The sequence below is a fragment of the Methylobacterium oryzae genome, assembly GCF_021398735.1.
GTDB lineage: Bacteria > Pseudomonadota > Alphaproteobacteria > Rhizobiales > Beijerinckiaceae > Methylobacterium.
Genome location: NZ_CP090349.1, coordinates 2,285,548 through 2,341,479 on the forward strand (window position 1 = coordinate 2,285,548; position 55,932 = coordinate 2,341,479).

Consider the following 55,932-nt stretch of genomic DNA (forward strand, 5'->3'; position numbering starts at 1 on the left):
TCGAGGCCGCGATGGTGAGCGCGAACTGCTTGTAGAACTGGCCCGAGATGCCCGGGATGAACGCCGTCGGCACGAACACCGCGGCGAGCACCAGCGCGATGGCGATGACCGCGCCGCCGACCTCGTCCATGGTCTTGTGGGCGGCGTCGCCCGGCGACAGGCCCTCGGCCATGTTGCGCTCGACGTTCTCCACCACCACGATCGCGTCGTCGACCACGATGCCGATCGCGAGCACCAGCCCGAACAGGGTCAGGTTGTTCAGCGAGAAGCCGAAGGCGGCCATCGCCGCGAAGGTGCCGATCAGCGAGACCGGGATCGCGATGACCGGGATCAGGGCGGTCCGCCAGCTCTGGAGGAACACCAGGACCACGATGACCACGAGGCCGACCGCCTCGAACAGGGTCTTGTAGACCTCGTGGATCGATTCCTCGATGAACTCCGTCGGGTTGTAGGCGATGCGGTACTCGACGTCCGGCGGGAAGTTCTTCTTGACCTCCTCCATCACCTTCTTGACCGACGCCGCCGCGTCGAGCGCGTTGGTGCCCGGCCGCTGGAAGGCGCCGATGCCGACCGCGGGCGTGTCGTTGAGGAACGAGTTGGTCGTGTAGTCCTTCTGGCCCATCTCGACGCGGGCGATGTCCTTGACCCGGACGAGGCGCCCGTCCTGCGCCTTGATGATCACCTCGGCGAACTGCTCGGGCGTCTTGAACCGCGCCTGCGACTGCACGACGAGCTGGAACGCCTCGCCCTTGGCGGCCGGCGGACCGTTCAGCTGGCCGGCGGCCACCTGCACGTTCTGCTCCTGCAGGGCCGTCGTGACGTCGGTGACCGAGAGGCCGTAGGCGGCGAGCTTGTTCGGGTCGACCCAGACGCGCTCGGCGTACTCGTTACCGCCGAAGATGGTGATGTCGCCGACGCCGTCGAGGCGCAGCAGCTCGTCGCGGATGTTCAGGTAGATGTAGTTGGCGAGGTAATTCTGGTCATAGGTCTTGTTCGGCGAGAGCAGGTGCACGACCAGCATCAGGTCGGGCGAGGCCTTGCGGACCGTGACGCCGAGGTTGCGCACGTCCGGCGGCAGGCGCGGCTGCGCCACCGAGAGCCGGTTCTGCACCAGCACGTTCGCGATATCGAGGTTGGTGCCGACCTTGAAGGTCACGGTCAGCAGCATGTTGCCGTCGTTGGTCGACAACGACGTCATGTAGAGCATGTTGTCGACGCCGTTGACCTCCTGCTCGATCGGCGTCGCGATCGTGGCGGCCACGGTCTCGGCGTTGGCGCCCGGGTAGGAGGCGCGCACCGTCACGGTCGGCGGCACGATCTCGGGGTACTGCGAGACCGGCAGGCTCTCGTAGGCCACGAAGCCGAGGATCAGGAACACGATCGACGTGACGGACGCGAAGATCGGTCTGTCGACGAAGAAATGGGCGAAACGCATCGGTCAAACCTCTGAGGCCCGCCGGTCTCCCGGACGGGGCCCTGCGTCGTCGGTGCGGGGCGCGCCGCGCGGCGCGCACGAAGGCGTTCGTGTCGAGCCGCGCGGGCTCAGGTCTTGCTCGGGGGCAATTCGATCGTCTCGGGGGTGACCTTCGCGCCCGGACGGACACGAGACAGCCCGTTGACCACCACGGTCTCGTCGCCCTTCAGCCCTGACTGGATCACCCGGTAGCCGTCGACCTTCGGTCCCAGCACGACGTCCTTCTGCTGGATCACGTTCTCGGGCCCGACGATGTAGACGATCCGCTTGTCCTGATTGGCCGCCACGGCGTCGTCGGGCAGCAGGATGCCCTGGAACGGCTTGGTCGCCGGCATCGAGACGATGCCGAACAGGCCGGGCTTGATGAACAGGTCGGGGTTCGGGACGGTCGCGCGCAGCAGGATCGTGCCGGTGGCGTTGTCGACGCGGTTGTCGACGAAGTCGAGCGTGCCCTTGCGGGTGGGCTTCGCCTCGCCGGACAGGGCGATCAGGATCGGCACGCCCTTACCCTGCTGGGTCTGGCCCATGCCGATGCCGAGGCTGTTCTGGTACTTGAGGAACGACTTCTCATCGACCGTGTAGCTGAAATAGATCGGGTCGAGGGACACGATCGTCGTCAGCATGGTCTGGTCGGCGCTGACGATGTTGCCCTCGGTCACCAGGCGGCGGCTGATACGGCCGTTGATCGGCGCCTTCACCTCGCTGAAGTCGTAGTTCAGCTGGGCGTTGTTGAGGGCGGCCTGGGCGCTGTCGACGTCGGCCTGGGCGGTCTGCGAGGCCTGCCGGCGCTGGTCGGTGACCTGCTCGGAGATGTTGCCGCTGCGGGACAGGGTCTGCGCGCGCTCCAGGTCCGTCTGCGAGAAGGACTGGCGCGCCTTGGCGGAGGCCAGGGCCGCCTGGGCCTGCTCCAGCGCCGCCTTGTAGGGGCGCCGGTCGATCACGAACAGGACGTCGCCCTTCTTCACCGTCTGGCCGTCGACGAAGTTGATCTTCTCGAGGTAGCCGGTGACGCGGGCGCGGACCTCGACGTAATCGATCGCGTCGAAGCGGCCGGTATACTGATCCTGCTCGACGATCTGGCGCACCACGGGCTTGGCCACGGTGACCTTGGGCGGCGGGCCGCCCGGCGCCTGCGCGCGGGCCGAAGTCGCGAGGGGGCCTGCCGCGAGAGCCGCGATCAGGCCAGACAAGACGGTGAGTAGGCTGGGAAGCCGGCTGCGCATCGGGTCCTGCTGTCCGTTGGCCGACCGTCCGGTCGCGCCGAGCTTGACGATTGTTCCGCCGCGGGTGCGCCGTAACCCGCGGTCGACGGTGTTGCTTGTGCGCGAACGCACATCACGGTCCCGCGAGCCGGATTGAAACGGCAGATTAGGCGACAGTTTCGCCCGCGCTGTACCAGTCCTTGAAACCGCCCTTGTAGTGTTCGGCGAGGTCGAGCCCGGCATTCTGCGCCGCCATGAGCGCGTGAACCGAGCGGACGCCCGAGGCGCACGAGAACACCGCCCGCCGGCCGTCCTCGGCGACGAGGGCCGCGACCGCCTGCGGGTCGAAGCCGGAGAGCGGGTGCGAGACGGCGCCGGGGATGTGCCCGGCCTCGTACTCGTGCGATTCACGGACGTCGATGAGCAGCATCGAGCCGTCATCGAGCCCTTGCTTGACCGTCTCGCGATCGAGGTCGACCACCCGCATCGGCAGGATCTCCGTTCCGCCCGCTCTCGGCCAGGCTGGCTGACTGACGCTTTTCCTTATTCGTCAGACTCCGGCGGCGCAACGTGCGTCGTCGTCCCGCGGTCGCGGGCCGCGACCGTCGGCCGGCGGGCAGGCGTCTGGGTCCGGCGCGGATCGGCGGTCGCCGTCAGAGCGCCGCGAGGGTCGGCGCCACGGCCGCGAAATGCGCGGGCCAGTCCGGCGGCCGGTACCCGGTCAGACGGCCGGCTAGTTCGGCGCGGAGCGACCCGTCGGGCCGCGCGAGCGCCTCGATCGCCTCGATCCAGCCCGGACCGTCCAGGGGATCGCGGAACAGCGCGAAGCCGTCGGCGATCTCGCGGTGGACGGCGATGTCAGAGGCGATTACCGGCAGCCCCGAGGCCGCGGCCTCGACGACGGGGATGCCGTAGCCCTCGGTGAAGGACGGCATCAGCAGGGCGGTGCAGCTGCGCATCAGTGCCGCCAGACCGTGGGTCGACAATCCCGAGGCCTCGATGACGTGGGCGCGCACGCCGGGGCAGCGCTCCAGCATGTCGATGGCGCTCTCCGCCTCCCAGCCCCGGCGCCCGACCACGACGAGCCGGGGTGCCGCCGCCCCGTGGCGCTCGGCCAGGAGCCGCCAGATCTGGAACAGCAGCAGGTGGTTCTTGCGCGACTCGATGGTGCCGCAGACCAGGAAGGTCGGCCGGTCGGGGGTGAACCGGGGCCCGGCGTGGCCGAAGGCGGGCTCGACCCCGAGATGGCCCACGGCCACCGGCGGCCGCCCGAACCCCTCGGCGGCGAGATGCGCGAGGGTGCGCCGGCCGGTATCCTCCGAATTCACCAGGATGGCGGAGGCGTGCCGCCCGATCGTGCGCAGGCGCGCCCGGTGCCGGTCAGCCTCACCGGACCGGCCGTATTCCGGGTGGGTGATCGGGATGAGGTCGTGGACGAAGAACGCCGCCCGCACGTCCCGCCGGGTATAGAGCCAGTCGAACCGCCGCGGGTCGTCGAGGCGCAGGTGCGAGGTGTGCAGGTATAGCGCGTCCCGGGGCAGGATCGCGACCGACCGGCCGCGCAGCGCGATGTCGACGGTCTTGCGCGCCTGGATCCGCCGCCGGTCGGCGGACCCGGCCTGCGGTGCGGTGCCGGGCGCCGGCGCGGCGGCGGGATCGCCGCAGCGGGACGCGAGCCGCCGGTAGACCGGGTCCGACGCGGCGTCCCGGTCCTCGACCCAGCCGGCCGCCACGGCCTCGACGATCTCCAGCGCCTGCGCGCGGTCGAGGATGCGCGGTCCGAACGCCGTGGAGACGACGCCGACGCCCGTCTCCGCTCGGCCGAGATAGGCGCGCGCGTAGGCGAGGTCGACGCGGTCGATGCCCGACGGGCTCGCGTGGCGCAGCCGCGTGACGAGGCGCGTGAGATCGAAGGCGATCGGTCGGTCCGTCATGATCCTCTGGCAATCGCGGGGGCGAGGCCTCCCCGTAGCGGGCCTGACCCGCGAGAGCCAGCACATCCGCGCGGCCCGCGCGCCGAAGGGCTTGCGCGGGCGCGGCGCGGAGGCTAAGAGCCGCGAGCCCTAGCGGCGTCGGAGTGTAGCGCAGCCCGGTTAGCGCACTAGTCTGGGGGACTAGGGGTCGTGGGTTCGAATCCCGCCACTCCGACCATTCAAGCCTTTGGGCAACAAGGCTCTGTCCTGGAACGATCGCTAGTCAGTCCGCGAGCAAAGGCGGAACGCGCGGTGCACGTGGGCACTATGGGCCACCAGAGCCACCCACGGTCTGTTCTCGGTCGGTGCATTCCTGGCGGCGAAGGGTCGCCGAAGCCCATGGCCTCGAACCCGACCGTCTCGGCGCTTCACGAGGCCGCCGAGCTCTCTGACGAGGCGATCGACTTGGATCCCCGGCAGCGCGGCCGGCGGCGGAGGCGCGCCTCCCCGACTTTCATCGCCCGCAGGTAGGCGCGGCCGTCCAGGCTTCGCCCTGCCTTGGCCAGATCGGATCATTCCACCACACGTCGACGAAGCGGTGCGGAGCTGCGGGTGCTGTCGGTGTGCCTGGTGAGAACTCCCTTCCGCGCTGCCCAAACTCGCCATCGCGCGACGCGGCGCGGAGGGTCAGGATCGACGGCGCTGGCGCCCGGCCGATCTCAACCCCTGCACGCCGACACGCGCCGGATCCGCGACCTCTCCGGACTCGCGATCACGGGACCTGCGGGAGGCGCATCTCCTTGCGGAAGCTCTTGTCGAAGGCGGTGGCCGGCACGAAGCGGCGCAGCAGGCTGACCTGCTTCGCCTTGGGGCCCGCCGTGTAACGGCGCTTCGGGCTCGTCGCGGTGGCGGCTTCGACGATGACCTTCGCCACGACCTCGGGCGCATCGGCGGACTTCATGACCTCGCTCAGGAACCGGTCCCGACCGGCGCGCTCCGCCTCGTAGATGCCGAGCGGCGCGTCGGGGCGCACGAGGTTCCGGTCGAAGGCCGTCCGGGTGAAGGCGGGCTCGACGAGCACGATCCGGATCCCTTGCCCACGAACCTCGTGGTCCAGCGACTCGGAGTAGCCTTCGACGGCGTGCTTGCTGGCGCCGTAGAGCGCCATGTAGGGGGCCGGGATCAGGCCCTGGACAGAGCTGACGTTGACGATCCGGCCACCCTTCTGCGCGCGCATCAGGGGAAGCACGGCGCGGGTCGTCCGGATGACGCCGAACAGGTTCACGTCGAACATGGCCTGAGCCTGCGAGACCGACGATTCCTCGGCCGCGCCGCTGATGCCGAAGCCGGCGTTGTTCACGAGGAGGTCGATCCTCCCCGTCTCGCCGAAGACGGTCTCGACCATCTCAGTGACCGATCTCTCATCGGTGACGTCACAGACGATGGTGGCCATCCCGCCGTCCACGGCCAGAGACGCCCTCCGGCTGGTCCCGAATACGCGGTAGCCCGCAGCCTGAAGGGCCTTCGCCGTTTCCAGCCCGATGCCGGACGAAGCGCCTGTGACCACCGCGGTCTTGATGCTGCCCTTGCTCATATCGCCCTCCGATCCACGCGGCACCTTGCCCGCCGCGGCTCGATATAAATTATGGTCATCATTTTTGAAAGCAAGCCAGATCCGAGGGCCTCGCCAATCCGGTCCAGGGTCTCGGAGGATTCATCGGCGATCTCCGTCATGGATCACGAGCGCGGGTCGGTCGGTTCGAGGATCCTGCCGAACTGCTCCTCGGGTGCTCCCAGCACCGTCGCCTCGAGACAGGCGGGCGCCCCGCTCATCCCGAAGGAGACGCGGCCCCGGGACGCGGACGCCGTTCGCCTCGGAGGCGCCGACACCCATCGGCCTCGTCCGCGTCGCAGGCCTCGTCTCAGCGTCCCGAATTGGCGGCCGCCGTAAGGCTTGGCGGAACAGGGGATGTGCTCGGCGCGGGCTCCGCCAGGAACATCCGGCCGGTCGCGAAGGCGGCCGCGTTGACGAGGCCCATGGCGACGAAGCCGGCCGAGAGGGCGACGAACATCCCGACCAAGCCCAGCCCGAGCCTCGCCGCGATCCAGGCTCCCCCCAGGGCCACGGCCATCCGAAGGACGCTCGCGGCGAGCGGCCAGCCGACACGCCCGGCCCCCTGGGCCGCGAAGTAGAGGGCAAGGCCGGCCCCGAAGAATCCGTAGAACGGTCCGACGACGCGCAGGTAGGTCGAGCCGGTGGCGAGCATCGCCGGATCGTGCCCGAACAGGCCGAGCCACCCGGCAGGATGGAGGGCGGCCGTGAGGCCGATGGCCTCCGTCAGGACACCCGCCACGAGGGCGCCGGTCAGCGCGGCCTGACGGGCGCGTGCGTGCATCCCGGCCCCGAGGGCGGTCCCGACGAGGGCGGCGATCGGCGAGCCGAGCCCGAACACCAGGGGGACCAGCAGGTACTCAAGCCTCGCGCCGGTCCCGTATCCCGCCACCGCCGCCGGTCCCGCCGTCCCGACGAAGCCGGTCGCGGCGATGACGGTGACGTTGGAGGTCATGCTGGCGATGCCGGAGAGCAGGCCGACGTGCAGGATCTCGCGGGACGGCGCCCAGGTCAGCCTCGGCGGGCGAGGGCTCGGGCGCAGGACACCTCGGCCGGACCAGATGTAGGCGGCGAAGACGGTGGCGCCGACGGCGTAGTAGGCGGCGAAGGCGACACCGCCGCCCACGACCCCGAGGCGGGGGAACGGCCCCCACCCGAAGATCAGCGCGGGCGAGAGCGGGATCAGCAGGACGGCCCCGGCGCAGGTGACGCCGGCCGGGAGCGCCATGTTGCCGGTCCCGCGGATCACCGCCGCCAGCGCGTTGAACAGCCAGATCAGGATCGCCGCGCCGAACACGACGGTCGCGTAGGCCGTCGCGGCCCGGAGCGAGGCACCCGTACCGCCCATCGCCGCGTAGAGGCGCGGTCCCAGGGTCAAGGCGAGCAGGCTGGTCACCGCACCGAGGCCGAGGCCGATGGCGGCGGCGTGCCACGCGAGCAGACCCGCCGCGTCCTGCCGACCGCCGCCCAGGGTGCGCGAGACCGCCGACTGGATGCCGCCGCCCATGCCGCCCGCGGACAGCATCTGGACGAGCATGACCACCGGGAAGACGAGCGCCATTCCGGCGAGGGCGTCGGTGCCGAGCTCGGCGACGAAGTAGGTCTCGATCAGGCCGATGGAGGTCTGGACGACCATGACCGCGACATTCGGCACGGCCATCCGGGCCAGTGTCGGCAGGAGAGGGGCCGTCAGCAGTCGGCGCGTCCTGATGTCCATGAGGGCTTCCTCGTCCGTGACAGCTTCGGCGGCCGGCTACGCGATGCCCGAGGAGCGGACTCGGGAGGTCGGGCCCCCTCGTCCGGCTTCGGGGGTATTGGACAGGAGCCCCGGCCGGCCATCCGAGACCTGGATGTTGGCGTCGACGATGGTCACGCCGATGGGGCCTCCGAACTGCTCAAGGCCCTCGATCTCGGCGCCGCTACCCTCGACCATCCCCGCGGCCGGCGCGACCTCGGAGGCCTGGACCAAGGCTGGCTTCAGGGTCACGGAAATCCGGGCCGGCCAAGCCGGTGCGTACGATGACCAGTCCGCATCCATCGCCGGCTCCCCCGCGGGCCCTCGACGGTTTGATATGACGCCCATAATCTATTATGATCGTCATCTATCGTCAACGGCCTTCCCATCTGCCAAGCGAGGCTTTCTTGGACAATCGGGCCGCGCATCCCGAGCCGGCGGTCGGCGAGGCCCGGGGCCCACGCGAGGTCCTCGAAGCCCGGGGCGTTGCCTGTGTCAGCGCCGATCTCCCGGCCGTCGCGACGCGCGGTCGTCACGCCCTCCCTGGTCAAAGGGATTCTGCGGAACCTCGAGCCTTTCGCGACGCCCGATGCGCCGAACCCGATCCTGGCCCGCTTGCCAGCAATCCGCTCGCAGCAGTGCGGTGACACGGCAGCAGCCGCAGCGCCCGCACTCGGATGCCAGGGTGATGATGGCAGGGGTCAACGCGTCCTCTTCGGCCGACACGGAGGGCACATCGCGTCGCGTGCCGCGGCGCTGGTCGACGGTCCGGCAGGCGTGGCGTTCCGGAAGACCGTACCTCTCCCGGATATCTGCAACCGCCTAGCGGCGTCGCTCGGATGCTACGAGGCTCCGGCCGCCACGTCCGCCAACATCTGCTTCTTCAAGGTCAGATCGGCCACGAGCCGCCGCGGCCGAGCCTTCTCGCGGTCTGGATCCTTCATCTTCCGAGCCTGATCGACTCGGAGACCGGCGTACGCCTTGCGCCAGCGTGAGGCACTCTGCTCAGAGATCTCCGCTTCCTCGCACGCAAGCGCCAAGTTCTTGCCCCGGGCTGTCTGCACCTCGATCTGGTGCAGCTTCGGCGCGCCCTGCTCCGCGCGCGTCGTCCGACCGCGCCGCCTGTCCGGCTCCTCCGGTCCTGGCAGATCCTCTCGATCAGCTCGGTCCGAAGGCGGCCGGTCAGGTCAGCCTGGACGCAGGCCGGGCGCCGTCCTCGTCGGAGGCTTAAACCGTCCCGCCTGCCCACGCGTCGACCGGGCCTCGGCATGCCCTCGAGGCTACCGCCTTCAGCCCCGACGGCACCGCCGCGCGGGACGTTCTCGCTGCCGCTGCACGCCCGCCGGGGCTCGAATCCGGACGGGCCATCCGGTTCGCCGGTCGGAGCTTTCCTGTCTCGCCCCTAGGCTTTCATCTCGGCGAGCATCTTCGCGCCCTCGGTCAGAAAGAACGCCTTGATCTTCGGGTTGCGGACCCGCAGGGTGCAGTGCCTCGCGATCTCGCTCATCGACCGGTTCTTCGGATTGTTGAGGAGATCGGTCAGGTACGTCTGAGCCTGGGCCTCGGTGTCGATGGTGAATGGCTGGGGGTCCACGAAGCACCTCTCGCTTTGACCTGCCCGGCGCGCCGTGGCGCGCCTCTCGATGCCCCGCCGACCGATGAATGGCGAGTCCGTGTCGAGCGCCCTTAGCGCGTCGCCTGCAAATCGATGATCGGGCCGCCGATGTCGAAGAATTCGTCGTCGGTGAACTCTGCCAACTCGATCTCCTCGCGCGGACGCTGAAACGGCAGGAACGCGGAGATCATTCCGAGACACAGCGCCCCGGCAATCAGGACGGCCAACAGCGCGAGGGTCATGGTCAACATCGGAACGCAATGCGATGTCAGACATATAGAACGGTAATCTTAAAACTTGCTTTCGGTGCACGGGATACCGCCCGGTAACCGCCGGCCGCGAAGCTGCCGCCGGGCCGCGTTGCGTATCGGCTCGGCTCACACGCTGGTGAGATCAGGCGCTCCCCCGCCCCGTGAGCAGATCGGGGCGGGGCCGAGCGGACTTACCGACCGAGGGACGGGCCGCCCGACGTGCCGCCAGTGCCGGGCGGCCCACTCGTGGGGGTGCCGCCAATGTTGACGCCCGGCGTCGTGCCCGGGATCGACGAGTTGCTCGGGTTGGCCTCATTTCCACGGGTGACCGGGCTCGGTCCAAGATCCCGGGCACCCGGGCCGGCACCTCCGGTTGTCGCCGGCGGGGCGACCCCGGTGTTTCCAGCGCCGCCTGTCACCGTTTGCGCTGAGACCGGCGCGGCCAGGGCGATGGACAAGGCTCCTGCGAGCGCCGCGAGCGTGCGAGTCATGAAGTCGTCCCTGCGATTGCTGTGGCACAGGAACGGTTCATGTCGAGGGAAGTTCAGGGACGGGCGCGTCCATCACCCGCGCGCCGCTCGCCAGCCCGCGGCCTCGACCTCGCGGCAGAGTAAGCGCTCGCCGGAGCCCGTGTCGATCATGGTCCGGTCGTAGTCCCTGCTTCCGGGAAGCTGGTCGATCTCGTCGCCCTTGCGCGGGATGTCGCCCTCGATCGCGCAGACAGCCCGCGTGAGCGCTGCCGTGGGCGCCACGGGCTTCTCCATTTCCGGCCGGTCTCGACGCCACTGGCGCACTAAGCACGCTTCCAGTCCGACGGCGGATGCGGGTCCGGCAGATCACCCCGGTGTCGCCGTCGGTGACCGAAACGCGGCCGATCGGCAAACGCTGGGATCAGCCCGCAGCGATAAAAACCGGTCAGCCTGACCTCACCCGCAGCCTGTTCCCTCGGCGACAGCGCTATCGAGGGGGGCAGCAACGGCGGTGCGCATCCCGGTGCACCCCGAGGGTGACTGATCGGAGCAGGCGTCTCGCTGGTCCAGAAATGGAGAGTTCGTCGCGGGACCGTCGAGCATTTCGCCTGTGCGAGACCACCATTCGCGCTCGAATGTATCACCGCGGGAACGTTATTTAGTTGCATGCCCGCGCATTGGCTGCGATTTCAGCTCAAGCAGACAATGTTATATCATCATCGATAGGTAAATTATTACTGAATTATCATCTGGCCGACATCGAGGATCATCGTGTCGAAATATAGATCCAGCTCGTCCGGCTGAATTCTGCAGTGGCCCTCACTGCTGCCGGAGGGAGCCGCATTCCATGTGTATCGTGAGACAAAAGTGCAAGTGCTCGACCCGCGTTCGGTATCAAATCGGGCAATCGCTTGGTTCACGCGACAAGTGCGCGCATCCGGTCGTGCGCTGGATCGGCTTCTCTAAACGTCGACGTAGTGAGATATCTCGGAGACGATCTGTCGGACAAGAAAGAATCAGCGTCATTCAGTTGAGTTGGGCACAGACATTTGGTCGACCGGTCAGTGTAGCGACGACCGGAATCGTTCAGCCTATGGCGACGGTGGTGCCGTTCGAATCGCCCTCGCGTTGACCGGCTCGAAGCCGATCGCGAGACGAAGAGACCGTTCTCGAGACGGCCGGTCTGGGGGTTCGCGGCCGAGGGGCGCGGCTAACGATCAGCCCTGCAGGCTGTCGGCGACGTCGTCGGGGATCTGTACCCCACTGACCGGAAATCGTGACGCTCTCCGCCTCGCCGGTCTCACCGCCGGCCACCACCTTCGGCGCCGCTGCGCCCGGCATCCGGCGTCCGGCATCCGCTTGGCCAGATTCTCGGCCTTCTTCGCCACCCCGCTCCCGGCCCGCGCCGGCGTCCTGTCCGCGGCCGACAGTTCCTCGAAGGCGCGCTGGAACTGCCCCGCTGGCGCGTGCCGAACCCGCCCGCCACCTTCCTGCGGCGTAGCGCGGGCTCGTCAGGGAGGGCGCCGGCAAGTTCGCGTTGCGCACCCCGCGTTGCGCGACGCAAGTGAGCGAACTGCCGGTTGCGCACTCACAGGGTGCGCACCGTCCGGCTTCGCGACTGCCTGGGGTGGAGAGCGGAAGCCACCTCAGGCCAAGGGTCGACACTGGACAGGCGGTCTCGCGCAGCTGAACGTCAAGATTGACGCGGATCATTCTGCCAATCCCGTCGTATCTTCTCTTTCGCCGTTCGACGGGGCAGCGCAAGCGTCGCCGTCGCGTTAGGATGGTTGAACGTCGTGATGAAGCGATCATGAAAGCGGATCGACCGGACGGTGTGAGGCCGCGCCGTGTCCTCTTCCTGGGAGCAACCGGCACAATCGGCCGGGCAACGGTTCGGGCACTGGTCTCGCGCGGCCACGAGGTCGTCTGCCTCGTCAGGCGCCCTGCCGAAACCGCAATCCCCTCAGGCGCTACCGCGCGCATCGTGGATCTGACCGACACGGTGTCGCTGGCGCGCGACGGTGTCCGCGGCGAACGCTTCGACGCCCTGGTGTCGTGCCTCGCCTCGCGCACGGGGCTGCCCGACGATGCCTGGGCGATCGATTACGGCGCGCAGGTCGAGGCCTTGCACGCGGGCCGGACGGCCGGCGTCACGCATGTCGTGCTTCTGTCGGCGATCTGCGTCCAGAAGCCGATCCTCGCTTTTCAGCACGCCAAGCGCGCCTTCGAGGCAGAGCTGATCGCATCGGGGCTCGACTACACGATCGTTCGGCCCACCGCCTTCTTCAAATCGCTCTCGGGACAGATCGAACGCGTGAAACGCGGCAAGCCATTTCTGGTGTTCGGGGACGGGACCTTGACGGCCTGCAAGCCGATCAGCGACGACGACCTTGGCCGCTATCTCGCGGACTGCCTCGACGATGGGGACCGCCGCAATCGCGTTCTGCCGATCGGCGGCCCGGGCGAGGCGATCACGCCGCGCGCGCAGGGCGAGCGGCTCTTCGCCCTTCTGGGGCGCGAACCGCGCTTCACGCACATTCCGGTCGTGCTGCTGGACGCGATCGTCGCCGTTCTGACGACGATGGGCCGATGGGTGCCGGCCCTGGCCGCCAAGGCCGAACTCGCGCGGATCGGGCGCTACTACGCGACGGAGTCCATGCTCGTCCTGGACCCGGCGACCGGGCGATACGATGCCCAGGCCACTCCGTCGACGGGATCGGAGACGCTCTTCGACTACTATGCGCGCGTGGTCCGTGGCGAGGCGGTCGCCGAGCGCGGCGACCACGCGGTGTTCTGACGACGCGCGACAGGAGGTGTCGGCTTTTCCGGCAGTTTCACTCCGGAGCAGACCGGCATCTTTCGGCCAGCTTCTGCCGCCGCGCATGGCTCTCCCCAACGTCTCAGATGAATGGTTCCCTGCCCGACCGCATCTGGATTGTGGACGCATCGAAGCGGGCGTAGCCGTAGACATCGCTCGAGATCCTCTCGAGGTCGCTCGCTGCATCCGCTTTGCGCACTTGAGACAAGGGCGGTTAACTCCGCGGGTGGAAGATGCAACCACGCCCTCTGTGGCCGTCTCTTCATCATTCCAGCGTTGGCTAACCCGCTCCCATGATCCGCATTCTCGGCAAGGCCAGTTCGATCAATGTTCGCAAGGTGCTTTGGACCTGTGCCGAGATCGGATTGGATTACGATCGCCAGGACTACGGCAGCGGTTTCCAAGCAACGGATACCCCGGAATTTCTGGCTCGCAACCCGAACGGCCTCGTGCCCGTGATTGAAGACGCGGCAGGGGCCTTGTGGGAGTCAAATACGATCTGCCGCTACCTCGCTGCGAGCGCCACTCGGACGGATCTGCTCCCTGCTGACCCACGTGGACGCGCTCTGGTTGAACAATGGATGGACTGGCAAGCGACCGAGTTGAACGCGTCTTGGCGGGCGGCTTTCCTCGGCCTCGTTCGTCGTGATCCGGCCTACGCCGATCCAGACCGGATAGTGGCGGGGGTCGAGGCCTGGAACGCGAATATGGGGATCCTTGACCACCATCTCTCCTCAACCGGAGCTTATGTGACCGGAGGAGCCTTCACGTTGGCGGATGTCGTTCTCGGCTTGTCCGTAAACCGTTGGCGCATGACGCCAATGGAGCGCCCGAGCTATCCCGCCGTCTCGGCCTATCATGATCGCCTTCTCGCTCGATCCGGCTACCGAGACCACGGGGCGAATGGGATTCCTTAGTGGAATGCCAACCGCGCCTTCAATCCGAGGTTGCTGGACGATCGATAAGTGGCGGCTTTCGGCAGGCAACGACCGCTCTCCGAACGCCTGGGTTGGGTAGCTTGCGAATCGGCAACGTGGCGTGGATTCCCGCCGGTCAGCTTCGGCGTCGCGGATCTGTCGGAGCGCACGCCGTCATCCGGCCGCGTCGATATCCCTTCCGGCCCCCGGCGGGTACAGGTCAATGATCGGAACGTGCAGAACAAGAACTTCATTAGCGCTCTTGCTTTTTGTGGCGAAGGCTATAGACAGTACCGACGACTAAGATGATAAATCAACAGCCTCCGCGTCGGCGCAAAGCGCCACTCTCGAGTTTAAGAAAGACGTTCTTGGTCGGCATCTTACCGGAAGAAGGGAGCAGAATATCTGCTTCGGCCGCCACAGCTACGTTTATTTATTTTCATCCAAATCCGTTCGATTAAGACTGTGGCCCCAAATGAATACGCGCTCACCCGATAGCAAGAACTCGAGAGGCCACCCGTGACCGAGAGATGGTCTGATTGTTGCCCCGACCGCAGAAGATAGCAATCCGTTTCGTCAGGACATCATCATGCGATATGAACATGGTGTTTCTGTTGTTCTTGCCACGCATAACGGATCGAGATTTATCCGCGAACAGCTTGAAACTCTCGTCGGGCAAACAGTACATCCTCTTGAGATCATCGTTTCCGACGATGCATCTACGGATGACACGCTAGAAATTGTCCGAAATCTCTCTTGCGGCAGCGCAACCGAGTTCAAAATCCATGAGAACGTGCCCGCGCTCGGCTTTCGAAGCAATTTCTTGAGAGCCGCTCGGTTGGCGCGTGGAAAATTCGTCGCCTTCTGCGATCAGGACGATATCTGGGACACGAAGAAGATCGAGTTTTGCTCACCCTATCTGGACGATCGCAGCGTCTCGATGATCGCCCATACGGCCATCACTATCGACTCCAACAATCGCGAGCTTGGCGTCTTTCGGCAAGGCATTCATCGTACCGGCCTCAGAAAACCGCTCACCTACGATCCGTGGTTGACGTTCTTCGGATTTTCGATCGTCTTTCGACGAGAACTCTTGGATCTGTGGGATGTCGATGACCGTTTTATCGATTTCATTGTCCCCAGCGAGATGATCGCTCACGACCGTTGGGTAATGTTCCTGGCGCAAGTCGTCGGTCAGACCGTCGAGATCGATGTACCCCTGGTCCGCTATCGGCAGCACGCCCATAATCTGTTCGGAAACGGTGAGCGCGAGCGGAGCGCGGGTCGGAGGACGGTAGCTTGGGGGCTTGGATCCCTACAGGGAAGCCACGACCGCCATGATCGATATCGTCGAGCGGCTTCCGGAAGCGACGGCTGAGCATTTTCCACTCTTCGATCGGGCAAGGGCGGCCGCTTTCTTTCGCAGCGCGCTTGACCAGCTCGAGAAGCGCGAAGCGATCTATCGAACTGAGACGCGCCTGGAGGCACTCCAGGGCCTGTCGGCACGTGTCGCCGGTGGAACCTATCGGGCGGTTCACAACGGCCGTCCACGATGGCGATCGATCGCGAAAGATCTCAGATTCGCACTCCTTCGTCGTTGACCGCCTTGGCGGGCTTGCAACAGGTCCCGTCGAACGTCTTCATCCACGCCTTTACGACACAGCATCGCCTGTCATTCTGACTTAAGCTTCGGTTTTACCGGACACTGGGTTTAGGCTTGCTATGACGCCGAGATTTACCGGCGATCGGCAAAAATTACGCTCCACGACGAGCACTGCGATCGAGCAGGGAGTTTGGGCCAACGCTTCGGACGGTCGCCACCTCATGGTCGAGATGCCGGGTCCCGCCCCGAACAAAGATTTCCGAACCGCCGACGGATGGCCGCTCGCGAACCGTCATACAGACCTCGCCACATGGTCCTGCGTCACCGGATGGCTGCGTTGCGCAGCCAGTCGATCAGCACCCCGACGCGTCCCGCCTGGGCCGGATGTCGCGGGTGGACGACCCAGTAGGGGTGCGCGTCGAGGACGGGGCCGAAGGGTTGAGTCAGCGTGCCGCTCGCTAGGTCGTCGGCGGTCAGTACGACCGAGACCAGCGCTATGCCCTGACCGGCGATCGCGGCCTGGATGACGTGACCTTCGTCGCTGAAGCGGATGCCCGCACCGCCATCGATATCGGTGATCCCGGCCTTCCGCAGCCAGGCCGGCCAGGTCGGCGTCTCGTCGGTCAGGTCGGGCCACTCGAAGTGCAGCAGGGGGTGGCGGGCCAGATCGCTCTCGGATCGAATGGCGAGACGCGGACTGCAAGCGGGTGCGACCCGGTCGACCACCAGCCTGTGCGCGTCGAGGCCGGGATAGGGACCGGGCCCGTATCGGACGGCGACGTCCACGCCGTCGCGGGCGAAGTCGACCAGGCTGTCGGACGCGTGCAGTCGCAGATCGCAACCGGGATGCGCGGCCCGGAAGTCGGCGAGCCGGGGCACGAGCCACTTCGCCACGAAGGCGGTCGGGGCCGAGAGCGTGAGAACGCCGGCCGCGTGCCGGCCGCGGATCTCATCGATGGCTCGGGCGAACGCGTCGAAACCGTCGCGCAGCACGGGCAGGAGAACGGTGCCCTCGGCGGTCAGCCGGACCCGGCGCGTCTCGCGGTGGAAGAGACGCAGCCCCGGGGTCTGCTCGAGAAGCCGGATCTGATGACTGATGGCGGTCGCCGTGACACCCAGCTCGTCGGCGGCAGCGCGGAAGCTCAGGCGGCGCCCGGCCGCCTCGAAGGCCCGGAGCGCCGCGAGGGGAGGAAGCGATCTCCGCATCGTCATGGCTGAACGTAGCTCATCGGCCTCGTGAGGAGAACGCGTTCGTCATCCCGCAGCCCGGCTGACACAAGGTTGGCCGGTCAGGACGGGAGGCTCTCTTGAAGGCGATGGTGTTGACGAAGTTCGGGGGGCCGGACAGCTTCGAGCTCCGGGAGCTGCCAGACCCTCGGCCGGGACCCCGGCAGGTCCGCGTGGCCGTGCATGCCACGTCGATCAACCCGCTCGACGGCCAGATCCGCCGCGGCGACTACGCCGCTCAGGTCGCGCTGCCGGCCATCATCGGGCACGACGTGTCCGGCGTCGTCGACCAGGTCGGATCCGACGTGACCGAGTTCCGCGCGGGGGATGAGGTCTATTACACGCCGCGGATCTTCGGCGGTCCGGGATCGTACGCTGAGTACCACGTCGCGGATGCCGGCATCGTCGCGCGCAAGCCGGTCAACCTCACCCATTCCGAGGCCGCGAGCGTCAGCCTCGTCGGCGTGACCGTCTGGGAAGGGCTGGTCGAGCGGGCCCGATTGCAGGTCACAGAGACCGTCCTCGTCCACGGCGGTGCCGGGGGCGTCGGGGCGATCGCCGTCCAGGTCGCGAAGGCCATCGGGGCACGGGTCCTGGCGACGGCGCGCGGCAGCGACGTGGCGCGCGTCGAGCGGCTCGGCGCCTCCGCCGTCATCGATTTCGAGCGCGAGGACTATGTAGACGCCGTCGATCGCCTGACCGAGGGCAGGGGCGTCGACGTCGTCCTGGACACGATCGGCCGCGACACGCTCGCGCGCTCCCCGCGCATCCTCCGCGAGGACGGGCGCGTCGTCACCCTGGTCGACACCGCGACGCCTCAGAACCTCATCGACGCTTGGGGCCGGAACGCCACCTACCACTTCGTCTTCTCGCGCCAGGACGGCCGCAAGCTCGACGCCGTGACGCGCCTCCTCGAGCGCGGCCTCGTGGTGCCGCGAGTCGGCCTGGAGTTTCCCCTCGACGAGGTCGCCAGCGCCCACGCGCGCTCCGAGGAGGGTCGGCTCGGAGGCAAGATCGTGCTCCGGGTGAGATCGTGAGGCGGCCAGACCTCGATCGCTGTCCCTGACGTGACACCGGCAGCGTCCGGCGCCGCGAAGGGAAGCGGCTCACCTGAGATCGAACCCGCGGAAACGGTGATGTCGCACCGTGGCAAGCCCGACCGGTCGGCGGGTCGAGCGGCACCCGGAGGCACGCGATCCTGCCGTCGACGACCTCGGTTACGTCCGTTCCGGTGACCGCGACCGGCCCGATCCCGACCCGCCTTCCATCGAAGGGATCCCAGGCGGTGGTGCCCGACGGCTACGTCGACCGGGGTGAACCGGTTGAGGGTCAGGGATCCTCGCGCGACCTGGGCACGACGGATCTTCCCGGCGGGAACCCGACCCGACCGCGAACTTAAAGATCTGAGACGCCGGATACTCGGCCGGTGCCGGTCGAATGCCGACCTACGCGCGCCCGAAGTGACGGAGCACGAGGGGCTCGGTCCGGGTAAGCTTGAGGCCGCGCGGCTGCGAGCGGCCGCTCCGGCCGGCGACGATGGCCAGGCCGACGAGGCCGACCGATCCGGTCAAAGCCACGGCCACACACCACCAGAAGGCGACATCGAGCATGGCTGTCCACGGGGCTCCGGTTGCACCCGAACTGTCGGACCGTACGGTAAACGGAGCGTTAAACGCGCGTTCGACCGAATAGCGTCAGCGCCTGCGGCCCGAGCGCCGTGTACTGCCGAGACATGGGCGCCGAATTCGGGCGCCGGAGAGCGTCGCTGAGCTCTCGGCGCGTCGATCCTACGCCCAATGGATGAAGGCGCGGAACGGAGCGCTGCCGCTACGACCCGAATCCGGTGCGGATGACCTTCAGGGACAGAGATGCAGATCGGGATCGTCGGCTGCGGTTACGTCGCCGACTTCTACATGACGACCCTCGTGAACCACCCCGAACTGCGCCTCGCCGGCGTCTACGACCGGGACCCGGAGCGGCGCGCCGTCTTCTGCCGTCACTACAACGCCCGCGCCTTCGACAGCCTCGAGGCCCTGCTCGCCGAGCCGGAGATCGGCCTCATCCTGAATCTGACCAACCCGCACAGTCACTACGTCGTGACCAAGGCCGCCCTGGAGGCCGGCAAGCACGTCTACTCCGAGAAGCCGCTCGCCATGGAGTACGCCCAGGCCGAAGCGCTGGTGGAACTCGCCGAGGCGAAGGGCCTCTCGCTGAGCGGCGCGCCCGCGAGCATCCTGGGCGAGGCGGGCGCGACCGTGCGGGAGGCCGTCGCGTCCGGCCAGGTCGGGTCGGTCCGGCTCGTCTACGCCGAGTTGGAGGACGGGCCGGTGTTCCAGGAGCCGGTGCATGAATGGCGGAGCGTGACCGGCGCCCCCTGGCCGGCCGAGGACGAGTACCGGGTCGGCTGCACCCTGGAGCACGCCGGCTACTACCTGACCTGGATGAGCCTGATGTTCGGCCCGGTCGAGCGCATGACTGCCTTCGCGTCGCGCCTGTACCCAGACAAGGGCACCGGCCAGCCCCCGGACTCGGTCGCCAACGACTTCTCGACAGCGTGCCTGGAGTTCCGATCCGGCGTCGTCGCGCGGATCACCTGCGGCCTCGTCGCGCCGCAGGACCGCTCCCTGCACATCATCGGCGACCGGGGCGTCCTGACCGTGACCGATTCGTGGGCCAGCCAGGGCCCGGTCTATCTCCGTTCGCCGAGCGGCGAGGCGCCCGGGCGGCTCGGCCGGCTGCTGCACCGGATCCAGCGCTACCTGCCCGGGCGGATCTTCCTCGGTCGGAAGCTGCCGACTCCCCGCTTCGGGGGCAAGCTGCCCAGCTACCCGTCGCAGATGGATTTCGCCCGCGGACCCGCGGCCCAGGCCGCGGCGATCCGGGCGGGCGTTCCGGCGCCGCTCCCGGCGCGGTTCGTGCTGCACATCACCGAGATCGCGCTCGCCATGCAGAATGCCGGCGGCGGCGCCGTGATCCAGCTGAGATCCAGGTTCTAGCCATGGCACAGACCGTCTCGTGGGGCGTCCTCGGCACCGGGGTCATCGCCCAGCGCTTCGTCAGCGACCTTCTCGGGCGGCCGGACGCGCGCCTCACAGCCGTCGGGGCGCGGAGCACGGGGAGCGCCCAGGCCTTCGCCGCGGCCTTCTCTCAGGCGTCCGGCGCGCCGGCCGCCGTCGCCGGCGTCGAGGCCCTGGCCGCGCGGCCGGATATCGACGTCGTCTACATCGCCACGCCCAACAGCGACCACATGGACAGCGCGCTGGCCTGCATCGAGGCCGGCAAGTCGGTCCTGATCGAGAAGCCGATCGCGCTCTCGGGCGGGCAGGCGCGGCGCATCGCGGAGGCGGCGCGGCGGAAGGGCGTCTTCTGCATGGAAGCGATGTGGATGCGCTTCACGCCCGGCGTCGTGCGGGCTAAGGCGATGCTGGAGGCGGGAGAGATCGGCGATCCCCTGCATCTCGACGCCCGCCTGTTCTTCCCCCGCGCGTTGAACCCGCCCGGACGGACGGACGATCCGGCCGAAGGCGGGGTGATCCTCGATCTCGGGGTCTACCCCGTGTCGCTGGCGCTCCACCTGTTCGGCGCACCCACGGAGGTCTCGGGCGTCGGCCTCGATCGGGGCGGTGCGGCGGCGCAGCAGGCCGCGCTCGCGCTCGGCTGGAACGCCAGGACCGCGACCCTGAGCTGCGGCTCGACCGGAGAGGCCGACAACGCCGCCGTGATCGTCGGCACGCGCGGCCGCATCCACCTGCACCGGCAGTTCCTGTGCCCGCCCTTCCTCACGCGCGTGCGCACCGCCGCCGCGCCGGCGCCCGCCGACCGTGCCCCGCCGCGCCGCCAGGCCGTCGACCGACTGGCCTTCGCGAAACGCCTCCTGCAGCCGCTGGACTTCCGCCGCGTCGCGCTGATCCCGACGCCGTACCTCGGGTTCGGGCTGCGGCATCAGATCGACGAGGTGCATCGCTGCCTGCTCGCCGGCGCCCGCGAGAGCCCGATCATGCCGCTCGCGGACAGCATCCGCACCCTCGACATCCTCGATCGCGTCCGCGCCCGGCCGCAGCCGCTGGAGGCCGTCGCCTAGGAGGGGCGTCCGGACCGGGCGCCCGTCCCGAGCGGATGATCCGTCCGGGCAGGTCGCGGCGCCGTTCCCGGCGGTCGAGGTCAGGTCGTCTTCGTCGCCTTGGCGGGAGGCAGCCTGCGCAGAATCCGCGCGATATGCGCGCGCAGGGCCGACGTCTCGGATCCCGGCCCGGCCTGCCCGGCGGGTTCGGCTGGCTCCTGGAGGGTGACGAGAAGGTCGGTCATCGACGAGGGCGCTGTGATGGGAGACCGACTCTACCGTCGAGCCTGGCCGGTGAATACATCATTTCATAGATTTTCTCGACCGGGACTTAAAGTGTTTAGGCCGGCGATAGACGCGGCCCGATGTCGGAAACAGGGGTGTGTGTCCCACCGGCCGCGACATTCGCGCCGGTGAATTGCATCGCCGATGTCTTGATGGAGACCCGCGGCCGCAGTCCCATCACAATGCCGGCCGCATCACATATCCGTCACCGTCCGCCACGACGATCGGAGGCCTCGGTACTTTACCACCCCTTCGACCGATCTCCGATGTATCGTCGCGCACGGCGACTGAGAGGCTGCCGTAGCCGGCGAAGACAGGCGCAGGAGGGAAACCGTCTGTGCGCTGCGTGACGGATACAGTTGACCATTGCGGTTTCACCGTCCCTGGGCGTACAACCAACAGCCAAGCCATGCGTCCAGTGCAACTAGGAATTGCGCAACTTATTGGTGCGCTAAGCAGTTTTCGGTTGTGTTTTTTTCCGCGACTCTGGGTAAGTGCCACTCATCCCGCATGCTGAAGGTTTCCGTTCGATGTCGTCCTCCCCGAAGCCCAAGTCCGCCACCGAGACCGATCGCTCGATCGGCGGCCGCATCGCGGCGCTCCGCGTGGCACAGGGCCTGAGCCAGACCGATCTCGGTCAGGCCATCGGCGTCAGCTTCCAGCAGGTTCAGAAGTACGAGAAGGGGCGCAACCGCATCGGCGCAGGGCGTCTTCAGGCCATCGCCGACCTGCTGAGGGTGCCGGTGGACACGTTCTTCGCGGATCCGCGGGACAACGGCGGCGGACGCGTCGGACCCGCGGCCCTGTTCGAGGATCCGAAGGTCATGGAACTCGTCCTGGCCTTCACCAGCATCACCGACGAGACGACCCGCGGCGGGATCCTGTCGATCGTCAAGGCCGCCGCCACCCTCCAGGAGAGCCGCTCGGCCGCGCAGCGTCCGGACGCCGTCGACGAGGCGTGACGGCGCGGCCCTGTCCATCTCTTACCGCGACGGAACATACCGGCGCCCCCGAGCCGCGCGCAGCGTGGCGGCGCGATTTAATCCAAATTAAACCAAGACAAAGACCCGTAAAGATGTAGAGAAGCTGCCGCGTCCGGAGCTGATCTACAGCGCGTGAGCGGACGGCATGCTTCGCTCTGACGTTGGAAACCGGGTCCTGACCATGCCGATCGAGACGTCGAGAGCCTGGGGCCGCGGCGAGCTGTACGAGACCCTGTGCCTCCTCGTGATCGGCGTCGGGATCTGGTTCGTCGGCGTCACGCTCGGGACCTTCGCGTATCTGAACAGCGTCGTCGCCACCTACAACCTCACGGACCTGCTGCTGCTCGCCGCCTGCATGGGCGTGGCGCAGTGGGGCGCCAGCATCCGCAAATCGATCATCCTCCGGCGGCTCATGCTCGAGCGCGCCGCCGCCGCCGCGCAGGCCGAGGCGATCGCCCGGCACGACGGGCTGACCGGTCTGGCGAACCGTCGCCGCTTCATCGACGCCGTGGAACGGGCGCACGCGCCGGGCGCCGCGGACGCGGCGGTGCTCCTCATCGACCTCGACCGGTTCAAGCCGGTCAACGACCTCTACGGCCACGCGGCCGGGAATGCGGTCCTGTGCGCCGTGGCCGAGCGTCTGCAGCAGCTCGTGCCGTCGGGCGGCCTGGCGGCCCGTCTGGGCGGCGACGAGTTCGCCATGCTGGTCCCGCTCCGCTACGAGAGCGAGGCGCTGCGGCGCCTCGCCCAGGCGGTCATCGCGCGCATCGCCGAGCCGGTGACGTGGAGCCAGAACGACCTGAAGGTCGGGGCCACAGTCGGCGTCGCCGCGGTGTCGGCCGAGCACGGGGACGCCGACGCGATCCTGCACGCGGCCGACCTCGCCATGTACCAGGGCAAGAAGGACGGGCGCGGCAATGTCCGCTTCTTCCGCAGCGCCATGGACGCGGAGCTGCGCGCCCGCGCCCGCATGGAGACGGAACTTCGCCTCGCCATCGAGACGGGCGCGATCGAGCCCTTCTACCAGCCGGTGGTGTCGCTCCCCGAGAAGGAGATCGTCGGGGTCGAGGTCCTGGCGCGCTGGCGCCACCCGACGCGCGGGGTGGTGGGCCCGAGCGAGTTCATCCCGGTGGCCGAGGAGACCGGGATGATCGCGGATCTCAGCTACAGCCTGATCCGCCGCGCCTGCCTGGATGCCCGGGCCTGGCCGCCGCACCTGATCCTCGCGGTGAACATCGCCCCGCAGCAGTTCCAGGACGCGTGGCTCGCCCAGCGCATCCTCGGGATCCTGACCGAGACCGGCTTCCCGCCGCAGCGCCTGGAGGTCGAGATCACCGAGAGCGCCCTGATCCAGGACCTGGAGGCGACCCGGACGACCCTGCTGTCGCTGCGCGAACTCGGCGTGCGCATCGCGCTGGACGATTTCGGAACCGGCTATTCCAGCCTGTACCACCTGCGCGAACTGAAGTTCGACAAGCTGAAGATCGACCGCAGCTACGTCGACGCCATCACGATGAGCGACGAGCGGGCGAAGCTCGTCGACGCCATCATCAAGCTCGGGGCGAGCCTCGGCCTCTCCACCACCGCCGAGGGGATCGAGACCGACGCCAGCCTCGACTGGCTCTCCGAACAGGGCTGCCATTTCGGCCAGGGCTACCTGTTCGGCCACGCCATGCCGAAGGCCGAGATGGACGGCGTGCTCGCCGCCGTGCGATCCCCGGCCCCGTTCCAGGATCTCGCGCGGGCCTCGTGAGGCGCGGGATTCCGCCCGCGCGGCCGCATCACGTCGGTCAGCGCGGCGCCCTGTAGGCGGAGCCGTCGGCGGCCCCGAGCGGGTGCTCCACGAACCGGCCCGTCTCCGGCACCGCGACCCGGTCGAAGTCCGCCGCCAGGGCGTCGAGGGCGCGGCGCATCTCGGCGCCCTGGAGCGGCCGGCCGTGTCCGGTGATAACCCGCTCCGGGGCGAGCGCGGCGAGCGCCCGCACCGACGCGCGCGCCGCCGGCCAGTCGATCGTCAGGTACATCGGCGGCCCGTGCAACTCCGGCGCCTGCGTCGCGACCGCGTAGGCGGATTCCTGCGCCGTGGTGATGAAGGCGTCGCCCGCGATCAGCGTCCGGTCGGATTCGCGCCAGAGCGAGACGTGGCCCGGCGCGTGGCCGGGCGTGTGGATCCAGCGCCAGCCGGGCAGGGGCGGCACCGAACCGTCCTCCGGCAGGAGGCGGAGCCGCCCTGAGACGTCGACCGGGCTCGTCGGGAACAGCGGCGACAGGCGGCCGAGGAGCCCGCCGCCGACGCTCGGATCCGGCGTCGGGTAGGCGGCGCTGCCGTCGAGATAGGGCCGCTCCAGGGCGTGCACGTAGACCGGGACGTCCCAGTCCTCCGCGAGGTCCTCCAGGACGCCGACATGGTCGAAATGGCCATGGGTCAGGACGATCGCGGCCGGCCGGGCGCCTTCGCCGAAGCGGGCCCGGGCCGCGGCCTCGATCCCGCGCTTCGCGCCCATCACGCCGGCGTCGATCAGGACCCAACCCCGGTCGCCCGCGCCGGGGGGCCCCACGAACACGACGTTGACCAGGACGTGGCGCTGATAGGCGACGTCATCGGCGATGGCGTGGGTGGCGTCGTCCCGCTCGGCGTCGCGGCGGGGATCGTCGGCCCGGGCCTGCGGGTCGACGGGGATCTGCTGGGCCATCTGGGGCGGCTCCCGTGCACGGTCGCGGAGGGGACGGTCGGGCCCGCGGCCCGAGTGTCCCGGCGCCGGATGGCGCGAGCGCCCGTACCCTGGCCAACCGGCCGCTCCCAGGCGTGTTCCTGACGTCGTCGCCTCTCCAGGTCCGGCCCCGCACGGGAGGCCGCGGCCTCACGCCTGTCGACACGGACCCCATATTGGCGGCATCGATACCGGCCACCCCGACGCGCCGTCGCAGGTCACAGCATGGCACCGAGCCCTCTCGCCCTCATCGCCTCCGCCGCCCTCGTCGCCGTGATCGCTACCGGCACCGGGGCGATCGTCCTCCAGCAGGGATCGCGGTTCAGCCATTCCCGGAAGGTCGGCGGCCCGTTCACGATGGCGGATCTCGACGGCCGCCCGGTGACCCAGGCCGATCTCCGCGGCAAGCCGTCCGTCCTGTTCTTCGGCTTCACCCACTGCCCGGACGTCTGCCCGACCACGCTCGCGACCCTGGCGTCGGCCCTCGGCCGGATGGGCCGCGACGCGGATCGCCTCAACGTCGTCTTCGTCACCCTCGACCCGGAGCGGGACACGCCCGACACCCTGCGGGCGTACCTGGCCTCGTTCGATCCGCGGATCCGCGGCTTCGTCGGCACGCCGCAGCAGGTCGCCCGCATGACCGACGCCTACCACGTCGCCTACAAGCGCGTGCCGACCAAGGACGGCGACTACACGATGGAGCATTCCGCCACCGTGGCGCTGTTCGACAGGACCGGCCGCATGGTCGGCGAGATCGGCTACGGCGAGGACGAGGCCAACACCTTCGCGAAGCTGATCACCCTGGCGCTGCCGGGGCAGTGCCCGCCGGGGGGCGGCGCCAACCTCTGGACGACCGACGGCAGCACCGGCAACTGCGGTCCGCGGAGCTGAGCCGCGGCCGGGAAATTGCGCCGCCGCGCCGGCGTGGCTAGAGGGCGGCGCGGGTCGCGAGGCCCGACCGAATCCGGGGGTTCCAGCTTGATCACGCGCCGCGTCCTGACCGCCATCGGGCTCCTCGCCCTCGCGCCGTATCCCGGCCTCGCCCGGGCCGCCGGCGGCGGGCCGCGCCTCGCACCGCCCGAGCCCATGGACCTCGACCGGCTGAAGGATCTCGCCCGGACGCTGCGGGACCGGCCCTACGCGCCGCCCCCGGAGGCGCCCGCCTCGGCGGCCCTCGACGCCCTGACCTACGGGCCGCTCCAGGAGATCCGCTACCCGCCGGGCCACGCCCTGTTCGCCGACAGCCCGTACCCGGTGACCTTCTTCCACCTCGGCAACTTCTTCCGCCATCCCGTGAAGGTCTACGCCCTGGAGGGCGGGCAGGCCCGCGAGGTGCTCTACAGCCACGACCTGTTCACCTACCCGCCGGGCAACCCGGCCAAGGACGTTCCGGACGGGGCGGGCTTCGCGGGGTTCCGGTTCCAGAAGGCGCCCGCCGGGCAGCCGGGCGACGACGGCGACTGGCTGGCCTTCCTGGGCGCGTCGTACTTCCGCGCCGCCGGGGACGGAGCCCAGTACGGGGCCTCGGCCCGGGGCATCGCGATCGACACGGCGCCCGGGCCCGGGAAGACCGAGGAATTCCCGGTCTTCACGCGCTTCTACGTCAGCCCGGCCGCGGACGGCGCCGTGACCGTGCTGGCGCTCCTCGAGGGCCGGAGCCTCACCGGCGCCTACCGGTTCGTCGCCCGGAAGGAGCCGCACGTCGTCATCGACGTCGCCTGCACGGTCTACATGCGCAAGGCGGTCGAGCGGTTCGGCATGGCGCCCCTGACCTCGATGCTGTGGTACTCGGAGGGCATGAGCCGCTTCCTCGCGAGCGACTGGCGGCCCGAGGTGCACGATTCCGACGGGCTGCTGATGCAGACCGGCGCCGACGAGCTGATCTGGCGGCCGCTCAACAACCCGCCCCGCCTCAGCGTCAGCGCCTTCGCCGACCGGTCGCCGAAGGGCTTCGGCCTGCTCCAGCGCGACCGCGCCTACGAGAACTACATCGACGACGGCTTCGAGGAGAACCGTCCCGACATCTGGGTCGAGCCGCAGGGCGACTGGGGCCGCGGCAGCGTCCAGCTCGTGGAGATCCCGACCCATCAGGAGACCGACGACAACATCGTCGCTCTCTGGGTGCCGGACGACGCGCCGCAGGCCGGGTCGGACCGCAGCTTCGCCTACCGGCTGCGCTGGACCGTCAAGGAGCCGGTCGCCACCGACCTCGCCCGGTGCGTCGCGACCCGGGCCACCAAGGCCGCGTGGCTCGCGGATGCCGACAGACGCCCGGGCCGGGCCAACCTCGTGCGGCAGTTCGTGCTGGAATTCGAGGGCGCGGCCCTGTCGGGCCTCGATCCCGAGAAGGCCACGGTCGCGCTCACCCTGTCGCGCGGCAGCGTGGAGGAAGTCGGCGCCACCTGGGCGCCCTACGGCAAGCCGAGCCCCTGGCGGGTCTTTCTCAAGGTCTACGCCGAGGGTCCGGATCCGGTGGAGATGCGTCTGCAGCTGAAGTCCGGGGAGAGGCTGCTCTCGGAGACCTGGGCCTACCAATACTACCCGCAGGCACCCAGCACGGTACTGTGAGCGGCGGTCGTCGCCGGACGGCCCGTCGCCCGAACCGGTCCGGCTCCGGGCGGTTCCGCCCCGGACCCGCCCATCGTCGCATCGGAGACCGCCATGACCGGCGAGACACCGCCCGGCCCGCACCTCCCGGAGGTGCTGACGCGGCTCCTCAAGGCGCCCCGGGCGGCGATCTGGCCGACTCCGGAGGACCGGAACCGCCTGCGCCCCGGCCGGTCGCGACCGCGGCAGCCGAGCCGCGCCGTCCTGGGTGTCTGGATCTGGGCGATCCTCTACAACGTTCTCGGCTTCGCGATCCTCGCGGCCCTGTGGTGGACGATGCGCTGACCCGATGAGCCGACACGCCCAGATCCCCGGCCGAGCGATTCTCGCGGCAATCCTCCTGCTCGGCCTCGCCCCCTCCGCGGCGCAGAGCCAGGGGGACGCGCTCAACGCCGACGACGGCACCGGGGCGGTCAAAGTCTGCTCGCCCGTGGCGATGCCGCGCTGGCGGTCCATGACCCCGGTGCCGAAGACCTGGACCTTCCTGGACTGCATGGGCTTCGCGGGCGAGATGGGCGCGACCCACTTCCAGCTCGGCTGCCTCTTCGCCAACGTCACGCCCCACGCCCAGAAATACGCCTGGGGCGCGATGGTGCCGATCGAGAAGTCGGCCATGGCCAAAGCGCAGCCGCCGATCCCCAATTGCGGCTGGTAGGGCCCGCGCTCAGCCGTCGGAGGGCTGCCAGTCCAGGTCGAGGGTGAGGCGGGCGCGGAAGACCGTGCTGCCGGTCGCGTCGCGGACCCGCGCCTCCAGCACCAGGCCGGCATCTCCGGGGGCCGGTCGGTCCGCCCGGACGCGGAGCCGGTCATGCACGGCCTCGATCAGGGCCTCGGTCGCCGACAGGCACGCCTCGTGACGATCGGCGAAGGGCAGCCCCTCCTCGTCGAGGGACAGGCCGCGGTCGTCGGTGAAATCGGTGAAGTAGCGCATGGCGCAGAACCTCACGGCCAGCTGAGGAGCGTGCGCCGCGACCTGAGCGGTGTCGTTAACCTGTGTGTGGGCGCCGCACGGCCTCGCGCGACGGGCCGCCGGATCCTCGCGCCGCGGCGACCGCGCGAAGAACGCGGCCGCGCGGGCCGCGATCCACCCGCCCTCAGAAAAATGTATGAGTGTGGACAGACGCCGCGCGTGCGGCCGGACTGATTCGGCCCCGAACCCTCTGCACGAAAGTACGATATGGCCGGCGCGGTCGGCCCGGTACCCGTCGGTGCGCGAACTGCCGCAGCCGCCCTCGCGCGGGTTGCCCTCGCTCGGGTTGCCCTTGCGCGGGCCGCCCGTCTCGGCGGACACTCGGCGGCCGGTAACCCGCGCGGCGTGGTTCGCGCCGATCCGACACGCCGCTCAGGCCCGCGACGCCGTTCCCGATGGCGCGGCACGCGGTCTTCGGCGGGCGCCCCGAAGGCCCCGCTGGCCGATCCTCGAAGGGGATGTCACCTGCCCCGCTTCTTCCTCAACGTCCGGCGGCACGGCACGCTGATCGCCGATCGGGAGGGCGACGATCTGCCCGATCGGACGGCGGCCGAGCACCTCGCTCGCGACATCCTGCGCGAGATGCGCCGGCTGCCGCACGTCTACGGCGCGCCGCGCGGCTGGCGCGCCGACACCTTCGTCATCACCGACGAGGCCGGCGCGGTGGTGGCCGAAGTCCCCTACGCCAGCGTGCTCTGAGGCCGCCGCAGCGGGCCGATCAGGCGCTCGTACTCGGCCTCGGCCGGGCCGTAGGTCTGGCCGGCGGCCTCCTCCAGGCGGGTGCGGCTCAGGACCCGGATCCGGCCGCGCCGGGCCCGGATCAGGCCGGCGCCCTCCAGAGTGTGGATCGCGACCGTGACGGTCGGGCGGCGCACGCCGAGCATGATCGACAGGAACTCGTGCGTCACCGACAGGTCGTCGCCGTCCTGCCGGTCGTGGTACATGAGGAGCCACCGCGCGAGCCGCTCCTCGGCGGGCGCGCCCGCGTTGGCGATCGCGGTCTGGGCGACCTGGACCAGGAAGGTCTGGACGTAGCGCAGCAGCAGGTTGCGCATCGACGGGCTGGATTTCAGGGCGTCGCGCAGGGCCGGCACGGAGATCCGGCGCCCTCGGCCTGCGACCTGCATGAAAATCTGGTACGGGATCGTGTCGGTTCCGAGCAGCAGCGCCGGTGCGGCCATGCCGTCGCGTCCGAACAGGCCGACCTCGATCCGGCCGCCCTCGGCGAGAGTCGACACCACCGAGCACAGGCCGGTGTCGATGAAGACCGCGTGCGGGATCGCGGCGGCCGGCTCGACGAGCACTTTGCCGAGGGGCAGGTCGATCGCCTCCAGATGAGGCCCGAGCAGTGCGCCGTCCGCCTCGGATAGGGCGGCCAGAAGGCGGTTCTGATGCGGCATCGGCAAACGCGTACGCAGAAATCGACCTCCGCGCAGCGGCTCTCGTGCGGGAACCGCGGCGCACCCCCGAGCCATGCTCGGATCAACACGGAATAGCGAGCGGATATTGCATCTAGCGGGGGAAGCGTCTGCAACCAGACAAAGCTTTGCCGGCGGATTTCGGATGTCCTGGCAAATGCGCGCGGATGATTGCGCAAACCTTCCTTTAAGATCTGCCCTCAGACTGCCGGGCGGCGGATCGGGATCTGACTGGAACGCTGCGCGTCCCGCAGCGCCGAGCACTTGCCAACAACGGCGTGCACGGTCGCGCTTTGACGCGCGGGTCGGATCGCGTTACAGAAAGTGCGACGGAGCAAGCAAGAACCATGCCGTGAGCAGCGTGGCTCCGGCTGGCGAACCGCGCCGGAAGGGCATCGGGGCCTCGCATGAGTTTGGTGCAACGGCTGGAAGTGCGTCAGGGCCAGGCCCTGGTGATGACGCCGCAGCTCCTGCAGGCGATCAAGCTTCTCCAACTCTCGCACCTCGATCTCTCGGCCTACGTCGAGGCCGAGCTGGAACGCAACCCGCTGCTGGAGCGCGCCGAGCCGGACCTGCCGGCCGCGGGTGACACCGCCGAATCGGGCAGCCATGCCGAGGAGGCGGGGGCCGACGGCTTCGACGCGCCGGAGCCCGACTCGTGGCTCTCGGCCGACCTCAACCCGAGCCGCGGCGAGATCGAGAGCGACTTCGACACGCGCCTCGACAACGTCTTCCCCGACGAGAGCCCCGTCCAGGCGCGCGAGGCGGGCGGGGGCGACATGCTCTCGCTGACGCCGCCGCCCTACGGCAGCACCGGCGGCAGCTTCGACGCCGAGGCGCCCGATTTCGAGGCGACCCTCACGGCCGAGACTTCGCTGCGCGAGCACCTCGCGGGCCAGCTCGACCTCGCGACCCGGGAGCCGGCCGAGCGGCTGATCGGCGGCTTCCTGATCGACGCCGTCGACGAGGCCGGCTACCTGCGCGAGACGGTGGAGGGCGTGGCCGAGCGGCTCGGCGCCGACCCGGCCCTCGTCGGCCGGATGCTGGCGCTGGTCCAGACCTTCGACCCGCCCGGGATCGCGGCCCGCGACCTCGCCGAGTGCCTCGCGATCCAGTTGCGCGAGCGCGACCGGTTCGACCCGGCGATGCAGGCGCTGGTCTCGCGGCTCGACCTCGTGGCCAAGCGCGACTTCGCGGCCCTGCGCCGGCTCTGCGGCGTCGACGACGAGGACCTCGTCGACATGCTGGGCGAGATCCGCCGCCTGGATCCGAAGCCCGGCCGGGCCTTCGGGTCGAGCGCCGTCGAGGTCCTGGTCCCGGACGTATTCGTGCGCGCGGCGCCGGACGGCTCCTGGCTGGTCGAGCTGAACAGCGAGGCGCTGCCCCGGGTCCTGGTGAACCAGAGCTACTACGCCCGCGTCTCGCGCAACGCCGCCGCGGAGGGCGACAAGGCCTTCCTGTCGGAAGCTCTCCAGAACGCCAACTGGCTGACCCGCTCGCTGGAGCAGCGCGCCCGCACCATCCTGAAGGTCGCCACCGAGATCGTCCGCCAGCAGGACGGGTTCTTCGTCCACGGCGTCACGCACCTGCGGCCGCTGAACCTCAAGACCGTGGCCGAGGCGATCGGCATGCACGAATCGACCGTCTCGCGGGTCACCTCCAACAAGGCCATCGGCACGAGCCGCGGGACCCTGGAGATGAAGTACTTCTTCACCGCGGCGATCCCCGGGGCGGCCGGCGCGGCCGCCCACTCCTCCGAGGCGGTGCGCCACCGCATCAAGCAGCTCGTCGACGGCGAGACGCCGGACGACGTGCTGTCCGACGACGCCCTGGTGCAGAAGCTGCGCGGGGAGGGCGTCGACATCGCGCGGCGCACGGTGGCGAAGTACCGGGAATCCCTGCGGATCCCGAGCTCGATCGAGCGCCGCCGGGAGCGCTTCGCCCACGGTTCGGGCCAGCACGTCGCCCTGGCGCTGCGCTGATCGGCCCGGACGGGGTTGCGCCGGGCGCCCGTCCGGCCCATCCGTCTTGGCCCTCGATCGATGCCTGGACCCGCGATGACCCCGACCGGAACGCCCTCGCGCAGCCTCACCGCCATCGTGCTCGCGGCCGGGAAGGGCACGCGGATGCGCTCGGACCTGCCGAAAGTGCTGCACCGGATCGCCGGGCGCAGCATGCTCGGCCACGTCCTGGCCGCCGTCCAGGCGGCGGGCGCGGGCCGGATCACCGTGGTGGCCGAGCCCGGCCGCGACGACGTCGCCGCCGAGATCGCGCGGGCGGCCCCCGGCGCCCGGGTCTTCCCGCAGGCCGAGCGCCTCGGCACCGCCCATGCGGTCCTGGCGGCCCGGGAGATCCTGACCGACCCCGACGACGACGTGGTGATCGCCTTCGGCGACACGCCGCTCGTCTCGGCCGACACCTTCCTGCGTCTCCGCGCGCCCCTGGCCGACGGCGCCGCGGTGGCCGTGCTGGCCTTCGAGACGGCGACACCCTCCGGCTACGGGCGGGTGCTGACCGAGGGCGACCGCGTGCTCGCCATCCGCGAGGAGAAGGACGCGAGCGCGGCCGAGCGGGCCGTGACCCTGTGCAATGCCGGGCTGATGGCGCTCGCCGGACGGCACGCCCTGGCCCTGCTCACCCGCATCGGCAACGACAACGCCGCCGGCGAGTACTACCTGCCCGACGCGGTCGCGCTCGCGGTCGCCGACGGGCTGCCCGTCACGGTCGTGCCGGTGGACGAGGCCGAGGCGCAGGGCGTGAACGACCGGGTGCAGCTCAGCGTCGCGGAGGCCGCGATCCAGGCGCAGCTGCGCCGCAGCGCCATGCTGGGCGGCGCCACGCTGATCGCCCCCGAGACGGTGTTCCTCAGCCACGACACGGTGCTGGGGCGCGACGTGATCGTGGAGCCCAACGTCGTGTTCGGCCCCGGCGTGCGGGTCGCGGAGGGCTGCACCGTGCGGGCCTTCGCGCATCTCACCGAGACCAGCCTGGAGGCGGGCGTGAAGATCGGGCCGTTCGTGCGGCTGCGCGGCCACGCCGTTCTGGAGGCCGGCGCGGAGCTCGGCAATTTCGTCGAGCTGAAGAACGCCCGGATGGGGGCCGGCGCCAAGGCCGCGCACCTCACCTATCTCGGCGACGCGGAGGTCGGCGCCAAGGCCAATATCGGCGCCGGCACGATCACCTGCAATTACGACGGCGTGCTCAAGCACCGGACCACGATCGGCGCGGGCGCTTTCATCGGCTCGAACTCGGCCCTGGTCGCCCCCGTCTCGGTGGGGGAGGGGGCCTACGTCGCCTCCGGCTCGGTGATCACCGACGACGTGCCGGCGGACGCCATGGCGGTGGCCCGGGGCCGGCAGGCGGTGAAGCCGGGCTGGGCCGGGGAGAAGCGCGCGGCGCTGCAGGCCGAGAAGGCGCGGCGCGGCAAGGCGTGAGGCCGGGCACGCCGCGCGGGCGGGGCTGGCCCTGCGCCGTGCCGATCCGGTAGAAGTCCCGCTCGGCCCCGCACGGCGCGGGGCGGCCCGGACCTTGCGCACGACCTGCGCGTGGCCATCCGGGCGCGACAGCGAGAGACACTCCTATGTGCGGCATCGTCGGCATCGTCGGGCGCGACGCGGTGGCGGGGCAGGTGATCGAGGCCCTGCGGCGGCTCGAGTACCGCGGCTACGATTCCGCCGGCATCGCCACCCTGGAGCACGGCCGGCTGGCGCGGCGCCGGGCCTCGGGCAAGCTGGTCAACCTGGAAGCCAGGCTCGCCCAGGAGCCGCTCACCGGCACGATTGGCATCGGCCACACCCGCTGGGCCACCCACGGCCGGCCTAACGAGACCAACGCCCACCCGCACGCCACCAAGCGCTTGGCCGTCGTGCACAACGGCATCATCGAGAACTTCCGCGAGCTCAAGCAGGAGCTGGAGGCCGACGGCGTCGTCTTCGAGACCGAGACCGACACCGAGGTCGTCGCCCAGCTCGTCAGCCGCAACATGGACCGGCAGATGGGGCCGGTGGAGGCCGTGGCCGCCGCCCTGCCGCGGCTGCGCGGCGCCTTCGCGCTGGGCTTCCTCTTCTCCGGCGAGGAGAACCTGCTGATCGGGGCCCGCCACGGCGCGCCGCTGGCCATCGGCTTCGGCGAGGGCGAGACCTACCTGGGCTCCGACGCCCTGGCGCTCGCCCCGTTCACCGACGCGATCACGTATCTCGACGAGGGCGACTGGGCGATCCTGTCCCGCGGCGGCGCCGAGATCCGCGACGCGTCGGGCGCCACGGTCGAGCGCGCCCGGCAGACGATCGCCACGCAGGCCTACCGGATCGACAAGGGCGAGTACCGCCACTTCATGGCCAAGGAGATCCACGAGCAGCCCGAGGTGGTGGGCCGCACGCTCGCCCACTACGTCGACATGGCGCAGGGGCGGGTGGCGCTGCCCGAGGCGCTGCCCTTCGACTTCGCCAAGCTCAGCCGCGTCTACATCACCGCCTGCGGCACGGCCTACTACGCGGGCCTCGTCGCCCGGTACTGGTTCGAGCAGGTGGCGCGCCTGCCGGTGGAGATCGACGTCGCCTCCGAGGCCCGCTACCGCGAGGCGCCGCTGGAGAAGGACGGGCTGACGCTGGTCATCTCGCAGTCGGGCGAGACCGCCGACACGCTGGCCTCCCTGCGCTACGCGAAGTCGAAGGGCCAGCACACGCTGAGCGTGGTCAACGTGCCGACCTCGACGATCGCGCGGGAATCCTCCGTGGTGATGCCGACGCTGGCCGGGCCGGAGATCGGCGTCGCCTCCACCAAGGCGTTCTCGTGCCAGCTCACCGTGCTGCTCTGCCTCGCCATCGCGGCGGGCCGCGCGCGCGGCACCCTCGACGCGGCGGGCGAGCGGCGGCTGATCGACGGCCTGATCAAGGCGCCGGGCCTGATGGCCGAGGCGCTCACCCACGAGGCGGCGATCGAGGGTCTGGCCCGGGAGGTCGCGAAGGCGCGGGACGTGCTCTATCTCGGCCGCGGCACCAGCTACCCGATGGCGCTGGAAGGCGCGCTGAAGCTCAAGGAGATCAGCTACATCCACGCCGAGGGCTACGCGGCGGGCGAGCTGAAGCACGGGCCGATCGCGCTGATCGACGAGAGCGTGCCGGTGATCGTGATCGCGCCGCACGACGCGGTGTTCGAGAAGACCGTCTCGAACATGCAGGAGGTGGCCGCCCGCGGCGGGCGCATCGTGCTGATCGGCGACGCCAAGGGCGCGGCCGAGCACGGGCTCGACACGCTCGCGACCTTCACCATGCCGGCGCTCGACCCGACGGTGGCGCCGATCGTGTACGCGGTGCCGATCCAGCTGCTCGCCTACCACACGGCGGTATTCATGGGGAAAGACGTCGACCAGCCCCGCAATCTCGCCAAGTCGGTCACTGTGGAATAGCCGTCGCCGATCACACCCACGTCCGGTTCGGAAGCGGCGCCGTCTTTGCGAGCGGAGCGAAGCAATCCAGTCTGCGCTATGCTGCCAGAGGTTGCGCGACGCTGGGTTGCTTCGCTGCGCTCGCAAAGACGGTCTGCGCAATCCTGCTGACCCCGGTATGAGGCCCCCATGACCGCCCATGACACCGACGTCCTCCGCTGGCTCGACGGGCAGGAGGGCGCGATGCTGGCGCTCCTCGAGGAATTGGTGAACATCGATTCCGGCTCCTACGACAAGCCGGGCGTCGACGCGGTCGGCATCCGCATCGCGGAGTTCCTCGCCGGCCACGGCATCCCGGTGACCACGATCCCGGTCGACGGCTACGGCGACGCGCTGAAGGCGAGCGTGGCCGGATCGGGCGGCGGCAACCGGCCGGTCGTGCTCATGGGCCACCGCGACACCGTCTTCCCGAAGGGGGAGCCGGCCCGCCGGCCGTTCCGGGTCGCCGACGGCCGCGCCTATGGGCCGGGCGTCGCCGACATGAAGGCGGGCCTCGTGATGAACGCCTTCGTGCTGGCCGCCTATCACCGCGCCGGCGGCGCGCCGGTGCCGCTCGTCGGCCTGTTCACCAGCGACGAGGAGATCGGCTCGCCGGCCTGCCGGCCGATCATCGAGGAGACCGCCCGGGGCGCCCGCGCGGTGCTGAATTCCGAGCCGGGGCGGCCGACCGGCAACGTCGTCACCGGCCGCAAGGGCGGGGTGTTCATGCACCTCGAGGTGCTCGGCAGGGCGGCCCATTCCGGCGGCAACTACGCCGACGGGCGCAGCGCCATCCTAGAGCTCGCCCACAAGACCGTCGCGCTCCACGCGCTGACCGACCTCGACCGCGGCACCACGGTCAATGTCGGCCTGGTCTCCGGCGGCCAGTCGGTGAACACCGTGGCGCCCCGGGTCACCTGCGAGATCGACCTGCGCTACGTGACCCCGCCCGACCGCGAGGCCGCCATGGACCGGATCGCCGCGATCGTGGCCGGATCGACGGTGCCGGACACGACCGCGCATCTCACCATCAAGGGCGAGTTCCTGCCGCTCGTGCAGGACGAGGCCTCGCGGGCGCTGTTCGACACCTACGCAAGGGTGAGCGCGGAGGGCGGCAACCCCGTCACCGGCGAGTTCGCAGGCGGCTGCGCCGATTCGGGCTTCACCGCCAGCGTCGGGTGCCCCACGCTCTGCGCCGTGGGCCCGGTGGGCGGCAAGGCCCACTCGCCCGAGGAGTACCTGGAGGTGGGAAGCCTTGTGCCGCGGGCGCGCGCGATGGCCGAGACCATCGCGGCGCTCTGACGGTTCAGAGACCGACCATCGCCAGCCCGGCGGCACCGTAGCGGTCGCCGGTCACCGCCTCGGCGGGCATCGCGTCCGCGATGGCCCGCAGGTCGGTCTCGGCCAGGACGAGACCGGCCGCCGCCGCGTTCTCCTCGAGGTTCCGGATCTTGCGGGCGCCCGGAATCGGCACGATGAAGTCGCCCTGGTTCAGCACCCAGGCAATGGCGAGCTGGGCCGGCGTGACGCCCTTGTCGCGCGCCAGGGCGGCGAGCGTGTCGAGCAGCCGCTGGTTGGCCGCGAGGTTCTCCGCCGCGAAGCGCGGCATCGTGCGGCGGTAATCGTCGGCGGCGAGGCTGTCGCGGTCGCGGATCGCGCCGGTCAGGAGTCCGCGCCCCAGGGGGCTGTACGGCACGAAGCCGATCCCGAGTTCACGGCAGGTCGGCAGCACCTCGGCCTCGGGATCGCGGCTCCAGAGGGAGTACTCGCTCTGCACGGCGGCGATGGGGTGGACCGCGTGGGCCCGCCGGATCGTGGCCGCGCCGGCCTCGGACAGGCCGAGCGCCCGTACCTTGCCGGCCCGCACGAGATCGGCCATGGCGCCGACCGTGTCCTCGATCGGCACCGCCGGATCCACCCGGTGCTGGTAGAACAGGTCGATGACGTCGACGCCGAGGCGCCGGAGCGAGGCGTCGCAGACCGCCCGGACGTGCTCGGGCCGGCTGTCGACGCCGATGATCCGGTCGGGACCCTGGCCGGTCTCGGAGATCTTGAAGCCGAACTTGGTGGCGATGATCACCCGGTCGCGGACCGGCGCCAGGGCCTTGCCCACCAGCTTCTCGTTCTCGAAGGGGCCGTACATCTCGGCCGTGTCGAAGAGGTTGATGCCGAGGTCGACGGCGCGGCGCAGCGTGGCGGTGGCCTCACCCTCGGGCTGGCCGCCATAGGCGTAGCTCATGCCCATGCAGCCGAGGCCGAGGGCGGAGACGGTGAGTTCGGTTCCGAGTCGACGGTGATCCATGCGGGCCTCCCGTGATGCGGCCCGGACTTCGCACGGGCCGACGGCGGCGATAATCCGTGACCTGCGGCGCAGGCTGTTCTATGCGGCTCAACAGTGAGACGCGCCGACCTCCCCGCCCTGTCGCTCTTCGCCGCGGTCGCGGCGCGCCGGAGTTTCCGCGGCGCCGCACGCGATCTCGGGCTCTCGGTCTCGGCGGTGAGCCACGCGATCAACGGCCTGGAGGCGAGCCTCAGCGTGCGCCTCCTCGCGCGGACGACCCGCAGCGTCGCCCCGACCGAGGCGGGCCAGCGCCTGCTCGACGGTCTCGAGCCCGCCCTCGCGGCGATCGCCGACGCGGTCGAGGTGGCGACCGCCGCGGAGCGGCGGCTCACCGGGACGCTGCGGATCTCGGTGCCGCGGTCGGCCGCCGAGATGCTGCTGCTGCCGCTCGCCGTCGCGTTCACCCGCGCGCATCCGGGCGTCGAGATCGAGATCCGCGCGCAGGACGGCTTCCGCGACATCGTCGCCGAGGGGTTCGATGCCGGCGTCCGCTTCGCCGAGAGCCTGGACCAGGACATGATCGCGGTGCCGCTCGGGCCGCCGCAGCGCGGCGCGATCGTCGCCGCGCCGGACTATCTCGCCCGCCACGGGACGCCCGCGGACCCGCAGGACCTGCACCGGCATGTCTGCGTCCGGCGCCGCTTCCCGAGCGGTGGCCTCTACCTCTGGGAACTCGAGAAGGACGGGATCGCCCAGTCGATCCCGGTCACCGGCACCCTCGTCCTCGACGATGACGGGCTGGTGGCCGAAGCGGCGCGCGGCGGCGCCGGTCTCGCCCACCTCTTCGAGGCGCAGGTGGCGGCCGACATCGCGGCCGGCCGTCTGATCCGGGTCCTCGACGCGTGGTGCCCGCCCTTCCCCGGCTTCTTCCTCTACTACCCGAGCCGCCGCCAGATGCGGCCGCTGCTCCGGAGCTTCGTCGATCACGTCAGGGGCCGCTAGCGCCGCCGGCCCGCCTACGGGCGCAGGGCCGCCACGAGGCGCAGCAGGAAGCCGTCGAGGGCCGCCTTGTCGATCCAGCGCAGGACCGCGACGAGGTCGTGCTCGGGGTCGCACCAGATCACGTTGTTGCCCGCCCCGAGGGCGCTGAAGGCCGAGGCCGGCAGTTCCGGCTTGGCGGCCGCGCCGCGGTTCAGCCACCAGAGGTAGCCGTAGCTGTCGAGGGTCGGAGAGGGCGTCAGCATGGCGCGGATCCAGCGCTCCGAGAGGAGCTGCCGCCCGTTCCAGGCGCCGCCGCGGGCGACGAGGAGACCGAAGCGGGCGTGGTCGTCGGCCCCGATGAACAGGCCGCCGCCCCAGTGGCCGCCGCCGGGGACCGACTGGACCCGCGCGCCGTCGACCGCGACCCAGGCCGTGTCGTAGCCGTGCCACGCCCAGTCGCGGGAGGCGCCGATCGGATCCATGATCCGCTCGCGGAGCACGTCCGGGAGGGCCCGGCCGAAGCGGCGCATCAGGCAGTACGACAGCAGGTTCACCCGGACGTCGTTGTACTCGTAGTAGGTGCCGGGGCACCGCAGCGCCCGCGCCTCGCCCTTGCGGCTGTTGTCGGCGCCCGGGCCGATCTGCCGGAAATGATCGACCTGATCGGACTTGCCGAACAGCGTTCCCTGCCACTCGCTCGACTGCTGCAGGAGGTGGCTCCACGTGATCGCGCCGTTGTGCGGGCCGTCGAGGAGCGGGTCGGGTACGCTGTCGCGCACCGGCGCGTCGACGTCGGGGATCAGGCCGTCGTCGTGGGCGAGGCCGGCCAGCACCGCGAGGTAGCTCTTGGCGATCGAGAAGGTCATGTCCGGGCGGGCCGTGTCGCCCCAGGCGGCGACGCGCCGGCCGGCCTTCAGGATCACGCCCGCCGGGCCGCCGCGCGGGCGCACCGGCCCGTCGACGGCGCTCCAGGGCCCCGTCTCGTTCCACTCGACGATCCCGACGTAGCGCCCGTCGGGATAGTACAGGCTGCGCGGCCACGCGCTCTCGTGGGCCTGCGCGAACGCCACCGCGTCCGCGAGCCGCCCGGCATCGAGCCCCGCCGCACCCGGGTCCTGCTCCGCCCAGTCATCCGTCGGCCAGTACGGCCCGGTCGCTTCGGTCACGCGCGTCTCCTGACGGTCCTCTCCGGTCCGGGCGCATGCAGGGCCTGCGCCGCAGATCGGACCCTCCGTAGAGCCATCGGCCCCGGGAGGGCAGGGCGCGCGCCGCGGTTCGGGGCTCGCCCCGCACGACGGGGCCGGATGTGTCAGCCCTTCCCGGTGAAGCGCACGGCGCAGCCCGGACGGGCCGCGACGAGGTCCGCGCCGCGCGCGCGGCCCAGGACCATGCAGGCGGTCGACAGCCCGTCGGCGACGAGCCCCGTCGGCGCAGTGACCGTCACCGACGACAGGCCGCGCGGCGACCGGCCGGTGGCCGGGTCGAAGATGTGGTGGTCGGTGCGGTCGTGCGAGAAGCTCATGTTGTAGTCGCCCGAGGTCGCGGCGAAGCCGGTGAACGGGGCGATGACGGCGGCGATGTCGCCGGGATGGCGGGGATCGGCCAGCCCGAGGCGCCAGGGCGCGCCGTCCGGATGCGCGCCGGCGGCGCCGAACTCGCCGGTATCCACGAAGGCGTCGTCGATGCCGCGCGCCCGGAAAGCCGCCATGACCTGGTCGGCCGCGTAGCCCTGTATCAAGGCGTTCAGCGTCAGGGCCGTCCCGGGCTCCAGGACGATCCGGTCCGTCGCGACCCGCACGCGCCGCCAGCCGACCCGCGACAGGGCCCCCCGCAGGGCCTCCGCCCCGGGGCGCTCGCCGCGGGCGGCCGCGCCGGCCCAGACCGGCCAGAGCGGCTGGACGGTCGGGTCGAAGGCGCCGCCGGTCTCGGCCGCGAGGGCGAGGGCGAAGCGCAGCAGGGCGAGCAGGTGCGGGTCGGGCGCCTCGAGGGACCCGTCCCGGTTGAGGCGGGCCAGGGCGCTGTCGGCCCGGAACAGGCTGGCGGCCGCCTCCACGGCGCGCATCGCCGCGAACCCGTCGTCGAGCGCAGCCTCGACCGCGGACGGGTCGGGCCCGGCGGCGGTCAGGGCCACGGTGGTGCCGAAGGCGAGGCCGGCGCGGGTGCGCAGCGCCAGCCCGCGCGACGCCGCGGCGGCGCGGAACGCCGCGACGCCGCCGAGCGCGGCCAGCCCCGCGGCCCCGACGAGGAGCCGGCGCCGGGCCGGCGCGAAGGGCGGCGGCGCGCTCATCCGACGGTCACCGGCCGGTGCGCGGCGCGGCGGCCCCGCTTGCGCGCCACGACCTGCGGCACGCACTGCCCGGGATCGTGGATGATCGTCACGCACTCCATGCACTGGAAGCACTCGGCGTAGTCGACCCGGCCGGAGGGCGCGATGGCGCCGTAGCGGCAGCGGACCTTGCAGAGCTGGCACGGCGAGCCGCACTCCGCCCGGCGCGGGATCCAGTCGAGGACGCGGACCCGCCCGAGGAGGGCGAGGGCGGCGCCGAGCGGGCACAGGTAGCGGCAGAAGCCCTTGTAGACGAGCAGGTTGAGCACCAGCAGCCCGGCCGCGTAGGCAACGAACGGCCACGCCCGGACGAAGTACAGGGTGATGGCGGTCTTGAACGGCTCGACCTCGGACAGGGTGTCGGCGAGGGGCGACCCCGCGGCGGCGGCACCGAGGATGCCGGCGAGCACGACGTATTTCAGCGACCGCAGCGACCGGTCGAGGCCGGGCGGCACCGCGACCGGGCGGATGCGCAGCGGCCGGGCGAGCAGCGCGACGAGTTCCTGCAGCGCGCCGAAGGGGCAGAGCCAGCCGCAGAACGTGCCGCGCCCCCAGGCCACCAGGGCGGCCAGCGCGAAGGCCCAGAGCACCAGCGAGGGCGGGTCGTAGAGCAGGAAGGCGAGGTCGTGGGTCACGGTGGCGGCCCGCACGAGGCCGACGAGGGTCACGATCGAGAGTTGCGCCTGCGCGTACCAGCCGACGAAGCCGAGGGTCAGCGCCAGGAAGCCGAGGCGGAAGAGGGGGAAGCGGCGCTGGTCCGCCACCAGCCCGCGATGGCGGCTCAGGAGCGGCACCAGCACCGCGAGCATCAGCCCGATCAGCGCGAGTTCGGGCGCCCGGGCCCGCCAGGAGTCGGTCCAGCTCGGCCCGTCATCGGGCCGGACCCGCGTGAACAGGTCGGCGGGCAGGACGGTCTCGACCGTGAAGGTCCGGGCGATCTTCTCCGACAGGATCTGCCCGCGCTCGCGGACGATCGTCTCGGTCAGCACCCAGGGCGCGGACGGGTCGAAGCCGGCGGCCTGGTCGATCCGCAGGATCGTCCAGGGGCCGGGCGGCAGCCCCTCGGCGAGGCCGGCGTCGCGGCGCTCCACCGCCATGTCGCGCGCGTTCACGATCAGGCCGGCCTGGCCGATCGCCAGCCGGTCGGGGACGGCGCCCAGCACGAACCGGTCGCCGACCGGGTTCTCGGGCGCGTCCTCCGGCCCGGCGCTGACGACCATCACGGCGTGGTTGCCGGGACCGAGCTCGCGCATGAGCGCGTCGTAGCGCGCCGGCCCCAGCAGGTTGCGGCCGATCGAGGGCGGGTCCAGGGCGGCGACGTAGAGGTCGGTCAGCACGGCGTCGGCCGGACCCTCGGACGGATCGGCCACGCCGGTGCCCCGGAAGGCCGCGGCGGCGTCCGCGTTCGTGACCGTTAACCGCCGGACCCAGCCCCGGGCGAGGAGGTCGGCCAGGGTCAGGGGCTCGTAGAGGTCGAGCTTCGCCTCGACCTTCAGGCCGACATTGGCCGCCCCGAAGCCGAGCTTCGCGCGGGCGACCGCCAGCGCCGAGGCCAGGATGGACTGGTTGATCACCCGGGTCGAGGCGGTGGCCATGGAGATGCCGTCGACGGTGGTCTGCGGCGCGGCGCCGGCGGCCCGCGCGTTGGGCCGCCCGACCCGGATCGCCTGCCGGGCCGACAGGCCGGCATACTGCTCGACGAAGGCGAGGAGCGGCTCCGGGCCGAGCCCCTCGAGGAAGACCGGCTCGTGGTGCGAGAGCACCGTCACGTCCCGGAAGGTCCCGTCGGGGGCGAGCGCGATCAGCAGGTCGGGGGGCGTGCCCCCGAAGCCAGGGATCGGCGCGAGGTCGACGGATTCGAACGCGTAGGCGAAGACCTCGTAGGACCCGGCCTGCTGCTTCAGGATCGGCCAGACCGGGAGCCTGTCGTCCTTCTCGCCGACCACCAGCGGGGGCGGGAAGTGGCGTTCGACGCCCGCGCGATCGAGCTGGCCGGCCCGGGCCGGAAGGGTCGACAGGAGCAGGGCGAGAAGGAGCAGCGCGGCGCGCAGGAGCAGGCCCGCGCCCCGGGCCAGGGCGGTGCGCGGCGCGGGCGGCCTGGGAGACGGTGCGCTCCGCAGCGGCCGCGCCTTATCCCTCCCTCCGCCCCTGGCCGCGTCGGTCACCCATCCGGACCGAGCACGGACGCCGGCGGCAGTGCGCGACCGGGCCCCTGTCCCGTTCGGGAGAGGGACAGGGTGAGGGATCGGGACGTCGAGGATGGAGCACGCTGTCGACGTGCGGGCCGGGAGAGCCTGTCCCGGATGCCGCACGTCCCTCACCCTGTCCCTCTCCCGAACGGGACAGGGGACCCGCGCTCCGGACTGCGGACGAGTCACGGCACCGCACCGGCGGCGCGCCCGTCCGTCGCCTGCGCCGAAGGCATCGGCCGCGCCGCCGCGCCCCAGGGGAAGCGGCCGACCTTCACGGTCTTGATCGGCCGGAACGTCGCGGCGTCGATCACCGTCACGTCGCCGGAGACGCCGTTGGTGGTGAAGAGCCGCGTGCCCGCCGCGTTGAGCGCGAGCTGCCAGACCCGGCGGCCGACCAGGATGTAGCTCTCCACCCGGTAGGTCGCGGTATCCACCACGGCGACCCGGTCGGACGGCCCCAGCGCCACGAAGGCGTGGCGCCCGTCCTTGGCCATCTGGATGCCCACCGGCTGGATCCGGTCGGCCGCGATTCCCTTCACGGCGAACTCGATCGTCGCGATCACCGCGCGTGTGGCGACGTCGATCACCGACACGGTGCCGCCGATCTCCGAGGACGCCCACAGCCGGGACCCGTCGGCCGTGAAGGCGGCGAAGCGCGGCCGCTGCCCGACCGGCGTCGCGTCCACGGCCGCGAGTGTCGCCGTGTCGATCCAGTGGACCATGTTGGTCGTCTCGGAGGTCGTGACGGCCGTGCGCCCGTCCGGGCTCACCGCGACGCCCTCCGGCTCGATGCCGACGTCGATCTGCGCCAGCACCCGGCGGGTCTGCGCGTCCACCACCGTGGTGGTGGCGTTCTCCTCGTTGGCGATGAACAGGGTGCGCCCGTCGGGCGCCAGGGCGAACTGCTCCGGGTCCTCGCCCGAGGGCAGGTCGTGCCGCACCTGCCCGGTCTCCGGGTCGATCACCTGCACGGCGTCGGAGTCGCTGGCGCAGACGTAGAGCGACCGCCCGTCGCGCGAGAAGGTCAGCCCGCGGGGCCGACGGCCGACCGGGAAGGTGCGCAGCACCTCCAGGCTGTCGCCGTCGATCACCGAGACGGTGTTGTCGCGCTCGTTCGAGACGAAGATCTCCTCGGCCCGCGCGGGGCCCGCGAGGCAGAGCAGTAGCGCGAGGGCGGCGAGCCGGGTCATTCTGACGTCCCCGAGAAGGCGCGGCAGGCACTCTCGGGCGCGTCGAGGCCGAGCGTGTCGAGTTCCGTGCGGTGGTGGAGGAAGCCCTCGATCGGCGCCGTCGCGGTGACGGCCCCGGGCCAGAGCAGGAAGACCGGCTGGCGCAGCTGCCCGTCCCAGGCGCGGAAGCTCAGGGGGCGGCCCTTGAAGCCGCCGATCTCGAAGCCGGGCGCCGTCAGGGCGGCGCGGACCGCCGCGGGGTCGGTGCTGCGCGCCTTCACGGCCGCCTCGCCGACGACGTGCACCGCCATCCAGCCGGCCCAGTCGACGGGCCGCATGGCGCGGCCGGCGAGCTTCCGGAACCGCCCCTGGAGCTGGACGGCGGCCCAGGCCTCGACGGGCCGACCCCAGGCGGCCGGCGCGAGGCCCTGCGTGCCGACGAGGGGCCGGGGCGAGGCGGTGTTGTAGTTGAGGCTCGCGCCGAACGCGCCGGCCTCGTCGGCCACCGCGACCACGTCGTGCTCGGGCCCGCGGGTCGGCAGGGCGAACTCGCGCAGGGCCGTGTCGCGGACGTCGCCCCCCTGCGGGTCGTAGCGCGTCTCGGCGACGATCCGCGCGCCGAACTTCCTCGCGCTGCGCCGCAGCGCCTCGGCGAAGAGCGCGTCAGCTGGCGCCGGCCCGGTCACCAGCAGGATCCGGGACCAGCGCTTGAACGCCAGGAACTGCACCAGCGCGTCGGACAGCATGGCGCGGGACGGCAGGACGTGGAGCAGGTTCCGGCGGCAATCGGCGTCGCGCAGGCGCGTGTCCGGGGCGCCGATGTTAAGGAGCACGCTGCCCTTCGCCTCCGGCAGGTCGGCCAGGGCGAGGACGTCGGCGGCCGGGGCGTTGAGCACCACGAAGCGCCGGTCGGCGAGGTCCCGGAAAGCCTGGCGGATGTCGGCGGCCGGCTCGACGATCGTGGTGCCGAGGTCGAAGCCGAGGCCGAGGAACCGGCCGGTGGCGTTGGAATCGCGCAGGCCGAGTTCCGCGCCCTTGGCGCCCTCGTCGTCGGGGATCGGGTCCTCGTTGTTCAGCGGCGCCGGCCGCTCGACCCGCCGCTCCAGGTAGCGGATCGTCAGGGGCGGGCCTGCCGGCGCGGGCGCGGCCCGCCCCTGCGCGACCGGCGCCAGGGTCGCCATGGCCGCCACGGCCGCCAGCACGACGGCGCGCCGCAGGCCGGCCCATGGCCCGCCGCGCATCCCGGGCCGCCGCGCACCGGAGGACACCATCCCCGCCCGTCTCCTCCAGCCCCGCGGCGCTCGTCTTTGGCCGGGAGTCTAGGAGCGGAGTTGCGCCCTCCGATATTAGACCAAGGTGCACAAACCGGGTTTGGTGCAGCGCAACACAAGTCGTCGATGGCGCTAATCTGGCCGATCCGTACCAAAGCATAATGGGTCCGCCGCCCGGTACTTGCTAACCGTTGTGCAACGACGACGGGAGGGGCGGATGCGCACGATGAAGACGGCGGCGGGCGGCGTGCTCGCGGCGCTGGGACTGGCCCTGGCCGCCGGCGGCGCCCTCGGGCACGGCGATGTCCAGCCCCAGCCGGTCAACACCGACGGCCTCAAGCCGCTGGGCGCCGAGTGGGTCGCCGAGAACCCCTACAAGGACGACAAGCACGCCATCGCGATCGGCGCCTCGGGCTTCAACCAGAACTGCGCCCGCTGCCACGGCCTGGAGATGATCTCCGGCGGACTCGCCCCGGACCTGCGCTACCTGCCGCAGGGCAAGGAGGGCGACGAGTACTTCGTCGAGCGCATGAAGCACGGCGCCGTCATCAACGGCGTGACCAAGATGCCGGCCTTCGAGGGTGTGATCTCGCAGGAGGGCCTGTGGGCGATCCGGAGCTACATCGAGTCGAAGCATGAGGAGTAGCGCACGGCTCCTTCTCGCCTGCGGCCTGCTCATGGCCCTCCGGTTCCAGCCGGAAGCGGCGGCGCGCCCCCTCGACCAGATCGTGGCCGACGGCACCCTGCGGGTGGCGGTCTACGGCGACAACGCGCCGTTCTCCGCGGAGGAGACCGGCAGGCCCCGCGGCATCGACGTCGATCTCGCCCGCGCGATCGCCGACGCGCTCAAGGTGAAGCTCGACCTGCGCGTGGTCGACGCCGGCGAGAACGTCGACGGCGACCTGCGCCTGACCCTGTGGCGCGGCGACCTCGCCGGCACGCCGCTCGCCGACCTGATGCTGCACGTGCCGACTGACCGGCAGCTCGCCCTGCGCAACGAGCAGGTGTTCTTCACGGCGCCGTATTTCGAGCAGGAGATCGCCTTCGCGTACCGCAAGGGCGCGCTGGACGGCTTCGACAGCCTCGACGACATCGGCGACCGGAGCGTCGCGCTGGAGGGCACGGGCGCCGCCGACCTGATGCTGCTGACCGCCCAGGGCGGCCGCTTCCGCCCGAACCTGAAGCACTACAGGAGCTTCGAGGAGGCCGCGAAGGCCTACCTCGCCGGCGAGGCGCCGATCCTGGCCGGGAGCCGCGCGGCGATCGCGGCGGCCCTGTTTGCCGCGAAGGTCCCGAAGGACGACAACCCGATCGCCACGGTCCCGTCGACGGGGCTGGTGAAAACGCGCTGGGAGATCGGCGGCGCGGTGAGGACCGATTCCCGCGACCTCGCCTACGCGGTCGGGGACGCGATCACGGCACTGAACGCGGAGGGTCGGCTCAGGGCGATCTGCGAGAGCTACGGCGTCACCTACGCGCCGCCGAAGGGGTATTGAGCGCATCCGTCATCGCGAGCGCAGCGAAGCGATCCAGACAGCGCGCCATCGTGGGATGCTGTGCTGCCCTGGGTCGCTTCGCTGCGCTCGCGATGACGGTAAGAGCGAACATCAGATCTCCCGAACGAGACCTCCGTCGGATTCGCGCCAATCCGAGCGCCGATCTCGACGAATACATTGCATTCGCCGGTCCGCAGAGTGGCCTTATTGGACCAATGGCCAATAAGACTTTCCTGAGAAGCCCGATAGCTTCGTCCTCCAAGGGGGCGCCCCGCGACTCGTGCGGCCCGCGTCGAAACCCGGATGCCCCGGCCACACGGACCGGGGCCGACCACGGAGGACACGTCATGAGAATGCGGACCCGGTTCCTCGCCGCGGTGGGCGTCGCCGCCCTCGTGGCGGGCGGCGCCCTGCCGGCCATGGCCCAGGGGGTCACCGAGCAGGACATCATCAACGACGCCAAGACGCCCGGCGACGTGGTCACCTACGGCCTCGGCCCGCAGGCCCAGCGCTTCAGCCCGCTGAAGACGCTCAACCGCGACAACATCAAGGGCCTCGTCCCGGCGTGGTCGTTCTCGTTCGGCGGCGAGAAGCAGCGCGGCCAGGAGAGCCAGGCGCTGGTCAAGGACGGCATCATCTACGTCACGGGCTCGTACTCGCGCATGTACGCGATCGATTCCCGCAGCGGCGAGAAGAAGTGGGAGTACGACGCCCGCCTGCCGGAGGGCATCCTGCCCTGCTGCGACGTCGTGAACCGCGGCGCCGCGCTCTACAAGGACAACGTCTACTTCGGCACGCTCGACGCCAAGCTCGTCGCGCTCAACACCAAGACCGGCAAGGTCGTCTGGCGGAAGGAGATCGACGACTTCAAGGCCGGCTACAGCTACACGGCCGCCCCGATCATCGTGAAGGGCAAGATCATCACCGGCGTGTCGGGCGGCGAGTTCGGCGTGATCGGGCGGATCGAGGCCCGCGACGCCGAGACCGGCGAGGTCGTGTGGAAGCGGCCCGTGATCGAGGGCCACATGGGCGAGCTCAACGGCAAGCCCTCGACCATGACCGGCAAGGTCAACGAGAGCTGGCCCGGCGACATGTGGAAATTCGGCGGCGGCGCCACGTGGCTCGGCGGCACCTACGATCCCGAGACCAACCTGATCTACTTCGGCACCGGCAACCCCGGCCCGTGGAACTCCTGGCTGCGGCCGGGCGACAACAAGTGGACCTCCTCGCGGCTCGCCCTCAACCCCGACAACGGCGAGATCGTCTGGGGCTTCCAGACCACCCCGCACGACGGCTGGGACTTCGACGGCGTCAACGAGTTCGTGCCGTTCGACCTGAACAAGGGCGGCAAGACCATCAAGGCCGGCGCCACCGCCGACCGCAACGGCTTCTTCTACGTCCTCGACCGGACCAACGGGAAGTTCATCTCGGCGACGCCGTTCGTCGAGAAGATCAACTGGGCCAAGGGCATCGATGAGAACGGCCGCCCGATCTACAACGAGGAGAACCGCCCCGGCGACCCGAGCAAGGCGACCGGCAACGACAAGATTGGCAAGTCGGTCTTCGCGGTGCCGAGCTTCCTCGGCGGCAAGAACTGGATGCCGATCGGCTACAGCCCCGACACCAAGCTGTTCTACGTGCCCTCCAACGAGTGGGGCATGGATATCTGGAACGAGCCGGTGAACTACAAGAAGGGTGCCGCCTACCTCGGCGCCGGCTTCACCATCAAGCCGGTCTTCGACGACCATATCGGCTCGCTCAAGGCGATCGACCCGGCCTCCGGCAAGGTCGTGTGGGAGTACAAGAACAAGGCCCCGCTCTGGGCCGGCGTGCTCACCACCGCGGGCAACCTCGTCTTCACCGGCACGCCGGAGGGCTTCCTGAAGGCCTTCGACGCCAAGACCGGCGAGGAGGTCTGGAAGTTCCAGGTCGGGACCGGCGTGGTCTCCTCGCCGATCACCTGGGAGCAGGACGGCGAGCAGTGGGTCGGCGTCGCGGCCGGCTGGGGCGGCGCGGTGCCGCTCTGGGGCGGCGAGGTCGCCAAGTCGACGGCCGGCATCAACCAGGGCGGCAGCTTCTGGGCGTTCAAGCTGCCGAAGACGGTGGCGTCGCGCTGAAGGCGCTCAATCGGAAGCGTGCCGGCCCCCGCGGGTCGGCACGCCCAGGTCCCGGGGCCGGGCGGTCGTCTCAACACCCGCTTGCGCCCCGGGGCCGCATCGATCACCTTCGGACCTCCCGCCCGCGTATTCGGCGGATCCTGTGAGGATCTCGAGCGAAGGACCGAGGTCTCCGTGCATCTCCTGATCGTCGATGACCACCCGCTGTTCCGCGACGCCCTGGCGGCCACGATCCGCCTCGCGCACCCGGACGCGGTGCTGCACGAGGCCGACGGGATCGAGGCGGCCTGCGCGGTGCTCGCCGCGAACCGCGGCATCGACCTGACGCTCCTCGACCTGTCCATGCGCGGCGTCACCGGCTTCGACGGGCTGATCACCATCCGGGCGAGCTTCCCGCGCATCCCGATCCTGATCGTCTCCGGCCACGAGGATCCGCGCATCGTCCGCGAGGCCCTGCAGCACGGGGCGGCGGGCTTCGTCCCCAAGGCCATGGACAAGGCGACGCTCACCCGGGCGATCACCGAGGTGATGAGCGGGGCGCTGTTTCTGCCGCCCGGGCTCGCCGAGGCCGGTGCGCCCGCGCCCCGGTCCAAGAAGGCGCCACTGGCCGAGCGCCTCGCCCGGCTGACGCCGCAGCAATTGCGGGTCCTGATGATGATCCGTCAGGGCAAGCTCAACAAGCAGATCGCCCACGAGCTCCAGGTCGGCGACTCGACCGTGAAGGCGCACGTCTCGGAGATCCTGCGCAAGCTCGAGGTCATCAGCCGCACGCAGATCGTGATCGACACGGCGTCCCTCGACTTCGACCAGATCCACAACAGCCACTCGGCCTGACGACGCGATCGCGGGATCCGGCCTGCGGCTCGGGGATCGCCGCGACGGCGGCTGCGCGTCCGCACCCGCCCCGTGCAGCGACCGGATTATATGCGCCCGCCGCAGAACAAACCCAAGTTATGGGTCGACTCATTCTTCTGGCGCAGCCCTGATCCCCTCGCGGCATCCCTCAATCGAGATCGATATGAGGCTATCTATCGGCGTGCGAGCCGATTGATCCGGTGACCTCGCCGGCTCCTCGCGACGGTGGATCAGGTTGTGACCGGCATCGATGGTCCGACGACGCGCGGGCGACATCAGCAGATCGACACCCACGCCCTCCTGACCACCGGCCGCCACCGGCGCCGCGCCACCGTCGGGGCCGCGCCCGAGCCGGAGCCGGTGCCGTGACCCTCCCCGCATGGCGCGACTGGGCCTTCGCGCTGAAGACCTACGCGGCGGCGATGCTCGCCCTGTACCTCGCGCTCTGGATCGACCTGCCGCGGCCCTACTGGGCCCTCGGCACCGTCTACATCACCAGCCAGGTCCTCTCCGGCGCGACGCGCGCGAAGGCCGCGTACCGGGTCTGCGGCACCGTGCTCGGCGCGGCGGTCAGCGTCGTGCTGGTGCCGAACCTCGTGAACGCGCCGATCCTGCTGAGCCTCGCGGTGGCGCTGTGGGTCGCGCTCTGCCTCTACGTCTCCCTCCTCGACCGAACCCCCGCGAGCTACCTGCCGATGCTCGCCGGCTACACGGCGGCGCTGATCGGTTTCCCCGCCGTCGACGATCCCGGGGCGATCTTCGACACGGCGGTGGCGCGGGCCGAGGAGATCTCCCTCGGCATCGTCTGCGCCAGCCTCGCCGCCACGCTGATCCTGCCGCAATCGGCGGCCCCGCTCATCGTCGGACGGCTGAACGACTGGTCGGCGGAGGCCCGGGCCTGGATCCGGAGCGCCCTCGCGGCCGCCCGCGCGCCGGAGGCCGTTGGGCCGAGCCAGGGCCGGCGCCTGCGCCTCGCCTCGGACGCGATCGGCCTCGACGCCCTCGGCCTCGCCCTGCGCAACGAGGCGACGGGCGCGGAGCGCGCCGCCGAGGCCTTCGCGCCCCTCCGTCAGCACATGCTGATGGTCCTGCCGATCGTCGCCGCCGTGGCGGACCGCGTCGCCGCCCTCGAGCAAGCCGGCGCTGTTCCGGCGCGGGTCCGGGCCTTCCTGTCGGACCTCATCGCCTGGCTCGCCGACGAGGTCGACGATCCGGATCGCGCCGCGCGGCTGCGCGACCGGATCGACGGGTTCGAGCCCGCCCTCGGCCGAGCGCCGGACTGGAACACGCTCCTCCTCGCGAGCCTCGCGGCGCGCCTGCGCGACGTCATCGACCTGCGCCAGGATCTGCGGGTACTGCGCGGCCACCTCGCGGTCGGCACCGCGCCCCGCGCGCCGCTCGCCTTCGCCTACACGGCCCGCGTCCGGTCGATCCGCCACCGGGACCACGGGCTGGCCGCGTTCTCGGCCTTCGGGGTGTTCGCGGGCCTGCTCGCCTGTTGCACCATCTGGATCGCCACCGGCTGGCCGGACGGCTCCGCGGCGCCGATGATGGGCGCGGTCGCCTGCTGCCTGTTCGCCGCGCAGGACGATCCCGCGCCGCAGATCCTGAGCTTCGCCAACTCGGCGATCGTCGGCGCCCTCGGCGCGGGCCTCTACCTGTTCGCCGTGCTGCCGCTCGCCACCTCCTTCGAGATGCTGGCGCTCGCGCTCGCACCGGCCCTGATCCTGTGCGGCCTGATGATGACGCAGCCGCGCACCGCCCCGATGGGCATGGGCGCGGCGCTGAACGGCGCGACCCTGCTGGCCCTCCAGAACGGTTACAGCGGGGACTTCGCGCCCTTCGCCAACGGGGTGATCGCCTCGGTGGTGGGCATGTGGATCGCCGCCGCGGTGACCCGGGTGATCCGCTCGGTCGGCGCCGGCTGGAGCGCGCGGCGGCTGATCGGGATCAACCGGCGCAGCCTCGCGGCCGCCGCGGACGGGCGCGGCACCGGCCACGGGCTCGAACTCGCGGCCCTCATGCTCGACCGCGTCGGCCTGATCGCGCCGCGGCTGGCGAGCCTGCCCGCGGACACGTCCGCCTCCGTGGGCGACCTGCTGGCCGATGTCCGGGTGGGCATCAACCTCGTGGAGGTTCGCCGGGTGCGCCGGCGGCTGACGGGCCCGGCCCGCAACACCGTCGACCGGGTCCTCGCGCTGGCGGCGCGCCAGCTGCGCGGCCGGACCGACCGGCCGGACGCGGCGCTGCTCGCGGCGCTGGACGAGGCGCTCGACGCCGTCGCGGGCGCGGCCCCGTCGCCGGAGCGGCGCGCCGCCCTGATCGGCCTCACCGGCCTGCGCCGCGGGCTCTTCGCCGACGCGGCGGCCTACCGGGCGGCGCCCGCCCTGGACCACCGGGAGATGGCGGCATGATGGGCGAGATCGACCTCTGCGGCGTGTTCGTGCCGGGCCTCGCCCTCTGGATGGCGCTGGCCTTCGCCCTCGGCCTGCCGCTGCGCAGCCTGCTCGCGGCGACCGGCCTCTACCGCCTCGTCTGGCACCGGCCGCTCTTCGACCTCGCCCTCTACGTCGTCCTGCTCGGCGGCGTGGTGACCCTCGCCCACCGGACCCTGCCATGACCGCCCTGTTCTCCGCCCTCGGCCGCCTCCTAGTCACCCTCGGCATGGTCGCCGCGGCGCTGATCGTCGGCCTCGGCCTGTGGGACTACTACATGGACGCCCCCTGGACCCGGGACGGGCGCGTGCGCGCCGACGTGGTGGCGGTGGCCCCCGACGTCTCCGGCCTCGTCACCGAGGTGCTGGTGGAGGACAATCAGGTCGTGCGGAAGGGCGACGTCCTGTTCCGGATCGATCCGGACCGGTTCCGCCTGGGGCTGCGGCAGGCGGAGGCGATGGTGGAGGGCCGCAAGGCGACCGCCGAGCAGGAGGCGGCCGACTACGCCCGCTACAGCAGGCTCTCCGACGCGGCGGTGTCGCAGCAGCGGGTCGAGGCCGCCAAGGCGGCCGACCTGTCGGCGCGGGCCGCCTACGAGCAGGGCTTGGCGGATCGCGACCTCGCCAAGCTCAACCTGGAACGCTCGGCGGTGCGCGCCCCGGTCAACGGCCGGATCACCAACATGGAGCTGCGGCCGGGCGCCTACGTCACCACCGGACGTGGCGTGATGGCGCTGATCGACAGCGACACCGTCCGGGTCGAGGGCTACTTCGAGGAGACGAAGCTGACGCGGATCCGCGTCGGCGCGCCCGTGACCGTCGAGCTCATGGGCGAGGACGGGGCGCTCCGCGGCCACGTCGCCAGCATCGCCGGCGGCATCGGCGAGACCGGCCGCAGCGACGCCTCCAACCTGCTCGCGAACGTGAACCCGACCTTCTCGTGGGTGCGCCTCGCCCAGCGCATCCCGGTGCGGATCAGCCTCGACGGCGGCACGGCGGATCCGCGGCTGGTGAGCGGCCGGACCGCGACGGTCTCGATCGCGCCGGCGGCCGGCGGGGAACCCCTGCGCTGGCCCTGGACGGCGTGGCGCGAGGCGCTCGCCCGCTGAAGGCGCGACCGAACCATCCGGGCGCGCCCGGGTTGGCCTCACACCACAGCCCAACGACCTGTCAGGAGGCCCCATGTCGAAGACGATCCTCGCCCTCGCCACGTCATTCGTACTCGCCACGTCCGGGGCGGCGCTGGCCCAGGCGCCGCAGACCGGCGGCGCCAACCAGGGCAACGTCAACAAGTCCGGCGCGGTCGGCGGCACCGGGACCGGGACCGGCTCGATGGAGAGCACCGGGTCTACCGGCGCCGGCATGGCGCCCGGCACCAGCGGCGGCCCGCGGGTCAGCACGCCCGGCGCCCCCGCCGGCAGCAGCTCGGGCAACGGCGCCACCGGCAGCGGCGCTGCGCCCAGCGGGAAGTAGGCCCCGCCGGTTCTCCCTCCCACCTGCGCGGGGGGAGGGAGAACCCGTCAGGTCCCGATCCGGACCGGCGTGTGCCCCGGCCCTACGCGCCGAGCCCGCCCACGCACAGGTACTTGGTGTTCAGGTAATCCTCGATGCCCTGGTACGAGCCCTCTCGGCCGAGGCCGGATTCCTTCACGCCGCCGAAGGGCGCCACCTCGGTGGTGATGATCCCCTCGTTGATCCCGACCATGCCGTATTCCAGCGCCTCCGCGACTCGGAAGGTCCGGCCGAGGTCGCGGGTGTAGAAGTAGCAGGCGAGCCCGTACTCGGTGTCGTTGGCCATGCGGATCGCCTCCGCCTCGTCGCGGAAGCGGAACAGCGGCGCCAGCGGCCCGAAGGTCTCTTCCCGGGCCACCGCCATGGCGGGGGTGGCGCCGGTGATCACCGTCGGCTCGAAGAACTGGCCGCCCAGCGCGTGGCGGTGGCCGCCCGCCACCACCCGGCCGCCCTTCTCCACGGCGTCGCGGATATGGGCCTCGGTCTTCTCCACGGCCGCCATGTCGATCAGCGGCCCCTGGGCGACGCCGTCCTCGACGCCGTTGCCGACCTTCAGGCGGTTGGCCGCCTCGGCCATCTTCTCCGCGAAGGCGTCGTAGATCCCGTCCTGCACCAGGAACCGGTTGGTGCAGATGCAGGTCTGGCCGGAATTGCGGTACTTGGCGAGCATCGCGCCGGCCACCGCCTTGTCGAGGTCGGCGTCGTCGAACACGATGAAGGGCGCGTTGCCGCCGAGCTCCATCGAGACCTTCTTCACCGTGTGGGCGGCCTGCTCCAGCAGCACCTTGCCGACCTCGGTGGAGCCGGTGAACGTGATCTTCTTGACGAGCGGGTTGCCGGTCATCTCGGCGCCGATGGCGCGGGCCGAGCCGGTGAGGATCGAGACCGTGCCGGCCGGGAAGCCGGCGCGCTCGCACAGGACGCCCCAGGCGAGGCCGGAGAGCGGGGTCTGCGAGGCGGGCTTGATCACGATCGGGCAGCCGGCGGCCAGAGCCGGGGCGATCTTGCGGGCGATCATCGAGGACGGGAAGTTCCACGGCGTGATCGCCGCCACGACGCCGACCGGCTCCTTGGTGACGAGAATCTTGCGGTCGCCCCAGGGGGAGGGGACCACGTCGCCGTAGACGCGGCGCGCCTCTTCCGCGAACCACAGCACGTAGGCGGCCGACATGGCGACCTCGCCGCGGGACTCGGTCAGCGACTTGCCCTGCTCGGCGGTGAGGATCTGCGCCAGATCCTCCTGATGCTCGGTCACGAGCGCCGCGAGCTTGCGCAGCAGCACGGCGCGCTCGTTGGCGGTCTTGGCGCGCCACGCCGGGTAGGCCTCGTGCGCCGCCTTGATCGCCTGCCGGGTCTCGTCGGCGCCGGCATTCGGCACCTTGGCGATCAGCGCGCCGGTCGCCGGGTTGGTGACGTCGATGCTGCCGGAACCGGCCTTCGACCATGCGCCGCCGATCAGGCAGGCATCGACCAGCAGGGCGCGGTCCTTCAGGGAGGGGGTCTCGAACTCAGGCATCCAACGGTTCCTTCGGCGGCCGCGGCATGTCGGGCTGGGACATGCCGGACCGCGGCTTGAGAGGCACGCTCTGGGCCGTATTCCTCGCCTGCGCCTCGGCTTTTGTCTCGAAGACATGGGGAGCCAGGTCGCGGCTCGCCAACGAGGCGCCGAGTTTCAATCGCAAGAACGCGCTCGTGGTATACCGGGACGCGGTCTCGTAATAGCGGTTTTCGAGATAGGCGATCGCCGAGAAGTAGGCGTCGCTCACCGTCGGGTCGATCTCGAACCCGTCGTAATTGGCGATCAGGTGGACCTTCCTGCCGATCTCCTGGCAGGCGCGCTCGTATTCGCGGCGCACCAGCTCGACGTCGTCGATGGTCCGGACCTGGAAGCCCTCGAGGTTCGAGAACAGGATGTTGCGCTCCGGGTCGTAGCTGATCCGCTCCGACAGCGAGAGGCCCAGCAGCCAGGGCTCCAGCGCCATCACGGACTCGCGGAACAGGC

52 protein-coding genes, 1 tRNA gene and 2 pseudogenes (2 of these 55 cut by a window edge) are annotated in these 55,932 nt (G+C 70.8%); 30 read left to right on the top strand and 25 right to left on the bottom strand.

Annotated elements, in window-relative coordinates; all coding sequences use genetic code 11:
* From LXM90_RS11005 to LXM90_RS11020, 4 genes are all read right to left on the bottom strand, one after another.
* Positions 1 to 1,435 carry the start of an efflux RND transporter permease subunit gene (locus LXM90_RS11005; protein WP_020092177.1) on the bottom strand. 1,763 nt of this gene lie to the left of the window's left edge, so only the first 1,435 of its 3,198 coding nucleotides appear in the window; it begins with the start codon at positions 1,433 to 1,435; its stop codon lies beyond the left edge, outside the window.
* Between the two features lie 107 nt (positions 1,436 to 1,542).
* Positions 1,543 to 2,697, bottom strand: coding sequence for an efflux RND transporter periplasmic adaptor subunit (locus LXM90_RS11010; RefSeq protein WP_026604779.1), 1,155 nt, complete (start codon positions 2,695 to 2,697; stop codon positions 1,543 to 1,545).
* A 145-nt stretch (positions 2,698 to 2,842) separates the two neighbouring features.
* Entirely contained in the window at positions 2,843 to 3,163 is a 321-nt protein-coding gene (locus LXM90_RS11015) for a rhodanese-like domain-containing protein (RefSeq protein WP_020092179.1), read from the bottom strand.
* Positions 3,164 to 3,329: 166 nt separating this feature from the next.
* Positions 3,330 to 4,610 carry a glycosyltransferase family 4 protein gene (locus tag LXM90_RS11020; RefSeq protein ID WP_234082739.1) on the bottom strand — a complete coding sequence of 427 codons (1,281 nt, stop codon included), beginning with the start codon at positions 4,608 to 4,610 and terminating at the stop codon, positions 3,330 to 3,332.
* Between the two features lie 139 nt (positions 4,611 to 4,749).
* Between LXM90_RS11020 and LXM90_RS11025 the strand changes: the two genes are divergently transcribed.
* Positions 4,750 to 4,827, top strand: a tRNA-Pro gene (locus LXM90_RS11025).
* 534 nt (positions 4,828 to 5,361) lie between these two features.
* On the opposite strand, the gene LXM90_RS11030 is transcribed toward LXM90_RS11025, so the two are convergent.
* The 7 genes and pseudogenes from LXM90_RS11030 to LXM90_RS11060 all read right to left on the bottom strand — a co-directional run bounded on the left by LXM90_RS11030 (position 5,362) and on the right by LXM90_RS11060 (position 10,554).
* Positions 5,362 to 6,183: an oxidoreductase gene (locus LXM90_RS11030; RefSeq protein WP_234082741.1), complete on the bottom strand. Its 822-nt coding sequence runs from the start codon at positions 6,181 to 6,183 to the stop codon at positions 5,362 to 5,364.
* Positions 6,184 to 6,511: 328 nt separating this feature from the next.
* A complete protein-coding gene (locus LXM90_RS11035; RefSeq protein ID WP_234082743.1) occupies positions 6,512 to 7,918 on the bottom strand; it encodes an MATE family efflux transporter in 1,407 nt (468 codons plus the stop codon).
* A gap of 36 nt (positions 7,919 to 7,954) precedes the next feature.
* A complete protein-coding gene (locus LXM90_RS11040) occupies positions 7,955 to 8,188 on the bottom strand; it encodes a hypothetical protein (RefSeq protein WP_158684234.1) in 234 nt (77 codons plus the stop codon).
* A 309-nt stretch (positions 8,189 to 8,497) separates the two neighbouring features.
* A pseudogene (locus LXM90_RS11045) lies at positions 8,498 to 9,084 on the bottom strand (IS3 family transposase); the annotation flags it as partial.
* Between the two features lie 254 nt (positions 9,085 to 9,338).
* Positions 9,339 to 9,530, bottom strand: coding sequence for a hypothetical protein (locus LXM90_RS11050; protein WP_234082744.1), 192 nt, complete (start codon positions 9,528 to 9,530; stop codon positions 9,339 to 9,341).
* Between the two features lie 92 nt (positions 9,531 to 9,622).
* The gene (locus LXM90_RS11055; protein ID WP_170855082.1) at positions 9,623 to 9,793 is read right to left on the bottom strand and encodes a hypothetical protein; all 171 of its coding nucleotides are present in this window, start codon (positions 9,791 to 9,793) and stop codon (positions 9,623 to 9,625) included.
* Positions 9,794 to 10,365: 572 nt separating this feature from the next.
* A complete protein-coding gene (locus tag LXM90_RS11060; protein ID WP_234082745.1) occupies positions 10,366 to 10,554 on the bottom strand; it encodes a nuclease in 189 nt (62 codons plus the stop codon).
* A gap of 1,085 nt (positions 10,555 to 11,639) precedes the next feature.
* Between LXM90_RS11060 and LXM90_RS32010 the strand changes: the two are divergent.
* The 5 genes and pseudogenes from LXM90_RS32010 to LXM90_RS11085 all read left to right on the top strand — a co-directional run.
* A pseudogene (locus LXM90_RS32010) lies at positions 11,640 to 11,792 on the top strand (peptidase S24); the annotation flags it as partial.
* Positions 11,793 to 12,082: 290 nt separating this feature from the next.
* Positions 12,083 to 13,069 carry an NAD(P)H-binding protein gene (locus LXM90_RS11070; protein WP_042672400.1) on the top strand — a complete coding sequence of 329 codons (987 nt, stop codon included), beginning with the start codon at positions 12,083 to 12,085 and terminating at the stop codon, positions 13,067 to 13,069.
* A gap of 314 nt (positions 13,070 to 13,383) precedes the next feature.
* Positions 13,384 to 14,007, top strand: coding sequence for a glutathione S-transferase family protein (locus LXM90_RS11075; protein WP_083916200.1), 624 nt, complete (start codon positions 13,384 to 13,386; stop codon positions 14,005 to 14,007).
* Positions 14,008 to 14,596: 589 nt separating this feature from the next.
* Positions 14,597 to 15,385 carry a glycosyltransferase gene (locus LXM90_RS11080; protein WP_234082747.1) on the top strand — a complete coding sequence of 263 codons (789 nt, stop codon included), beginning with the start codon at positions 14,597 to 14,599 and terminating at the stop codon, positions 15,383 to 15,385.
* Complete coding sequence (locus LXM90_RS11085; protein ID WP_234082749.1) at positions 15,345 to 15,608, top strand: hypothetical protein; 264 nt, start codon at positions 15,345 to 15,347, stop codon at positions 15,606 to 15,608. Before LXM90_RS11080 ends, LXM90_RS11085 begins: the two co-directional genes overlap by 41 nt.
* A gap of 323 nt (positions 15,609 to 15,931) precedes the next feature.
* Here LXM90_RS11085 and gcvA read toward each other — a convergent pair whose 3' ends face one another.
* The gene (gene gcvA, locus LXM90_RS11090; protein WP_234082750.1) at positions 15,932 to 16,822 is read right to left on the bottom strand and encodes a transcriptional regulator GcvA; all 891 of its coding nucleotides are present in this window, start codon (positions 16,820 to 16,822) and stop codon (positions 15,932 to 15,934) included.
* Between the two features lie 95 nt (positions 16,823 to 16,917).
* On the opposite strand from gcvA, the gene LXM90_RS11095 reads away from it, so the two are divergent.
* A complete protein-coding gene (locus tag LXM90_RS11095) occupies positions 16,918 to 17,874 on the top strand; it encodes a zinc-dependent alcohol dehydrogenase family protein (RefSeq protein ID WP_020095033.1) in 957 nt (318 codons plus the stop codon).
* A gap of 408 nt (positions 17,875 to 18,282) precedes the next feature.
* On the opposite strand, the gene LXM90_RS11100 is transcribed toward LXM90_RS11095, so the two are convergent.
* Positions 18,283 to 18,447, bottom strand: coding sequence for a hypothetical protein (locus LXM90_RS11100; RefSeq protein ID WP_020095034.1), 165 nt, complete (start codon positions 18,445 to 18,447; stop codon positions 18,283 to 18,285).
* A 258-nt stretch (positions 18,448 to 18,705) separates the two neighbouring features.
* Here LXM90_RS11100 and LXM90_RS11105 point away from each other — a divergent pair, with 258 nt between their 5' ends.
* On the top strand, positions 18,706 to 19,833 hold the full coding sequence (locus tag LXM90_RS11105; RefSeq protein ID WP_020095035.1) for a Gfo/Idh/MocA family protein: 1,128 nt from the start codon (positions 18,706 to 18,708) through the stop codon (positions 19,831 to 19,833).
* Positions 19,834 to 19,835: 2 nt separating this feature from the next.
* On the top strand, positions 19,836 to 20,918 hold the full coding sequence (locus tag LXM90_RS11110) for a Gfo/Idh/MocA family protein (RefSeq protein ID WP_020095036.1): 1,083 nt from the start codon (positions 19,836 to 19,838) through the stop codon (positions 20,916 to 20,918).
* Between the two features lie 80 nt (positions 20,919 to 20,998).
* On the opposite strand, the gene LXM90_RS11115 is transcribed toward LXM90_RS11110, so the two are convergent.
* Positions 20,999 to 21,142 carry a hypothetical protein gene (locus LXM90_RS11115; RefSeq protein ID WP_020095037.1) on the bottom strand — a complete coding sequence of 48 codons (144 nt, stop codon included), beginning with the start codon at positions 21,140 to 21,142 and terminating at the stop codon, positions 20,999 to 21,001.
* Between the two features lie 570 nt (positions 21,143 to 21,712).
* Here LXM90_RS11115 and LXM90_RS11120 point away from each other — a divergent pair.
* The gene (locus tag LXM90_RS11120; protein ID WP_020095038.1) at positions 21,713 to 22,144 is read left to right on the top strand and encodes a helix-turn-helix domain-containing protein; all 432 of its coding nucleotides are present in this window, start codon (positions 21,713 to 21,715) and stop codon (positions 22,142 to 22,144) included.
* A 166-nt stretch (positions 22,145 to 22,310) separates the two neighbouring features.
* A complete protein-coding gene (locus LXM90_RS11125; RefSeq protein WP_106735940.1) occupies positions 22,311 to 23,918 on the top strand; it encodes a putative bifunctional diguanylate cyclase/phosphodiesterase in 1,608 nt (535 codons plus the stop codon).
* 37 nt (positions 23,919 to 23,955) lie between these two features.
* Here the strand turns inward: LXM90_RS11125 and LXM90_RS11130 are convergent, their stop codons facing one another.
* Entirely contained in the window at positions 23,956 to 24,858 is a 903-nt protein-coding gene (locus LXM90_RS11130; protein ID WP_020095040.1) for an MBL fold metallo-hydrolase, read from the bottom strand.
* A 243-nt stretch (positions 24,859 to 25,101) separates the two neighbouring features.
* Here LXM90_RS11130 and LXM90_RS11135 point away from each other — a divergent pair, with 243 nt between their 5' ends.
* The 4 genes from LXM90_RS11135 (at position 25,102) to LXM90_RS11150 (ending at position 28,138) form a co-directional block, all read left to right on the top strand.
* The gene (locus LXM90_RS11135) at positions 25,102 to 25,767 is read left to right on the top strand and encodes an SCO family protein (protein WP_234082751.1); all 666 of its coding nucleotides are present in this window, start codon (positions 25,102 to 25,104) and stop codon (positions 25,765 to 25,767) included.
* 87 nt (positions 25,768 to 25,854) lie between these two features.
* A complete protein-coding gene (locus LXM90_RS11140; RefSeq protein ID WP_020095042.1) occupies positions 25,855 to 27,444 on the top strand; it encodes a glucan biosynthesis protein in 1,590 nt (529 codons plus the stop codon).
* A gap of 93 nt (positions 27,445 to 27,537) precedes the next feature.
* The gene (locus LXM90_RS11145; RefSeq protein ID WP_091976355.1) at positions 27,538 to 27,768 is read left to right on the top strand and encodes a hypothetical protein; all 231 of its coding nucleotides are present in this window, start codon (positions 27,538 to 27,540) and stop codon (positions 27,766 to 27,768) included.
* A 4-nt stretch (positions 27,769 to 27,772) separates the two neighbouring features.
* Entirely contained in the window at positions 27,773 to 28,138 is a 366-nt protein-coding gene (locus tag LXM90_RS11150) for a hypothetical protein (protein WP_020095044.1), read from the top strand.
* Positions 28,139 to 28,147: 9 nt separating this feature from the next.
* On the opposite strand, the gene LXM90_RS11155 is transcribed toward LXM90_RS11150, so the two are convergent.
* Positions 28,148 to 28,414, bottom strand: a complete 267-nt coding sequence (locus tag LXM90_RS11155) for a DUF6894 family protein (RefSeq protein ID WP_020095045.1) — start codon at positions 28,412 to 28,414, stop codon at positions 28,148 to 28,150.
* A gap of 246 nt (positions 28,415 to 28,660) precedes the next feature.
* On the opposite strand from LXM90_RS11155, the gene LXM90_RS11160 reads away from it, so the two are divergent.
* Entirely contained in the window at positions 28,661 to 29,152 is a 492-nt protein-coding gene (locus LXM90_RS11160) for a DUF6894 family protein (RefSeq protein WP_181049218.1), read from the top strand.
* On the opposite strand, the gene LXM90_RS11165 is transcribed toward LXM90_RS11160, so the two are convergent.
* Complete coding sequence (locus tag LXM90_RS11165) at positions 29,134 to 29,853, bottom strand: Crp/Fnr family transcriptional regulator (protein ID WP_020095047.1); 720 nt, start codon at positions 29,851 to 29,853, stop codon at positions 29,134 to 29,136. The two genes, LXM90_RS11160 and LXM90_RS11165, sit on opposite strands and share 19 nt — an antisense overlap.
* A 425-nt stretch (positions 29,854 to 30,278) precedes the next feature.
* On the opposite strand from LXM90_RS11165, the gene rpoN reads away from it, so the two are divergent.
* From rpoN to LXM90_RS11185, 4 genes are all read left to right on the top strand, one after another.
* Positions 30,279 to 31,853 (top strand): RNA polymerase factor sigma-54, encoded by a 1,575-nt coding sequence (gene rpoN, locus LXM90_RS11170; protein ID WP_026605226.1) that lies wholly within the window; start codon positions 30,279 to 30,281, stop codon positions 31,851 to 31,853.
* Positions 31,854 to 31,928: 75 nt separating this feature from the next.
* The gene (gene glmU / locus LXM90_RS11175) at positions 31,929 to 33,305 is read left to right on the top strand and encodes a bifunctional UDP-N-acetylglucosamine diphosphorylase/glucosamine-1-phosphate N-acetyltransferase GlmU (RefSeq protein WP_234082754.1); all 1,377 of its coding nucleotides are present in this window, start codon (positions 31,929 to 31,931) and stop codon (positions 33,303 to 33,305) included.
* A 146-nt stretch (positions 33,306 to 33,451) separates the two neighbouring features.
* Complete coding sequence (glmS, locus tag LXM90_RS11180; protein ID WP_020095050.1) at positions 33,452 to 35,278, top strand: glutamine--fructose-6-phosphate transaminase (isomerizing); 1,827 nt, start codon at positions 33,452 to 33,454, stop codon at positions 35,276 to 35,278.
* 168 nt (positions 35,279 to 35,446) lie between these two features.
* On the top strand, positions 35,447 to 36,598 hold the full coding sequence (locus LXM90_RS11185; RefSeq protein WP_020095051.1) for a M20 family metallopeptidase: 1,152 nt from the start codon (positions 35,447 to 35,449) through the stop codon (positions 36,596 to 36,598).
* Positions 36,599 to 36,602: 4 nt separating this feature from the next.
* Here LXM90_RS11185 and LXM90_RS11190 read toward each other — a convergent pair whose 3' ends face one another.
* Positions 36,603 to 37,598, bottom strand: coding sequence for an aldo/keto reductase (locus LXM90_RS11190; RefSeq protein WP_020095052.1), 996 nt, complete (start codon positions 37,596 to 37,598; stop codon positions 36,603 to 36,605).
* Positions 37,599 to 37,691: 93 nt separating this feature from the next.
* On the opposite strand from LXM90_RS11190, the gene LXM90_RS11195 reads away from it, so the two are divergent.
* Complete coding sequence (locus LXM90_RS11195; protein WP_020095053.1) at positions 37,692 to 38,579, top strand: LysR family transcriptional regulator; 888 nt, start codon at positions 37,692 to 37,694, stop codon at positions 38,577 to 38,579.
* A gap of 14 nt (positions 38,580 to 38,593) precedes the next feature.
* Here the strand turns inward: LXM90_RS11195 and LXM90_RS11200 are convergent, their stop codons facing one another.
* From LXM90_RS11200 to LXM90_RS11220, 5 genes are all read right to left on the bottom strand, one after another.
* Positions 38,594 to 39,724: a serine hydrolase domain-containing protein gene (locus LXM90_RS11200; RefSeq protein WP_234082755.1), complete on the bottom strand. Its 1,131-nt coding sequence runs from the start codon at positions 39,722 to 39,724 to the stop codon at positions 38,594 to 38,596.
* A gap of 143 nt (positions 39,725 to 39,867) precedes the next feature.
* Complete coding sequence (locus LXM90_RS11205; protein ID WP_020095055.1) at positions 39,868 to 40,845, bottom strand: FAD:protein FMN transferase; 978 nt, start codon at positions 40,843 to 40,845, stop codon at positions 39,868 to 39,870.
* The gene (locus LXM90_RS11210) at positions 40,842 to 42,941 is read right to left on the bottom strand and encodes a 4Fe-4S binding protein (protein WP_026605227.1); all 2,100 of its coding nucleotides are present in this window, start codon (positions 42,939 to 42,941) and stop codon (positions 40,842 to 40,844) included. Before LXM90_RS11210 ends, LXM90_RS11205 begins: the two co-directional genes overlap by 4 nt.
* 317 nt (positions 42,942 to 43,258) lie before the next feature.
* Positions 43,259 to 44,266 (bottom strand): YVTN family beta-propeller repeat protein, encoded by a 1,008-nt coding sequence (locus LXM90_RS11215; protein WP_020095057.1) that lies wholly within the window; start codon positions 44,264 to 44,266, stop codon positions 43,259 to 43,261.
* A complete protein-coding gene (locus LXM90_RS11220) occupies positions 44,263 to 45,516 on the bottom strand; it encodes an ABC transporter substrate-binding protein (protein ID WP_020095058.1) in 1,254 nt (417 codons plus the stop codon). Before LXM90_RS11220 ends, LXM90_RS11215 begins: the two co-directional genes overlap by 4 nt.
* Before the next feature lie 217 nt (positions 45,517 to 45,733).
* Here LXM90_RS11220 and pedF point away from each other — a divergent pair, with 217 nt between their 5' ends.
* The 9 genes from pedF to LXM90_RS11260 all read left to right on the top strand — a co-directional run bounded on the left by pedF (position 45,734) and on the right by LXM90_RS11260 (position 53,891).
* Entirely contained in the window at positions 45,734 to 46,162 is a 429-nt protein-coding gene (gene pedF / locus LXM90_RS11225) for a cytochrome c-550 PedF (RefSeq protein ID WP_234082757.1), read from the top strand.
* Positions 46,152 to 47,012: a substrate-binding periplasmic protein gene (locus LXM90_RS11230; RefSeq protein ID WP_419149858.1), complete on the top strand. Its 861-nt coding sequence runs from the start codon at positions 46,152 to 46,154 to the stop codon at positions 47,010 to 47,012. The genes pedF and LXM90_RS11230 overlap by 11 nt, the downstream gene beginning before the upstream one ends.
* A 347-nt stretch (positions 47,013 to 47,359) precedes the next feature.
* Positions 47,360 to 49,129, top strand: a complete 1,770-nt coding sequence (locus LXM90_RS11235; protein ID WP_326491900.1) for a PQQ-dependent methanol/ethanol family dehydrogenase — start codon at positions 47,360 to 47,362, stop codon at positions 49,127 to 49,129.
* A gap of 174 nt (positions 49,130 to 49,303) precedes the next feature.
* Positions 49,304 to 49,963 (top strand): response regulator, encoded by a 660-nt coding sequence (locus LXM90_RS11240; RefSeq protein ID WP_020095062.1) that lies wholly within the window; start codon positions 49,304 to 49,306, stop codon positions 49,961 to 49,963.
* A 258-nt stretch (positions 49,964 to 50,221) separates the two neighbouring features.
* Positions 50,222 to 50,353 (top strand): hypothetical protein, encoded by a 132-nt coding sequence (locus LXM90_RS31910; RefSeq protein WP_020095063.1) that lies wholly within the window; start codon positions 50,222 to 50,224, stop codon positions 50,351 to 50,353.
* Positions 50,350 to 52,398, top strand: a complete 2,049-nt coding sequence (locus LXM90_RS11245; protein WP_234082758.1) for an FUSC family protein — start codon at positions 50,350 to 50,352, stop codon at positions 52,396 to 52,398. Before LXM90_RS31910 ends, LXM90_RS11245 begins: the two co-directional genes overlap by 4 nt.
* Positions 52,395 to 52,604: a DUF1656 domain-containing protein gene (locus tag LXM90_RS11250; protein WP_234082759.1), complete on the top strand. Its 210-nt coding sequence runs from the start codon at positions 52,395 to 52,397 to the stop codon at positions 52,602 to 52,604. The genes LXM90_RS11245 and LXM90_RS11250 overlap by 4 nt, the downstream gene beginning before the upstream one ends.
* A complete protein-coding gene (locus tag LXM90_RS11255) occupies positions 52,601 to 53,527 on the top strand; it encodes an HlyD family secretion protein (protein ID WP_234082760.1) in 927 nt (308 codons plus the stop codon). Before LXM90_RS11250 ends, LXM90_RS11255 begins: the two co-directional genes overlap by 4 nt.
* A gap of 73 nt (positions 53,528 to 53,600) precedes the next feature.
* On the top strand, positions 53,601 to 53,891 hold the full coding sequence (locus tag LXM90_RS11260; protein WP_020095067.1) for a hypothetical protein: 291 nt from the start codon (positions 53,601 to 53,603) through the stop codon (positions 53,889 to 53,891).
* 82 nt (positions 53,892 to 53,973) lie between these two features.
* Here LXM90_RS11260 and LXM90_RS11265 read toward each other — a convergent pair whose 3' ends face one another.
* Complete coding sequence (locus LXM90_RS11265; RefSeq protein ID WP_020095068.1) at positions 53,974 to 55,446, bottom strand: NAD-dependent succinate-semialdehyde dehydrogenase; 1,473 nt, start codon at positions 55,444 to 55,446, stop codon at positions 53,974 to 53,976.
* A protein-coding gene (locus LXM90_RS11270) for an acyl CoA:acetate/3-ketoacid CoA transferase (protein ID WP_020095069.1) crosses the window boundary here: on the bottom strand, positions 55,439 to 55,932 show its final stretch. It continues 1,519 nt past the right edge of the window; the window shows 494 of its 2,013 coding nt (coding positions 1,520–2,013); the start codon falls outside the window, past its right edge — the gene reads right to left on this strand; the stop codon is at positions 55,439 to 55,441. The genes LXM90_RS11265 and LXM90_RS11270 overlap by 8 nt, the downstream gene beginning before the upstream one ends.

Bases quoted from the DNA above. Each gene is read 5' to 3' on its own strand.
- LXM90_RS11010 (WP_026604779.1), bottom strand. From the start codon at position 2,697: ATGCGCAGCCGGCTTCCCAGCCTACTCACCGTCTTGTCTGGCCTGATC.
- LXM90_RS11015 (WP_020092179.1), bottom strand. From the start codon at position 3,163: ATGCGGGTGGTCGACCTCGATCGCGAGACGGTCAAGCAAGGGCTCGAT.
- LXM90_RS11020 (WP_234082739.1), bottom strand. From the start codon at position 4,610: ATGACGGACCGACCGATCGCCTTCGATCTCACGCGCCTCGTCACGCGG.
- LXM90_RS11030 (WP_234082741.1), bottom strand. From the start codon at position 6,183: ATGAGCAAGGGCAGCATCAAGACCGCGGTGGTCACAGGCGCTTCGTCC.
- LXM90_RS11035 (WP_234082743.1), bottom strand. From the start codon at position 7,918: ATGGACATCAGGACGCGCCGACTGCTGACGGCCCCTCTCCTGCCGACA.
- LXM90_RS11055 (WP_170855082.1), bottom strand. From the start codon at position 9,793: ATGACCCTCGCGCTGTTGGCCGTCCTGATTGCCGGGGCGCTGTGTCTC.
- LXM90_RS11070 (WP_042672400.1), top strand. From the start codon at position 12,083: ATGAAAGCGGATCGACCGGACGGTGTGAGGCCGCGCCGTGTCCTCTTC.
- LXM90_RS11075 (WP_083916200.1), top strand. From the start codon at position 13,384: ATGATCCGCATTCTCGGCAAGGCCAGTTCGATCAATGTTCGCAAGGTG.
- LXM90_RS11080 (WP_234082747.1), top strand. From the start codon at position 14,597: ATGCGATATGAACATGGTGTTTCTGTTGTTCTTGCCACGCATAACGGA.
- LXM90_RS11085 (WP_234082749.1), top strand. From the start codon at position 15,345: ATGATCGATATCGTCGAGCGGCTTCCGGAAGCGACGGCTGAGCATTTT.
- gcvA (WP_234082750.1), bottom strand. From the start codon at position 16,822: ATGACGATGCGGAGATCGCTTCCTCCCCTCGCGGCGCTCCGGGCCTTC.
- LXM90_RS11100 (WP_020095034.1), bottom strand. From the start codon at position 18,447: ATGCTCGATGTCGCCTTCTGGTGGTGTGTGGCCGTGGCTTTGACCGGA.
- LXM90_RS11105 (WP_020095035.1), top strand. From the start codon at position 18,706: ATGCAGATCGGGATCGTCGGCTGCGGTTACGTCGCCGACTTCTACATG.
- LXM90_RS11110 (WP_020095036.1), top strand. From the start codon at position 19,836: ATGGCACAGACCGTCTCGTGGGGCGTCCTCGGCACCGGGGTCATCGCC.
- LXM90_RS11115 (WP_020095037.1), bottom strand. From the start codon at position 21,142: ATGACCGACCTTCTCGTCACCCTCCAGGAGCCAGCCGAACCCGCCGGG.
- LXM90_RS11120 (WP_020095038.1), top strand. From the start codon at position 21,713: ATGTCGTCCTCCCCGAAGCCCAAGTCCGCCACCGAGACCGATCGCTCG.
- LXM90_RS11125 (WP_106735940.1), top strand. From the start codon at position 22,311: ATGCTTCGCTCTGACGTTGGAAACCGGGTCCTGACCATGCCGATCGAG.
- LXM90_RS11130 (WP_020095040.1), bottom strand. From the start codon at position 24,858: ATGGCCCAGCAGATCCCCGTCGACCCGCAGGCCCGGGCCGACGATCCC.
- LXM90_RS11135 (WP_234082751.1), top strand. From the start codon at position 25,102: ATGGCACCGAGCCCTCTCGCCCTCATCGCCTCCGCCGCCCTCGTCGCC.
- LXM90_RS11145 (WP_091976355.1), top strand. From the start codon at position 27,538: ATGACCGGCGAGACACCGCCCGGCCCGCACCTCCCGGAGGTGCTGACG.
- LXM90_RS11150 (WP_020095044.1), top strand. From the start codon at position 27,773: ATGAGCCGACACGCCCAGATCCCCGGCCGAGCGATTCTCGCGGCAATC.
- LXM90_RS11155 (WP_020095045.1), bottom strand. From the start codon at position 28,414: ATGCGCTACTTCACCGATTTCACCGACGACCGCGGCCTGTCCCTCGAC.
- LXM90_RS11160 (WP_181049218.1), top strand. From the start codon at position 28,661: ATGGCCGGCGCGGTCGGCCCGGTACCCGTCGGTGCGCGAACTGCCGCA.
- LXM90_RS11165 (WP_020095047.1), bottom strand. From the start codon at position 29,853: ATGCCGCATCAGAACCGCCTTCTGGCCGCCCTATCCGAGGCGGACGGC.
- rpoN (WP_026605226.1), top strand. From the start codon at position 30,279: ATGAGTTTGGTGCAACGGCTGGAAGTGCGTCAGGGCCAGGCCCTGGTG.
- glmU (WP_234082754.1), top strand. From the start codon at position 31,929: ATGACCCCGACCGGAACGCCCTCGCGCAGCCTCACCGCCATCGTGCTC.
- glmS (WP_020095050.1), top strand. From the start codon at position 33,452: ATGTGCGGCATCGTCGGCATCGTCGGGCGCGACGCGGTGGCGGGGCAG.
- LXM90_RS11185 (WP_020095051.1), top strand. From the start codon at position 35,447: ATGACCGCCCATGACACCGACGTCCTCCGCTGGCTCGACGGGCAGGAG.
- LXM90_RS11190 (WP_020095052.1), bottom strand. From the start codon at position 37,598: ATGGATCACCGTCGACTCGGAACCGAACTCACCGTCTCCGCCCTCGGC.
- LXM90_RS11205 (WP_020095055.1), bottom strand. From the start codon at position 40,845: ATGAGCGCGCCGCCGCCCTTCGCGCCGGCCCGGCGCCGGCTCCTCGTC.
- LXM90_RS11215 (WP_020095057.1), bottom strand. From the start codon at position 44,266: ATGACCCGGCTCGCCGCCCTCGCGCTACTGCTCTGCCTCGCGGGCCCC.
- LXM90_RS11220 (WP_020095058.1), bottom strand. From the start codon at position 45,516: ATGGTGTCCTCCGGTGCGCGGCGGCCCGGGATGCGCGGCGGGCCATGG.
- pedF (WP_234082757.1), top strand. From the start codon at position 45,734: ATGCGCACGATGAAGACGGCGGCGGGCGGCGTGCTCGCGGCGCTGGGA.
- LXM90_RS11230 (WP_419149858.1), top strand. From the start codon at position 46,152: ATGAGGAGTAGCGCACGGCTCCTTCTCGCCTGCGGCCTGCTCATGGCC.
- LXM90_RS11235 (WP_326491900.1), top strand. From the start codon at position 47,360: ATGAGAATGCGGACCCGGTTCCTCGCCGCGGTGGGCGTCGCCGCCCTC.
- LXM90_RS11250 (WP_234082759.1), top strand. From the start codon at position 52,395: ATGATGGGCGAGATCGACCTCTGCGGCGTGTTCGTGCCGGGCCTCGCC.
- LXM90_RS11255 (WP_234082760.1), top strand. From the start codon at position 52,601: ATGACCGCCCTGTTCTCCGCCCTCGGCCGCCTCCTAGTCACCCTCGGC.
- LXM90_RS11260 (WP_020095067.1), top strand. From the start codon at position 53,601: ATGTCGAAGACGATCCTCGCCCTCGCCACGTCATTCGTACTCGCCACG.
- LXM90_RS11265 (WP_020095068.1), bottom strand. From the start codon at position 55,446: ATGCCTGAGTTCGAGACCCCCTCCCTGAAGGACCGCGCCCTGCTGGTC.